We start from the raw sequence: 57,671 nt of genomic DNA on the forward strand, positions 1-57,671 counted from the left end.
TTGATTATGTCTTTTTAATCTTCTTTCAATATCAGCAGTTTGACCTACGTAATATTTTGAACGTTTCTCGCTATATAAAATATAAACGAACATATATACTATCTTTCTTCGGGTGGTCACGCCCAAAGCGTGACGACCTCCGCGTCCCAAACGCGGCGCGATAACAATGCCTTTGGCTTTGCAAGCCGGGCCAGACCTGCCACGCCATCAGCGTGGTACACCCCGAAATGGTCATCTCTACTCTTTTTGGGATGGTCACGCTCAAAATGTGGCGACCTCCGCGTCCCAAACACGGCGGGATAACAATGTCTTTGGCTTTGCAAGCCGGACTAGACCTGCCACGCCATCAGCGTGGTACCCACCGAGAATGGTTAAAACCATCTCAACAATACTACCTTAAAAAAAAGCGGAGAGACAGGGACTCGAACCCTGGCGACAGTTACCCGTCGACAGATTAGCAATCTGCTCCGTTACCACTCCGGCACCTCTCCAATAATTTTAAAGCTCGCGCATTAAAAATGCGGTTGCAAATGTACTTTTTCATTCATAAGAACGCAACAATTTTTCATTTTTTTTTTTACTTGTCATTACTATTTTACCATTTACCCAACTTATCTAATTAAGCCTCAAACATTTCCAAAAATCGACTACTCCGGGTATTCTACCCTTAAATGATAAATATTGACCAGTTTCTGTTTCAAAATTTTCTTTACGGCTTCAATTTCCTTAAAGGTAATATTGGCATTTAAAAACTGATCGGCCTTGATTTGGCCTTCAATAATCTTTTCCACAAATTCATCGATAATTAAAAAAGTTGGATTCTTTAAACTTTTGGAAGCAGCTTCCACAGAGTCTGCCATCATTAAAATGGCGGTTTCCTTAGAAAATGGAATCGGACCAGGATATCTAAAATCCTCTTCATTGACATCTCCTTCCAAAGCCTCCTGCTTTTTGTAAAAATAAAAAACCAAGGAGGTTCCATGATGGGTACGTATAAAATCTATTACACGATCCGGCACCTTATTCTTTCTTGCTATTTCTATACCCTCAATAACATGGTTAATAATGATAGCTGCGGCATCCCTAGGCTCAAGGTCATCATGAGGGTTTACATTGGTAATCTGGTTTTCGGTAAAATAGGTTGGGTTGTTCATTTTTCCTATGTCATGGTACAGTGCCCCTACCCTTACAAGCATGGCATTGGCTCCAATTTCATTCGCCGCTGCTTCGGCCAAATTGGCCACTTGAAGGGAATGATGAAAAGTTCCTGGCGCCTTATTGGATAACTCCTTTAATAATTTGGAGTTGGTATCGGACAATTCCAATAAAGATACATCGGACACCAAACCGAATATTTTCTCATGGATATAAATTAGTGGCTGAACAAACAGGGTAATCATTCCATTTAAGAAAAAATAGCCAAAAGCCAACCACTGTATATCTTCCAGGTTCCCCTCATGAATCATATGAAAAGCAAAATAACCGATAATATAAATCAGGGTTATTTGACCCACCGAGATAAATAAATTGGCCCTTTTATATAGTTCTGAAACAGACAAAATGGTAACAATACCCGCCAATGTTTGGAGAAATATATATTCGAAGCTGTTAGGTACCACAAAACCTAAAATCAAAACGGTAAGAACATGTACAAAAAGCCCCATTCTTGCGTCAAAAAAGGTCTTGAGTACCAAAGGCAGAATACATAAGGGAACCACAAAAACATACTCTACATCGTATTTCACCACCATGGTGGTCAAAAATACCATGATGAGAATATTCACAATAATAAAGGTCACTTTTGTATTGTCCCTATAGATTTCCGGGCGATATTTTTTAAGAAAAAGAAAAAACATCATTAAAACCATGGCTACCAATACGGTATAACCGAACAATATAAAATATTGATTATTCTCGCCCCATACTTCCGACTCATACTCCCTTTTCAGGGAATCCAGCACACTAACATCCTCCTGTTCCACCACTTCCCCCTTGGCAATTATAAGCTTGCCCTCATCCACATTCCCCAACGTATAGGAAATCTTTGAATATTCGGACTCAAGCTCCTTATTGGACAAATCTGCATCAAAACTAACATTGGGCTTTATAAAATTGAAGAACAACTCCTGAAAGGAGGACTCATAAGCCGTTAAATTGGTTTGGGCCAATTTTTTGCCAATAACCTCCTCTACCTCCGATAAGCTGTATACATCATCAAAATTTAACTTAGTGGCTTCATTGTTCTTTACAACGTAAAGACTATTCCTAGTACTCCTACGTTCAATTTTGGAAAGAATACCATTCGCATAAAGCTCCGTCAAAATGTCATTGGCAACCTCTTGAATCCTTTCCAGTTCATTCTGGCTAAAATTGGAGGAATTAAAAACCTTTCCCAGCTCCTTGCTTATTGTGCTATCTACTTCTGCTACTATTTTGGTGTCATAATAATAGTAGTCTATATGATTACTTTCTATTTTCTCCTTTTCCTTAGTAATTTCCTCCTCACCCTTATTGACAGAAAAATCAAAAGGAGCATAAAAATTGTCGTACTGCCAAGGCTTCCCCTTTTGGTATTCATACTTAAATTTTCCGCCACGTGGAAAAAAGAATACAATAAAGAAAACAGCCGAGAAATATAAAAAATACTTATAAACCAGTGATTGGTTTTTATAAAGGCTATCCAAAAAAGTGCGCATACGGAAAGTATATATATTCAAAAATAGAAAAATATAAACGTAAAATGATACTTTACCCAAATAACACTACTTTTGAAAGCCACTTAAAGAATATTCACTACCAGCGCAAGCTTTATTTGAACCGTTACCAACTACTAAAATGCCGATGTAGATTCACAATTAACTTGTAATAATCTCCCGCTGCGTATCCCATTGCACATTAATTTATTAAATTCGCAAATAATAAAAATGAACTTGATGAAAGATGTTGTGATCGTTTCCGCTGTTAGAACACCCATAGGGAGCTTTATGGGAGCATTGTCTACCATTACGGCACCTCAACTTGGCGCTATTGCCATTAAGGGTGCATTGAGCAAAATAGATTTAGACCCTTCCCAGGTGGAGGAAGTTCTAATGGGGAATGTTGTTCAAGCTGGAACCGGTCAGGCGCCAGCTAGACAGGCTGCCATTTTTGCCGGCATTCCCAATACAGTACCCTGTACTACCATCAACAAGGTCTGCGCCTCTGGAATGAAATCGGTGATGATGGCCGCACAGTCCATAGCGTTGGGAGACACCAATATAGTTGTTGCAGGGGGTATGGAAAACATGAGCCTGATACCTCATTACATTCATTTGAGGAGTGGCCAAAAATTTGGGCCTGCCACCCTAATCGATGGTATGCAGAAAGATGGACTTGTTGATGCTTATGACCAACAGGCCATGGGGACGTGTGCGGATGCCTGCGCTATTGAATTCGAATTTAGCAGGGAAGACCAAGATAATTTTGCAATTCAATCCTACAAGAGATCTGCGGATGCCTGGGCCAATGGAAAATTTGCCAATGAAGTAGTACCCGTGGAAGTTCCGCAAAGAAGGGGCGAACCTATTCTGGTAACAGAAGACGAAGAATTTAAAAATGTTAAACTGGATAAAATACCGGGCTTGCGACCTGCATTTTCCAAGGATGGTACAGTAACGGCAGCCAACGCATCAACTATCAATGATGGAGCTGCAGCTTTGGTATTAATGAGCGGTGAAAAAGCAAAAGAACTGGGACTGAAGCCTTTGGCAACTATAAAAAGCTATGCCGATGCGGCACAAGAGCCAAAGTGGTTTACAACCGCCCCGGCAAAAGCCCTTCCAAAAGCATTGACCAAAGCCGGTATCGGGATGGACGATGTTGATTATTTTGAATTTAACGAGGCCTTCTCCGTAGTTGGCCTGGCCAATATGAAGATACTTGGCCTTACAGACAAAAATGTAAATGTAAATGGGGGGGCGGTTTCCCTAGGTCATCCCTTGGGCTGCTCGGGAGCCAGGATCATTATTACATTACTCAACGTACTGGATCAAAACAATGCCAAAATAGGAGCAGCGGCCATTTGTAATGGCGGCGGAGGTGCCTCTGCAATAATTATAGAAAGAAATTAATAATTTCTTGTAAAGCAAGCCCATGCAATACGGTATTTGCCACCTTAGCATTGTCCCTATGCGTTCCGTTGCAGACGACACCAGCGAAATGGTTTCCCAACTTTTATACGGGGAACATTTTAAGGTATTGGACCAAAGAAAAAAATGGAGCAAGATCCGCAATGCTTTCGATAATTTTGAAGGTTGGATCAACAATCAGCAATTCACCCTTATTGACGAGGACCTTTACGAGGAAATGGAAAGTTTGGAATCTACAAGAGTTTCTTCCGAGCTTATTTCGGATCAGGAACAATTGTTGTGTTTATGAAAAAAGGGATTAATTTGATCAGTCGTGTTTTTTTGAGCAACAGTTTTAATTAATAGGAGCAATTTAGTAAAACCAATGATTAAATTATTCTTTCATTTTACTCAAGTGGTTTTTATAGTTTTTTAATGGTTTTCGTGAATCTTCGATTTCTTTGCTTGTCCAAAGAAAACGAAACAAAAGAAAAGACCCTTCTTCGCTAGGTGGTCCCTAAAATCTCTGGATTTTAAGGACCGATGCCATGGCCTAAATTATTTCCAAGGCTTCATTAATTCTTAACGGCCATGCCATCTCCACGACGGAAGAAGAACGACCAAACCATAGACCTTGAGGGCAATGCCATAGGTTTTTAATAACGGAAAATGACTTATCCCCACATGAAGGTTGACGCAACAAAAGGACTGGCCTATTTTCAATTTCGGATTAAATCAAGTGGTTTTCACATTGGAAGGTGGAAGGCGTCCATAGAGCATTTCACCCAAGTGAAAGCGGCCTGGACGCCGGGGCAGTGGAAAGTGCGTAGATTTAAAGAAATTTAAAATCAGCCTAGCGTTTTTTGGTTCGTTTTTTGGGCGATGCAAAAAATGAACAGGACACAAAAATGAGATAGTAGATTATTTCTTTTTCTAATTCACACACAACTTTTGGGATTGATCCCTTATTTCCTTTATTGAAACAGAACACCATATATTGCTCCCTATTGTCCTAGGATCTTGCATCCCAAAAAACTGCCCTTTAAACCACAAATTCGACGGCTCGTTCACCCTTGGCAAACAAGACAAGGACCAACTCCTAAACAAAGCCCTTCTTTATTTAAACGCTCCTTATCTTTGGGGCGGTAAAACCGCTTTTGGAATTGATGGTCCAGGATTTACCCAAATGGCCTATAAAACAAACGGCTATCGTTTGCTCAGGGGAGCCCAACAGCAATCTACCCAAGGGGAGGCCTTAAGTTTTATTGAGGAAAGCGAACCAGGGGATCTAGCCTTTTTCGATAATAATGAGGGTGTTATAGACCACGTTGGGATTATTATGGAGAACAATTATGTTATACATTCCTTTGGCAAGGTCCGAATTGACAGAATAGACCATACAGGGATTTTCAATAATGAAACCAACACCTATACCCATAAACTAAGGGTGATTAAAAAAATTATATAAAAAAAAGCCCATCGCTTTGCGATGGGCCTTTTGGTATATTTCTGAATGCTGTTATTACTCTCCGGTAAGCTTTTTAAGGCGCAAGAAGTTTTCATTATCCCCTAAGGCACCATAAATATTCTTCAACTGGGAAAGAATACTTTGATTGTCCGGATTCAATTTCAATGCGTCTTCCAAAATAATGGCACCATCTCGGAACAAACTGTCTTTTTGCTCTTTTAGTTCGTCATACCTAGCGATATCTTTTTTGGAATTTCCAAGTGAATTCATTTCATCTATTAAACCATTACCCTCATTAACATAAGTGGTTGAAAGGTTCAATTGGGCATTCACATACCCTGGATTAATTTCTATAGCCCTTCTATATGCCTTTCTGGCATCTTCAATATTACCTTGTTCCATATTGATTACACCTACATTGTAGAACAGATCGGGATTATCCGGGGCAACTTCCGAAGCCTCCGCCATTAAAGCCTTAAATTTCTCCTTATCGCCCATCTTGTAGTAAAGATTGGCTTCGTTCAAAATTAGGTTTACGTCATTTGGATCTTTTGCCCGGGCATCCTTATAGGCATCCAAGGCCTTGTCATCTTGCCCCAATTGTGTATAGATCAAGGCAATATTCTTAACAATTTCGGTAGTTTTAGAAGGAGTTTTCTCGTCTACCGGATCTTTATAAGCTCCAGATTTCACCATCAACTCTCTTTGTGTTTTCTCCATCTCCTCCACTTCGCCGGTGGACACGTTGGTTGCCTTATAGACCATTCCGCCTCCATCATAACCCAAATCCTTTAACTCATTGTAGTATTTGAGTGCCTTCTCATAATGACCTCCATTTACGGCACTACTGGCCGCATAATATAGATAGACGGTATCCTGAGGGCTCAATTGATAGCCCATATAGAGTTTCCCTGCCGCTTCTTCGTACTTTTTGTTATTGTTATCTTCCACAGCGGAATTGATCAGGTCGGCGGTCATACCGGAAAGTCTTTCCTTGGCATCCGATCCGTATTTGGCCTTACCGCTTTTCTTTTCTACTTCACTCACCTTTTTAAAAGAGGAAATAGCCTCATCAAAAGCCCCCGCGGTACCTTTTTTAGCCAGTTCGGCATAAGCGCTTCCCCTTAAAAAATAATATTGTGCCTGCATTTTTTCATCCGCACTGGCAATTAGCGAAGATGCACCGTCCAATGCTGTTTTTGCCGCCATGGCATCGCCCGATTTTAAAGCCTTATCAGCCTTTTTTATCTCATCCTTTTGAGCAATTCCGACTACCGAAAAAAGCATAGTCGAGAGTATTATAATATTTGTTTTCATTTCAAATTAAATTTACTTATTAGTGTTTACATGTTATTCTTTGGTTTCCGCACTATCATTATCAAGAGCCGTGCCATCTTCTTCGTTGGCATCAACATCCAATGTTTTAATATCATCCAATTCATCCTCATCCTTCATCACTTTAGCTACGGCGGCAATAGAGTCGTTGCCTTTAATATTTATGAGTCGAACTCCCTGTGTAGCCCTACCCATTACCCTTAAATCCTCAACACTCATTCTAATGGCAATGCCCGATTTATTGATAATCATTAAATCATCCGAGTCCGAAACATTTTTAATGGCCACCAAACCACCTGTTTTGTCGGTAATGGAAATGGTCTTCACGCCTTTACCTCCCCTATTGGTGATTCTATAGTCTTCAATACTGGAGCGTTTACCGTACCCATTCTCCGATACCACCAATATTTCTTCCTCAAAATTATGCACAGCCACCATGCCGATAACCTCATCCTTTTCATGTGCCAAAGTAATTCCGCGAACACCGGATGCATTCCTACCCATAGGTCTCGTCTTTACCTCCTCGAACCTAATGGCTTTTCCTGACTTAAGCCCAAGGAATATCTGACTAGATCCTGTAGTAAGTTTGGCTTCCAATAGCTCATCGTCCTCACGGATACTGATCGCATTAATACCATTCTGTCTTGGCCTTGAATATTGTTCCAAAGATGTTTTTTTAACGACACCCTTTTTAGTGGCCATAATAACATAATGACTATTTACATATTCCTCATCCTTTAGATCCTGGGTACAGATAAAGGCTTTCACCATATCATCGTTCTCTATATTGATCAAGTTTTGGATGGCACGCCCTTTGGAAGTTTTGGTTCCCTCTGGAATTTCATATACACGCATCCAGAAACATTTACCCTTTTGGGTAAAGAACAACATATATTGATGGTTGGTACCTACAAAAAGATGCTCCAAGAAATCTTCATTTCTGGTGGAAGATGCTTTTTGACCAACACCACCCCTGTTCTGTGTCTTGTATTCAGTAAGGGGAGTTCTTTTAATATAACCTGCATGTGAAATGGTAATCACCACTTGTTCATCCGGAATCATATCCTCCATACTAAGGTCGCCACCTGCAAAATTTATTTCCGAACGGCGGTTATCCCCATACTTGTCCTTAACTTCCAGCAGCTCATCCTTAATAATCTGCATCCTACGCTCTTTCTTGGCCAGGATATCCTTCAAATCCGCAATGGTCAAGATTATTTCTTCATATTCCGATCTTAATTTATCCTGCTCCAGTCCAGTCAATTGGCGTAAACGCATTTCAACAATGGCCTTAGCTTGAATTTCACTAAGCTTGAAGCGCTCCATAAGCTTTTCCCTTGCCTCATCGGCATTGGAGGAAGCTCTTATAATTGCAATAACCTCGTCTATATTATCCGAGGCAATTATAAGTCCTTCCAAGATATGGGCCCTGTCTTCGGCCTTCTTCAATTCAAACTCTGTACGCCTTACCACTACTTCATGACGGTGCTCCACAAAATAATGGATCATCTCCTTGACATTCAACAGTTGTGGCCTTCCGTTCACCAAGGCTATATTATTAACACTAAATGAAGACTGTAAGGAAGTATACTTATATAGGGTATTGAGAACGATATTTGGAATAGCATCCCGCTTTAGGATATATACGATACGCATACCGTTCCTATCCGATTCATCCCTAATAGTTGAAATACCGTCGATCTTTTTTTCATTGATCAAATCGGCAGTCTTCTTGATCATGTCCGCCTTGTTGATCTGATACGGAATTTCCGTCACCACTATACTCTCCCTACCCTGAACTTCCTCAAAACTGGCCTTCGCCCTCATAACTACACGACCGCGACCGGTATGGAACGCTTCCTTCACCCCGTCATAGCCATAAATTATACCTCCTGTTGGAAAATCTGGTGCCTTAATATGTGTGATCAGCTCATCGATCTCAATATCATTATTGTCAATATAAGCTACGGTACCGTCCACTACCTCGGAAAGGTTATGGGGCGGCATATTGGTAGCCATACCCACTGCAATACCGGAGGCGCCATTGATCAATAAATTAGGTATCCTTGTTGGAAGAACCGTAGGTTCCTGCAAGGAGTCATCAAAATTAAGCTGATGATCTACGGTATCCTTGTCTATATCGGCCAACATATCGTCCGCAATCTTCCGCATACGGGCTTCCGTATAACGCATTGCTGCTGGACTGTCACCATCAACGGAACCAAAGTTACCTTGGCCATCGACCAACATATACCTTAAACTCCATTCCTGGGCCATACGGACCATGGAATCATAAACAGAAGTATCTCCATGCGGATGATACTTACCTAATACTTCCCCGACAATACGCGCGGATTTCTTATGGGCACTATTAGATCTAACACCTAACTCATGCATACCGAACAAAACCCTTCTATGCACTGGCTTTAAACCATCCCTAACATCTGGCAGGGCACGTGACACAATGACCGACATTGAATAATCAATGTAGGCAGATTTCATTTCATCTTCAATGTTAATCGGAATTAATTTTTCTCCTTCTGCCATTTAAAATCTTCTATTTATTTTAGTTAAAAAAGCAGGACAATATACGTAAAATCGACACTATACAAGTACTTAGGACATACTTTTGTAAAGAATTTATTAACACCTACAATATGGGGTTCGGATAACGATTTGATTGTTAATTTTTTTCCAAAAAATGGCTTATTTCGGCAAATCCACTACGTTTAACGAATATTAGGTATAGTATTTGCCATAGATTGGTATAGATTTACTATTTTTAAAGTTGAAAGGATATTTTATGGACGACAATTTTTCCCCTAGAGTAAAAGATGTTATTGCTTACAGTAAGGAAGAGGCCCTCAGATTGGGCCACGACTTTATTGGAACCGAGCATTTAATGCTGGGATTACTGCGGGACGGTAATGGAAAAGCAATAAGCATTTTAGACGCATTGGACGTGGACTTGGATCACTTGAGAAGAAAAGTGGAGATATTAAGTCCCGCCAATCCAAATGCTGGTGCTGCACAAAAGGACAAAAAGAACCTGCACCTGACCAGACAGGCGGAACGTGCGCTGAAAACAACATTTCTCGAAGCTAAATTATTTCAAAGCTCCTCTATCAATACGGCCCATTTGTTACTGTGTATTTTACGTAATGAAAATGACCCAACCACTAAATTATTGCATAAATTAAAGGTGGATTATGATGGAGTAAAAGACCAGTTTAAATCAATGATAACAAGTGATGACGACTATATAGACTCACCTACTTCGGAATCCTTTCCCAGTGATTCCGATGAGCCCAATGAAGAAAAAGAAGGCACTTTTGGATCTTCTAGTACCGGGCAAAAAGGAAGTAAAAAATCGAAAACCCCGGTATTGGACAATTTTGGTCGCGACCTGACCAAAATGGCCGAGGAAAACAAATTGGACCCCGTTGTGGGACGTGAAAAAGAAATTGAAAGGGTTTCCCAAATTCTAAGCAGAAGAAAAAAGAACAATCCTCTGTTAATAGGAGAACCAGGTGTTGGTAAAAGTGCCATTGCCGAAGGACTTGCCCTTAGGATCATCAACAAAAAAGTTTCCAGAATCCTCTACAACAAAAGGGTGGTAACCTTGGATTTGGCTTCTTTGGTTGCCGGGACCAAATACCGCGGCCAATTTGAGGAGCGAATGAAGGCGGTTATGAACGAACTGGAAAAAAACGACGATGTTATCCTGTTCATCGATGAGATCCACACTATTGTCGGGGCCGGTGGTGCCACAGGCAGTTTGGATGCCTCCAATATGTTTAAGCCGGCTCTTGCCAGAGGTGAAATTCAATGTATTGGAGCCACTACTCTGGATGAGTATAGGCAATACATAGAAAAAGATGGTGCCCTGGAAAGAAGATTCCAGAAGGTTATCGTTGAGCCTACCACTGTTAATGAGACCATTGAGATCTTAAAAAACATCAAAGGCAAATACGAAGACCACCATAACGTAATTTACACCGATGAAGCCATTGTTGCCTGTGTAAACCTAACCAATAGGTATATGACGGACCGATATTTACCGGACAAGGCCATCGATGCCCTGGACGAAGCCGGTTCGCGGGTGCATATCGTAAATATGGATGTTCCCAAACAAATTTTGGAACTGGAGAAGCAATTGGAAGACGTTCGCGATCTTAAAAATACGGTCGTAAAAAAACAAAAATACGAGGAAGCCGCCAAGCTTAGGGACGATGAAAAACGAATAGAAAAAGATTTGGCCATTGCCCAAGAACGATGGGAGGAAGACAGCAAACTTCATAAGGAAACCGTTACAGAAGACAATGTTGCGGACGTAGTTTCCATGATGAGCGGTATACCGGTTAATAGGATTGCACAGACAGAAAGCAACAAATTGGCCGAACTGCCCAAACTTATCAAAAGCAATGTAATTGGTCAGGACGAAGCAGTTGCCAAAGTTGCCAAAGCAATTCAACGTAACAGAGCGGGTCTAAAAGATCCGAACAAACCTATTGGTTCCTTTATATTTTTAGGGCAGACCGGGGTTGGTAAAACACAACTTGCCAAAATATTGGCCAAGGAGCTGTTCGATTCCGAAGACGCCTTGATCCGAGTGGATATGAGCGAGTATATGGAGAAGTTCGCCATATCAAGACTTGTAGGTGCCCCTCCAGGATATGTTGGCTATGAAGAAGGTGGACAGTTGACAGAAAAAGTACGCCGTAAGCCCTATTCGGTAATTTTGTTGGATGAGATTGAAAAAGCACACCCCGATGTGTTCAATATGCTCCTACAAGTACTGGATGATGGTTATTTAACGGATAGCCTTGGAAGAAAGATCGATTTTAGAAATACGATCATTATAATGACCTCCAACATTGGCGCGAGACAACTTAAGGATTTTGGCCAAGGAGTTGGTTTTGGAACTTCGGCAAAAAAGGCCCAGGCAGACACCCATCAAAAAAGTGTTATCGAGAACGCCTTGAAGAAGGCCTTTGCTCCGGAATTCTTAAACAGAATAGATGACGTTGTTGTATTTAATTCTTTGGAACGCGAAGATATCCATAGGATCATCGATATTGAGCTGAACAAATTGTTCCTCAGGATCAAGGAAATTGGGTATGATTTACAGCTATCCGACAAAGCCAAGGATTATATTGCCGAAAAAGGCTTCGATAAACAATACGGAGCTAGGCCGCTTAAAAGAGCCATTCAAAAATATATTGAAGATGCTCTGGCCGAAGAAATCGTAAATTCCAAATTGGAGGAAGGCGATACTATTCACATGGAACTTGATGAAGCCAAGGAAGAACTCACCATTAAGATCAAAAAAGCAGAAAAGTCGTCCAAAACCTAACTTGGACATCACTAATAAACACCAAAAAAGGAGTAGCCAAATGCTACTCCTTTTTTTATTTATCCCTACGTATTTGTAAGAAATGAATCACAGTTAGCCCATTTCCATTCCACATAAACGATTAAAGTGTCTTTAATCTAATAATTTTTATAATAGTTATAGTTAATTCTACATTCGCTGCAGACACACTATATAAATTACGGAGAATGAAAGTCGGACGACCCAAGAAGACTATTATCGTACGAGAATATCAACTGGACATTGGAAAAGTACAGGTATTTGACGATTACATGGTTTCTATTTTTGACGAAGGAAGCACCATAACCAAAGAAAGAGTATTTCAAATAATTGGTATAATGGAAATACATTTCAGAAATAAAAACTTCGGTTACATAAGTTTAAGAAAGAATTCGTACGCCATTGATCCAATGGTATACAATCAAATTAGGGAAATAGAAAATATTAAGGCATTTGCAGTAGTCTCCATAAAGGAAATAGACATGCACAATTTTAATATCGAAAAACTATTTTACAAAAAACCTATGAAATTCTTCATTGATCAGGACAATGCCCTGATGTGGATCAAAAGGCGGGTAAGAACTTCCAATGCAGAGTAATGGCATGCCATTACTCTCTTTCTGCAGGGGGAGCATCGGGTTCGGCTACTTGAAAAAGGTCTAGATAGGCCTTGCCAATGTTATCTAGAATACCACTGGCGATCAAGGCTTGAAAACCACATTCCTCCACAGCAATGTCAGCAGCCCTCCCATGAATGTACACCCCAAAAATAGCCGCATTCATTGGGGAATAGCCCTGAGCCAGCAAGCCTGTGATCACCCCTGTTAACACATCCCCACTACCCCCAGTGGCCATGCCCGGATTTCCAGAGGTATTAACATAGCCCATATCCTTATAAATTGTAATGGTGTTTGCCCCTTTTATAACTAAAATGCAATCGTATTTTTCAGAGAACTGCTTTGCTTTTTTTAACTTATCAAAGTCATCGGTCCATTTACCTATAATGCGCTCCAACTCCTTGGGGTGTGGGGTCAAAACGGTCTGGGGAGGCATTTTTTTAAATAAGTCGCGATTTTTGGAAAGAATGTTCAATCCGTCGGCATCAATGACCAAAGGCAGTTTATTCCCCTTCATAAATTCTGAAAATGCCTTAACAGTAGCCACCGTTGTCCCCATTCCAACACCGATACCAACCGCACTAGGAGCCAAGCCGAAATCAATTTTGGAAATTTCCAGTTCTTCTTTATCGGTAATTACCATGGCTTCCGGCAGTGCCGTTTGCAAAGGCAAATACCCACACCGGGGAACATAGGTCGTAACCAATCCGCTCCCTGCCAACATACTTCCCTTGGCTGCCAATACAACGGCCCCTATCTTTCCGTAACTTCCTCCAATGACCAAGGAATGTCCATAGGTGCCTTTATGTGAAAACCTCTCTCTTGGAATGTATAAGGACAATACCTCGTTCTTGCCTATCAGCTCATATTGCGGTTTCAAACCGAACAAAAACTCCTGGTCCAAACCAATATCCAGAACCTCCCAATGATCTATATATTTTCCCGTTTCAGGAAGAAAAAAAACAAGTTTCGGTACTTGAAAAGTAAGCACATAATTCGCTTTTATAACACCTTCCGTATGGGTGAGACCCGCTTCCATGAAAAGTCCGGAAGGCATGTCTATGGCCAAAATAAAAGCATTTGAATTATTAAGGTGCTCCATTAAACCAATCACCCAGTCATCGGGCACCCTATTGAGTCCTATTCCAAAAATGGCATCCACAACTATATCCTCTTTGCCTATTGAGGGAAATTCAGATTGTTCACTTAGAAAGTCGGGCCAAACACCTTTCTCCTTTAATCGATCCAGATTAATTAAAAAATCCTTAGATCGGTGTTCGCTATAGTTAACAACAAAGACCTCTATATTATAACCGTGATCCTGCAAATGTCTGGCAAGAACAAGTCCATCCCCTCCATTATTGCCGATACCGCAAAACAAATGGATTTTTGTCTGGGCGCCCTGCATTCTGGAATGCATCCAATTAAAAACCTGGATTGCAGCCCGTTCCATAAGCTGCCCACTGGTAATTTGCTGCTTATTTATTGTGAATTTATCAGCTTCGTATATCTGTTTTGCATTAAAAATCTTCATTCAATAAGAATATTTAGTAAAAATTGTTGATTTAGTAAAAATCCGTCAAAACATTTGATTGGGCAATCAAAAATACTACATTTGGTTCTTTATTCTTGTGATGACATATAACAATACGGACAATAAACTACTTAATACACCATTTATAGATGGTTGCATTGCCATTACCGTTATCAGCACCACTACCCCTTTGGGGTAAGCTACTACATATACGTCTGTTAAACAATTTTATCAAAATTCAATTTTCCTTACTTAATACCTTTGAACCATGAAAGTTCTAAAATTCGGTGGCACTTCAGTGGCCAACGCCAATAATATAAGATTAGTAAAAAATATTATCGCCGATCTTGGGTCCAACAAAACCATCGTAGTAGTTTCAGCTCTTGGCGGAATAACAGATCTTCTTTTAAAGACAGCAGCCCTGGCCTCGGCACAGGAACAAGCCTATAAAACCATATTAAAGGAAATAGAGGACAGACACCTCCTGACCATTAAAGAGCTTATTCCCATTCATTCCCAAAGTAAAGTGCTTAGTAAAGTTAAGAGTGAGCTCAATACGCTGGAAACACTTTTGGAAGGAGCCTATTTAATAGGGGAGATTACACCTAAATTATCGGACAAAATCGTTAGCTACGGAGAGTTGCTGTCTTCCTATATAATAAACGAATATTTTATTGTTGAAGGTATAGATACCGTACATGCCGATAGCCGACAACTTATAAAAACAAATTCCAGTTTTGGGAAAGCGGCCGTTAACTTTGATCTGACGAACAAGAATATTATTGACTACTCCTCCCAATGCAATAATTCCATAATTATTATGGGAGGTTTTATTGCTTCGGCCGTAAATGGCGATTCCACCACCTTGGGGCGTGGAGGATCGGACTATACGGCTGCTATTGTTGCAAATGCCATAAATGCGGAAATTCTGGAAATATGGACGGACGTAAGCGGCATGTATACCGCCAACCCCAAAATAGTAAAACAGGCTATGGCCATTCCGCATATATCTTATGAAGAGGCCATGGAACTATCGCATTTTGGGGCGAAGGTTCTTTATCCGCCCACGATCCAACCGGTACTGACCAAAGGTATTTCCATAGTTATAAAAAACACCTTTGACCCAGAAGCCCCAGGTACTTTAATTACCAAGAACAAAAATGGACAAGGTAAAACTGTGCGGGGAATAAGCCATGTAGAAAATATTGCCCTTGTTTCCCTTGAAGGTCCAGGTATGGTGGGAATTACAGGTATATCAAAACGCTTTTTCGAAGTACTTTCAACTGCTGGTATCAGTGTTGTAATGATTACCCAAGCGTCTTCCGAACATTCCATCTGCATAGGAATAGACAATCAGGACGCTGACCATGCGGTTCAAGTTATCAATGATGCATTTGATATTGAAATCTCCCTTGGAAAAATAAAACCGGTGGCGGCAGAGAAAGATTTGGCCATCATTGCCCTGGTCGGCGACAACATGAAAAGCCACCAAGGTCTCAGCGGAAAAATGTTCAGTACCCTAGGTAAGAACAACGTTAATATCCGCGCCATAGCGCAAGGCGCTTCCGAAAGGAACATATCTGCCGTAATCCTTAAGGAGGATGTAAAAAAGGCACTCAATACTTTACACGAAGAATTTTTTGAAGAAAATGTAAAGCAGTTGAACCTCTTTGTTATGGGCGTTGGTAATGTGGGTGCAAAGTTCTTACACCAGATACAATCACAAAAGAAGTATTTGAAGGAAAAACTAAAACTGAACATCCGCGTTATCGGCATGTCCAATTCGAGGACTATGATTTTTGATGAAGATGGCATTGCCCTTAAAAACTGGGAAGAATTACTGGGCAAGGGAGAAAAGACCAATCTAGAGCTATTCTTCGAGAAGGTAAAAAAACTCAATTACAGAAATAGTATTTTTGTAGACAATACCGCCAGTCAGACAGTCTCGGAAACCTATAACTCATATTTACGGAATAGCATATCCGTTGTTACCTGTAATAAAATAGCCTGTTCATCCGCCTACGACAATTATCAGGAGTTAAAGGACCTGGCAAGACAGTACAATGCGCCTTTTCTTTTTGAAACAAATGTAGGTGCCGGACTGCCTATTATAGACACCTTAAAGCACCTAGTGGCCTCAGGTGACAAAGTGTTGAAAATTCAAGCGGTACTTTCTGGAAGTTTAAATTTTGTATTCAACAATTTTAACGATAACACTACCTTTCATGATATTGTGAAGCAAGCCCAAGTGGAAGGCTATACCGAGCCCGACCCCAAAATTGATCTAAGCGGGGTGGACGTTATGCGCAAAATATTGATCTTGGCAAGGGAAAGTGGTAATGTACTAAATATAGAGGATATCCAAAACAACCCTTTCTTGCCCAAAGAGAGCTTGGAAACAACCAACAATGAAGATTTCTTCAAGACCTTGACGAAGCATGAGGCATCATTTCAAGAAATGTACAAGAAGGCCATAGACGAAGATAGCAAATTGAAATATGTTGCACAGTTCGAAAACGGCAAAGCCAGTGTAGGCTTACAGCGCATCCCCAAGGGACATGATTTTTATAATTTGGAAGGGAGTGACAATATTGTATTGTTCTACACAGAGCGCTACCCAAACCAACCAATGATTATTAAAGGAGCCGGGGCCGGGGCAGATGTTACTGCCTCTGGAATTTTTGCAGATATTATACGTATCGGTAATTTTTAAAGAAACCTGGCACACGTGAAATTTATTTGATTAAAAATGAAAACTAACGAAATTAGAATTTTCTGTCCAGCTACCATCGCCAATATTTCTTGCGGCTTTGATGTTCTGGGACTTGCCCTCGATTCGGTAGGCGATGAGATGGTGGTAAGGAGAACCGATGAAAAAGGAATAAAGATCACCAAGCTCACAGGACAGGATCTACCAACCGAAACCCTACAAAATGTTGCTGGTGTTGCCGGTTTGGCCTTGCTGGCGGAAAGTGATCATGTTGGCGGATTTGAAATTGAGATTTACAAGAAAATAAAGGCCGGCAGCGGCATAGGAAGTAGTGCTGCCAGTTCCACAGGGGCAGTATGGGCCATGAACCAACTATTGGGCAGCCCCTTTAGCAATCTAGAGCTGGTGAAATTTGCCATGGAAGGAGAGCGATTGGCGAGCGGGGTCGCCCATGCGGACAATGTAGCCCCCGCCCTATTTGGTGGGTTCACCTTGGTGCGCAGTTACCAACCTTTGGATATCGTAAAGATACCGACTCCTCCAGAGCTATACGCAACGGTAATTCACCCACAAATAGAAGTAAGGACTTCAGACTCCAGAAGAATACTAAAAACATCCATTTCCCTAGAAGACGGAATTAAACAATGGGGAAATGTAGGCGGACTAATTGCCGGGCTATTTACCAATGACTACGACCTAATAGGTAGATCCTTGGTAGACCACATTATAGAGCCCATTAGATCCATTCTTATTCCCGGATTCGACAAAGTCAAGGAAGATGCCATGGCAGCAGGCGCCTTGGGCTGTGGAATTTCAGGTTCAGGACCTTCAATATTTGCATTGAGCAAGGGTAAGGAAAATGCTCTTGAAGTGGCCCAAGCCATGAAAAAGGTATACGAAAAAATAGGGGTGGATTATGACGTTCATGTTTCCAAAATAAATACGCAAGGGATTAAAATTCTAGAAGGTTAATACTATATGCCGTTAGCGGCATTTAAATTTGAACCCAAAAACTACAACTCATTCTAACATTAATAAAAATGAACTTTTATAGCCTAAACCAACAAGCTCCCAATGTATCCTTCAAAGATGCAGTTATAAAAGGAATTGCCCCTGATCGTGGGTTATATTTCCCTGAAATGATCGAAGCGCTTCCAAAGGATTTTTTTAACAATATAGAAGATTACACCAATCATGAAATTGCCTTCCTGGCCATACAACAATTTGTAGGCAAGGATATTCCAGAACCAGCGCTAAAAGAAATTCTTGCAGATGTTTTGGATTTTGATTTTCCCCTTGTGGAAATTGGGGACAAGGTGGCAGCATTGGAACTTTTTCATGGCCCAACACTGGCCTTTAAAGATGTGGGGGCGAGATTTATGGCGAGATGTCTTGGTTATTTTTCAACCGGGACCACCCAAGACGTAACAGTATTGGTGGCGACATCAGGAGATACCGGAGGTGCAGTGGCAAATGGATTTCTTGGTGTTGACGGGGTTAAGGTTGTTATTCTATATCCTAGTGGAAAGGTCAGCGATATTCAAGAAAAACAGCTGACCACCTTGGGCAAAAACATTACCGCCCTGGAAGTTGAAGGCACTTTTGACGTCTGCCAAAATATGGTAAAGACAGCTTTCCTGGACGAAGACTTGATCCAAAACAAGCAACTGACCTCGGCCAATAGTATCAATGTGGCCAGATGGCTCCCCCAGATGTTTTATTTCCTGTTCGCATACAAGGAGATGAAATCCAAGGGAAAGGATATTGTATTTTCCGTTCCTAGCGGAAATTTTGGAAACATTTGTGCCGGTATCATGGCACAAAAATTGGGAATGCCGTGCAAACATTTTATTGCTTCTACGAATGTAAACGACGTTGTACCAAGATACATGAAAACGGGCGCATATGACCCAAAAGCTTCCATTGCCACCATTTCCAATGCCATGGATGTAGGTGACCCCAGTAATTTTATCAGAATAAGACATTTGTACAAGGATAATTTTGAGGAGCTGTCCAAGAACCTTTCTTCCTATTCCTTTACGGATGACGAGACCAGGGAAGCCATGTTGGAATTATACAATGACTACACCTATGTTGCCGATCCACATGGGGCTGTTGGTTATTTAGGCCTAAAGAAATACCAACAAGCCCATCCGGACACCTATGGTATCTTTCTGGAAACCGCACACCCAGTGAAGTTTTTGGATGTTGTAGAGGATACTATCCGTGAAAATATCGATTTGCCGAAGAGCATCGTAAAAGTAATGGACAAAAAGAAAAAGTCGATTAAAATCTCCCAATACGACCAATTAAAAGCTTATCTATTGGGTAAATAAATCTATCTAGTTAAAGATTTTTTTGCATTTGGCCAATGCCGAAGCAATTACTTGATGCATATCATAGTATTTATACTCGGCCAGTCTTCCTCCAAAAATAATATCGTCCTTTTGGGACAGGGTTTTGTACTTGGAATAAATTTCATTGTTCCTTACATCATTGATAGGATAGTAAGGCTCTTTATTGCCCGACCATTCCGTTGGATATTCCTTGGTTATTACGGTCTTTTTTTGCGTTCCAAATTCAAAATGCTTATGTTCCAAAATACGTGTATATGGAATTTCTGAAGCTGTATAATTTACGACTGCATTGCCTTGGTAATTTTCAATATCCAAGGTTTCGTGCTTAAAATCCAAACTCCTGTATTCCAGTTTACCATAGCGGTAATCGTAAAATTCATCAATCTTACCGGTAAAAACCACTTGATCTGCCAATGACATTAGTTCCGTCTTATCCTTAAAAAAGTCTACTTCCAACCGTGTTTCAATTCCATCCAACAAGCCATTCACCAACTTGTTGTATCCGCCAATGGGGATACCTTGGTATTTATCATTGAAGTAATTATTATCGAAGGTAAATCGCAATGGCAACCTTTTAATAATAAATGCCGGCAACTCGGTCGCCTTTCTACCCCATTGCTTTTCCGTATATCCTTTAATCAACTTTTCGTATATATCCTTGCCCACCAATGTCAAGGCCTGCTCTTCCAAGTTTTTTGGACTGTCTACCCCTACTTCGCTAACCTGTTCTGCAATAACCAACTTGGCCTCCTCGGGCGTCTGTACCTTCCACAATTGATAAAAGGTGTTCATATTGAAGGGCAAATTAAAAAGTTCACCCTTGTAATTTGCTACGGGCGAATTGGTATACCTATTAAATTCTACAAATCCATTTACATAATCCCAAATTGCTTTGTCGTTGGTATGAAAAATATGGGCTCCGTACTTATGGACATTTATACCCTCCACTTCCTCACAATAAACATTGCCCCCCAAATGTGGGCGTTTATCAATTACCAAGCATTTTTTACCCTTCTTTTTGGCCTCATGGGCAAAAACAGCACCAAAAAGTCCAGCTCCCACAACTAGGTAATCGTATTTCATTTTAACGTAATTAGAGCGAATTGCATTTGTAAGGAAGTAAAACTAATGTATATTATCACGTTTTTGAATTGAAATCAAAAAAAAATTCCGCTTTACTATAACATGGTTATATTTGCATAGCTTATATAACCGACCTGTAATGACCAATTTGTATTATATCTCCCGAAATTACAAAGCTACCAATAGCGCGGCCTCCAAGCCAAAAACCGATTGTGAGCGGATCCTGGACACCATGGGCTTTAGGAATTTAGGTTTTAAACAGACCACTTATGCCAGTTCTGCCATAGGTGCGATAGTAAGTTTTTTTGGAATAACCAAAGGGCTAATCCGTTTGCCCAAAAATTCCACTTTGGCCATCCAATACCCGTTGAGCAAATATTTTAAATATATCACTACCATAGCCGGTATAAAAAAATGTAAAATCGTACTGATCATTCATGATGTTAAATACCTCATGGGAAAAAACAGGGACATTGCCCGGGAAATGAAAAAATTCTCCTGTGCCGATGTAATTATTGTTCATAACGACAACATGAAAAAATGGTTCGAACAACAAGGGGCCACTGCCAAATTGATACCCTTGTACATGTTCGATTATTTGGACGACAACAATAGCTATACTGCACCGGAACTTTCCAATAATGGCTTATTCGATGTGGTTTTCGCCGGTGGCTTGGGAATTGCAAAAAGTGCCTTTATTTATAAATTGGACGCCTTAAAAAACAATAGTTTCCATTTAAAATTATATGGTAGCGGTTTTATCAAAAACGATGTGGACCCAGCCAACACCATCATAAGTTTTGAGGGCATGTTTTCCCCGGATGACGTTGCCAAACACATAAGGGGTTCCTTCGGCTTGGTCTGGAACGGAAATTCCATAGACGAATGTGCAGGCCATTTTGGACAATACCTTTTATATAACAATCCCCACAAGACATCTCTATACTTGCTCTGTGGCCTTCCAATAATTATCTGGGATAAGGCGGCCATTGCCGCCGTCATAAAAGAACGCCAGTTGGGCATTTGCATTTCCTCCCTGGAGGAATTGGACGGAAAATTAAAAACCCTATCCAATGGGGACTACCAAAAAATGGTAAAAAATGTAGCCGAAGTTAGGGAACAGATTATTTCCGGTGGATTTTTAAAAGTGGCTATGGAGAAGGCACTCTTAGAACTTTCCTAGTTCCTGCCAGAAACACAACTAATCCAAGGCTGGTAATTTAAACTTCTCCAAAGGACTGGATTGTTTCATTACAGCCTCTATGGCTTCAGTAGTCCTGGGAGCCATTGCCGATAAATTAACAGGACCATTTTTGGTGATAAGTATATCATCTTCAATCCTTACCGCTATTCCCCACCATCTCTTATCACATTCGCTTCCCTCAGGTATATAAATACCGGGTTCCACTGTAATGACCGTATTTTCCTTAAAGGGTTGATAGGTACCTTTATCGTGCACATCAAGGCCCAAATAATGGGATGTGCCATGTGGAAAATATTTTCTGGCCTCTTCCGGGCTTCCAATAATTCCCAGTTGCATCAACCCTTTCGCAACAACTTCACTTGCAGCCTGTCCTGGAGCCTGAAAGGAAGCCCCGACCACACTGGCTTTTATTCCCGCCTCTTGGGCCTTATAAACAATATCGTAAATCTGCTTTTGATCCTTTGAAAATTTTCCATTCGCCGGAATGGTCCGGGTTACATCGGCGGTATAACCGTGATATTCGGCTCCCAAATCCATCAAGACCAAATCGTTCCCCACTTTAGGCTTATTATTCTCTATATAATGTAAAATACAACCATTATTCCCTCCACCCACTATGGATGGGTAGCCCTCATATTCGGCACCATACTTCTTATAAACAAACTCATGTACCCCTTGAATCTCCATTTCGGACATATTGGGGTGCATGGCCTTCATTACCTCTATTTGTCCCACGGCCGAAATCTCTACGGCCTTCTTTAGCAGTACCAATTCTTCCTTGGTCTTAATTTCCCTTAAGGTATTCATTATTTCTTCCAACATGGTGCTGTTAAGGTTGTTGGATTTCAATTGAAGGGCCACCTTCTCCTTAATTTCGATTCTAGATCTATCGTCTGTGGCCTCCACATAATCGACCAATAATTTATCCGATTTCAATTCCTGGTAATAATTTAAATACCTCCCCAGAGTCTGGGCCACATTGGCACTATTTTCGAGTTCCGTGGACCTGATCATACTATAAAGATGCTGTTTAGTGGCATCGTAATCTGACGGATAATTGGACTTTTCCTTAAACACCCTTATCAAATCAAATATATCAGCAGGATCATTGGTATCCCTAAAATCATTCTTAAAATCGAAAAATAGTACATTTTCAAACTTGGAAAAATTCATGTCCGCGTTTAAAAACTCCTCCGCATTAAAGACGCGGTCAAACCCCAATTTCTCTTTAACCCCTTCTACTCCCAACCGTTTCCCATTCCATTGTTCGGCCTTTACATCCCTTTTCTGGGCATAGAACACCTCATTATAACTACCCCCGTCCCTGTCTTTTTGCATTTCGGAAAATATGAGCATTAGGGCATTTGGCTCCTTGTACCCCGATAAATAATAAAAATCCGGATCCTGATGGTATATATAATCCACATCATTTGCCCTATTCCTAACGGCAGCAGCAAAAAAAACGGCCACACTATTCGGAGGCATGGCCTTGCGCACTGCCTGCCGCCTTTCCTTATGAAAATCCGCACTTAAAAAATCGTTGGAGACTTCCTGTGCCTGAACCAAAGGTGTTAAAAAAAGAAATAAAAAAATATGTATCAAATTTCTCATAGCCATCATTAAAATAAAGTTTAAAAATAATCAATTATAATACCACAGCCATTAATCATGGGCAGTAAAACCAGGGAAAATCAACCCGCAAATTCCCAAATGGACAAAAATATCCACCGCTCCATTTGCTCAGTGACCGTCACCCTCCCCTACCAATTAGCGAAGTACAAATCCAAATTAACATTAATTTGTGCAAAACAAAAAGTATATAGATTCTTCCTTCTATTAATTTTCAATATTTTTACGCCTCAATTTATTCAAATGAAAAACACAGCATTGACAAAAACCCATGAGGCATTGGGCGCCAAAATGGTACCATTTGCAGGATATAATATGCCTGTTTCCTATGAAGGAGTTAATATAGAGCACGAAACGGTCCGCAAAGGAGTGGGCGTCTTTGATGTTTCCCATATGGGTGAGTTCTTGGTAGGTGGGCCCAAGGCCTTGGACCTACTACAAAAAGTAACTTCCAATGATGTATCCAAATTAACCATAGGAAAGGCACAATACAGTTGTTTACCTAACGAAACCGGCGGTATTGTGGACGATCTCATAGTTTACAAAATCAAGGAAGAACAATATTTATTGGTTGTAAACGCATCAAATATCGATAAGGATTGGGAGCATATTAGCAAATACAATGAAAAATTCGGAGCGGATATGCGCAATATATCGGATGGATATTCCCTTCTTGCCATTCAAGGTCCCAAAGCTGTGGAAGCTATGCAATCCTTAACGTCCATAGATTTAAGTGCAATTAAATTCTACAGTTTTGAAGTGGCAGATTTTGCGGGTATTGAGCATGTAATTATATCCGCTACCGGTTATACGGGCTCAGGCGGTTTTGAAATTTATTGTAAGGATGAAGAAGTACAACAGATTTGGGACAAGGTTTTTGAAGCCGGTGCCGCCTACAACATAAAACCTATTGGACTTGCCGCCAGGGATACCTTGAGATTGGAAATGGGTTACTGTTTATACGGTAACGACATAAATGATACTACCTCACCTTTGGAAGCCGGTTTGGGGTGGATAACTAAATTTACCAAGGATTTTGTAAATAGCGAAGCCTTGGCAAAACAGAAGGAAGAAGGTGTTGCCAAAAAACTGGTTGCCTTTGAGCTGGATGAAAAAGGGATTCCTAGGCACGATTACGACATTGTTGATCCCTTGGGAAATAAAATAGGGGTCGTAACCTCGGGCACCATGTCGCCTTCCTTGGGGAAAGGCATAGGTTTGGGGTATGTACCTACAGCCCTATCGCAAATAGGTAATAAAATACATATTCAAATTAGGAAAAATACCATTCCTGCCACCATAATTAAACTTCCTTTTTACAAAGTTTAATAGATAAAGCAACTGAGTTTTGCAAAAGGAGGTGATAGAATGAACAAAATACTCATATTAGGAGCAAGTGGATTTATAGGAAATGCCATTTACAGGGAATTGAATTCCTATTTTGACACCTATGGTACTTATTACTCGTCCAGAAAGAGCTTTGGGAACAATCAACAATTCTTCCGGTATGACCTGGAAGAAGATGATGTTCATGATATTCTGAACAAAGTAAAACCCGACTTAATCATTTCTGCCCTAAGGGGAAATTTCCAAGCGCAGATAATGGCCCATCAACATATAGTAGAATACATACAAAACAAGGATTGCAAATTGTATTTTATTTCCTCTGCCAATGTTTTTGACGCTTATAGCAAATACCCTTCTTATGAGAACGATAAGACCTTGTCCGAAAGTGTCTATGGCCGCCTGAAAATTAAAATAGAAAATATGCTTCTGAGAATACCTGTTTCCAAAATGGCAATTCTTAGAGTGCCTATGGTTTTTGGTATAAATTCACCAAGAATTAGGGAAATTAAGAATGCCCTGACCAATAAGGAACCCATTGAAGTATTTCCCAATTTGATCATAAACGTCACCAACGATGATAAACTAACACAACAAATTCATTACCTAATAAATCACAATATGTCGGGGACTTTTCACCTAGGAAGTGTAGACCTCATACATCACGAAGATTTTATAAAGGAAATTGTAGACCGAATTGGCAACTATCAACCCATCTATAAGCATGTCTTTACCACCAATGAAGACCGCTATTTGGCGGTATTGCCAAAAACGAACCGACTTCCCAAGGATTTATTATTTAACTATCAGAATATAATAGACCATCATATCTTTAGTGAGTAAGCTGCTTGGAATTGTCCTGTTTTATTTAACTTTATTAAAAATACCGACATGAAAAAATTATCGGAATCAGAAATAGAAAGTCGATTGCATGAACTGGATGGTTGGGATTACGTGGACGGCGCCATTGAAACCTCCTTTGAATTTAAAAATTTTAAGGACGCTTTCTCGGTAATGACCAGAATTGCCTTTGAATGTGAAGCACAAAATCACCATCCGGATTGGGGCAACGTATACAATTCCCTTAATATAAGGCTTTCCACCCATGATGCGGAGGGAGTTACAGACAAAGATTTTAAGTTGGCCCACAGTATTGAGGAAATTATTGTTAGCAAGTAAGCCTAACTCTTGCGCCAGCAGTAAAAATTATTAAATTTGTTCCATATTACTCTAATAAAACTAAAAAATGGGAAGAGCTTTTGAGTTTAGAAAAGCACGTAAAATGAAAAGGTGGTCCGCAATGTCAAAAGCCTTTACCAGAATAGGCAAAGACATTGTAATGGCAGTAAAAGAGGGAGGGCCAGACCCGAGCTCCAATGCGCGATTAAGGGCCGTTATTCAAAATGCCAAGGCCGTAAACATGCCCAAGGACAATGTGGAAAGGGCCATTAAACGTGCTTCTGACAAAAGTTTGGGCGATTATAAGGAAGTACTTTTTGAAGGATATGCCCCTCATGGGATTGCCATTTTAGTAGAAACCGCTACAGACAATAATACGAGGACCGTAGCCAATGTTAGAAGCTACTTCAATAAATGCAACGGTAGCCTGGGAACCTCTGGTTCGGTTGAGTTCATGTTCGACCATACCTGTAATTTTAGGATTCCTGCCGAAGGAATAGACCCTGAGGAACTGGAATTGGAAATGATCGACTTTGGGGCCGAAGAAGTTTTTGCCGATGAGGATGGTATTTTGATCTATGCTCCCTTTGAAAGTTTCGGGGCCATTCAGAAAGAACTGGAAAACAGAGGGATTGAAATTCTATCTTCAGGTTTTGATCGTATTCCACAGGTCACCAAGGCCCTAAGCGAGGAAGAAGCGGCCGATGTTGAAAAACTCTTGGAGAAAATTGAAGAGGATGATGATGTGCAAAATGTGTACCACACCATGCAGGAATAATAATCACTTTTTTTACATACCAAAAGAGGCCCACATATGGGCCTCTTTTGGTTTTTTAATATTATGGGATCAGGTAAAAAATTCTGAATATTTTAATGCAGTTTATCCTCAGACTGGATGATAAGTGACTTGTTCAACGTTAGAACAACCGTCCCCTCATCGTCCGCCAGGGTAACCGAGGTAATAAAATTATTCTGCTGGTTTCCTGAAGTTTCTATTGGATTACCATACCAGTTATTGCCGTTGTTGACAAAAATGTTATTGGTAATGGTTGTTTTGGAATCATGTTTAAATCCTCCCCCTGTATTAATAATAGTTCCCGTATTCCCCTGAAACAGGTTCCCATCAAAAAGGGTATTATTGGTCCCTAGGGTATCTTCTCCCCAGGAAGGGGTATCGCCAATCTTACTTGAAAAAGTAAACAATAAACGACCTGTATTATTTACAAATTTGGAGTTCAATATTTGGTAGCGGTTTACCCCCTTAAAACTGGCTATTTGATCATAATTACCTCTAAAGGTGCAATTATCGATCTTCACATAATGCTCTGTTGAAAAGATCAATCCCCTATTGGAAATAAAGGAGGATCCGGTAATCGTAATTCTATTGGTATAGTCATTTTCATTGTCCGAAGTAAAACTTGGTGTTGACCCCCAATAACTTCGAAATAGGGTTGCTGAATTATTTTCAAAGATAGAATTGGAGATCGTAATGGAAGAATTATCTCCCTTGGACCAAAATGCAGTTTGGTTGCTAACTCCCGTAACCGTTATTTCAGAGGCATTTATTGCCGACCCAGAAACGGCAAAAATAGTTCCATCATTATAATTATCCGCAGAATCGGTTAAGGTAAATCCAGAAATATCCAAACTAAACCCTTTATTAACCACAAACATACGATAAGCCCCCTCCCCAGAAATGACCACATTCTTAGCCCCTGGCCCAATAATGGTCAGGTTATTGGTAATGTGGGGTAGGTCCGAAGCCAAACTAAGAGTCCCCTCCAATCCTTCCTTAAAGGTTATTTTATTGACCTCCATATCAGTATTGGCCGTATTTATGGCCCATCGTAGAGTGCCCGTGCCATTGTCATCGTCCAAGCTTGTAACCATAACTTCGGATTGCGCCATGGTCGAGGAATAACAGAAGACGGCGATTAAAAATACTATTATTCGATTACTTTTCATTCTCTATGGAATTTATACTATAAATGCTGTTTTAATCATCGTTATGCTATGTAATATAGAGGCTTGCACCTTGTCCCTTCATAACGTAACATGATCAAAATTAGTATTCCAGACCTAAAAATGGATTTATTATGGCACCAAAGATGTATAAATGCCCGAAATTGTTGTGTACAGCCCATTTAGAGCAGTTTTAATTTTATCGGGGGAATTAAATCCAAGGCGTCCAGCAGCATGACCTTCCAATTACATATAGCGCTTCCTCTTATTTGGACAGTCAAAATATCCACCACCAAAAATCCTTTATGGAAATATGTTTGAACTGGTAGAAATACGGCTTGGCCAGGAGATATTTATACGGTCTAGACGAGGTATCTTTAAAAATACTCAAAAGCTATTTTCCGGTACCTTGCCCACTACCCCTTTAAAAAATGCCTTGTAGGTTGCAAAATCCTCCCCTTTATTTTCCGTAGGATAATGTGGTTTGGAGATTTTGATCTGTTTTTTTCCAAAATCGAAGGCCACCATAACAATGGGAACCTTGGCCGTTTTGGCTATATAATAGAAACCGGTCCGCCATTTCGCAACCTTTTTTCTGGTTCCCTCGGGGGAAAGCGCCAATCTGAACTTTTTGTTTTGATCAAATATCTTGGCCGTAGCACTCACGGTATCCATATTTTTACTTCTATCAATGGGAGTTCCGCCCATCCAGCGAAAGTACCAGCCAAATGGAGGTTTAAACAGCGCCTTCTTTCCTATAAAATGAATATCCTCGTTCAATACCCGTCGAATTAGAAGTCCCAATAAAAAATCGACCCAACTGGTATGTGGCACCACAATAACAACACATTTGTCCAGCTGTGGAAAGGAACCAACCAATTTCCAGCCTAAAATTTTAAAATATATTAATTTGGCAAGGGTCTGCATAAACCAACAACTATTTAAAGCGTTCGAAGTCTTCTGTACTTATTACAGATATCCCCATTCAACGATACCTGCCCCATTTACATATACCACAAAGCACTGCCATGAAACTACAGCATCGTGATGGATATACTATATTTTTTGATAGATCGACTTTAATTTTTCAGGGGTTATAATAGTCCTCCATTCCTTTCCAAGGGCATTTTCCCATAGAGGCACAAGACCAAGCGCCACATTGATCATAATTTCAAAATCATCGTTCGTCAGTTCACTACAAATGCCTTTGGGCAGCTGAATATTATGCCTTTCCCTCATTTTATCAAATAATTCCACCCCTTCAGGATAAAACTCCTTTAAATGTTGGAACACCAAACAGTTCCCTATTCCATGTCTAACTCCCAATAAATAGGACAGGCCATAGCTCATGGCATGTGCAACCCCTACTTGTGAATAGGCAATGCTCATTCCCCCATGCCACGAAGCCATCATTAATTTATTTCTAGCATCATCCTCTTGCCTATCTTCCAAATAGACCTCTTTACATAGCTCCAATGCCTTCTCACCATAGCTCTGGCTAAATGCATTTAGAAAAGTACCACTTAGGGATTCTATACAATGAATAAAACAATCCATACCGGTAAAGAACCATTGTTCCTTGGACACCCCCTTTGTTAAATCGGGATCCATAAGCACTTGATCAAAAGTGGTATAGTCCGAGTTGATTCCCAGTTTTTTCTCCGGCCCCAATAGAACCGTTGTCCTGGATACTTCTGCTCCGGTACCGCTGATGGTAGGTATACCTACGTGATATACGGAAGGGTTTCTTACCAAATCCCAACCTTGGTATTGATGGGCATTGCCCTTATTGGTCAACATGATTGCCACGGCCTTTGCCAGATCAAGTAATGTTCCCCCACCAATACCTATAATTCCAGAAGGCAAATGGGCATAATCGTTTTTAATTTTCTGCACCAAGGCATCTACTTGGGCTGTTTTAGGTTCCTCATCCGCTGAAATGAATATTATTTGATCGTTAAAGACCAAGGGGATTCTAGAAATAATTCCCGTGCCTTCGAACACATCGTCTACCAAAAAAATAAATGGTGCCTCGGAGTTGATCCGTTTTGGCAGTAAAATTTCCCCAAGTTGCCCAAAAGATCCTGCACCAAATATAACGCGTGGTACCATAGGAAAATTCTTGTAATTTGTCTTCAATTCAGGGCTTATAATTGTGTTGATATTTTTACTCTTTATGTCCATAAACTTACTTAAGATACTCTAAGATATCGGAGATACCATTTAAGGTGAGATGATCGTTATTATGTTCCTCCATCTTCACTTCTTCATGTTGCCAAGTGGTATGAAAGGGGATATGTACAGCTTTTGCACCAATTTTCAGAATAGGCAATACGTCCGATTTTAAAGAATTTCCAATCATTAAAAACTCCTCCACAGGAATTTCCAAATGCTCCAGCAGATTCCTATAATTTTCCTCCTTTTTATCGCTCAGAACTTCTACATGGTGAAAATATTGGGATAAACCCGATTTTTCCAATTTCCGCTCTTGATCCAACAAATCCCCTTTGGTCAATACTATTAGCCGATATTTATCCTTTAATGCTTCCAATACCTGCTCCACCCCATCCAATAATTCCACTGGGTGCGTCAACATTTCCTTCCCTAGATTCAAAATTTCCGTAATCGTTGCCTGCGAAATCCTATTATTCGACAGATCCAGGGCAGATTCTATCATGGACAACATAAATCCCTTAATACCATAACCATATAGTTCTAGGTTCTTAATCTCCGTTTTAAAGAGTTCCTGATCTATTTGATTCTTGGTTTCATAGTTATCCAGAAGACTGGCAAATTTTTCTTCCGCATTCCTAAAATAGGTCTCATTTACCCATAGGGTATCATCGGCATCAAAACCAACTACCCTGATTTTTCCAAAATCTACCTCCATACCTTTTTGGCTTTTTCCAAATCTTCGGGAGTATCTATTTCTATACCGGTAACACTGGTTTCTACCATCTTAATTTTCTTTCCATACTCCAGGTAACGAATGGCTTCTATTTTTTCTGTCGCTTCCAATATAAGCATAGGCAGTCTCTGAAAATCCATCAGTGCACTTTTTCTAAAAGCATAGATTCCCTTATGTTTAAAATAAGGTATGTCCAACTCCCTTGACCTGGGATACGGAATTGGGGCCCTCGAAAAATATAGGGCAAAATGTTGGTTATCCACAATTACCTTAACCGTATTGGGATCATTGATCTCGACCCAATCAGTAATTCTGGTCATCAAGGAAGCTAAATCTATTTCCTTTTTTACGTCATCCTTAAAAACTTCAATTACACTTACCAAGCTTTCCCTATCCGTAAATGGCTCATCTCCCTGAACATTTACGATGATATCTACATCCATGGATTCCACTGCCTCTGCTATACGGTCACTTCCACACTCATGTTGCTTTATGCTCATTATGGCCTTACCGCCAATATTGGCAATGGTATCGTATATTGTAGTACTGTCCGTAACTACATACACTTCCTGAAACAGACCAGTATTCACTGCGGCTTCATAGGTCCTTTGGATAACCGGTTTCCCTTGAAGGTCCTGCATAAGCTTACCTGGAAACCTTGAGGCCGCATAACGAGCCGGTATCATTGCAATAATTTTCATAAGTAGCTATTTATCGATATTTGACGGTCATATGTAATACGCATATCTTGATTGATTTTGTGCCCAGTTTTGGGTCATGCCCATTTCACCCGTAAATTATTCAAATTTAATATGGATTATGTTCTTGGTCTAATTTTTCTATAAAGCCTATATACGACAATCCATATAATAAGGACCAAAAACGCTGCAAGAATCGGAGCAAAAATAGATGCGGTAGTTACTACGGCCGCAGTTCCCGTTTCCACCAAACCGATAACAGGGTTGGCCACTCCGCCAGTGGTGGCCGTTGAGGCCAATCTGCCGGTAGCCGAAGCTCCTTTAATTGCGGTGGCCGTTCCCCCACCAGCTATAATGGCCAAGGTCCAGGTAATTACAGGATCTAAATTGGCAGCGGTGGACACCATAACGGCGGTACCTGCCAAAGCGGCCATAGGCAGGGCGAAACTATCCAGCAAATTGTCCAACCAAGGAATAAAATATGCAAAAATTTCTACAATAGTAGCAACGCCAAAGGTTATTAAGGCAGCCATGCTTCCTACCCATTCCCAACTTTCATTTAATTGCCAAACATCAAAATAAGCGGCCAAACTCAAAGCAAACAAAGGCAAAAAAATCCTAAAGCCAACAGATGCCGCCAGCCCTATACCTAAAAATATGCTTAAAATGGTTTCAAAAGTCATATTCGAAAACTATAATGCGAAATTAGGCTATTCCTAATCAACAAAAAAATCGTCCTTAAAGCCTATGAGGTACAATTTGTGCTTGGCCCTGGTCACGGCAGTATACAACCAACGAAGATATTCCTTGTCTATTCCATTGGGCAAATAAGGTTGTTCCACGAAGACGGTATCCCATTGCCCACCTTGGGACTTATGACAGGTAATTGCGTAAGAGAATTTAACCTGAAGTGCATTAAAAAATTTATTGTTCTTTACAGCCAAAAACTTTTTGTATTTGGATTTCTCATCGGCATAATCCTTCATAACTTCCTGATAAAGGCGGTTGCCATCATCATAGGATAAAGATGGGGTCTCTGCCATAATAGTATCCAAAAGCAGGACTGTTTCGAACGGTTTTTGGTTGGGATAATCTACCATTTTCACTTTAACCTCTGCAAATTTAAAACCGTACAACTCCTTAATGGAAAAAATCTCCAACACTTCAATGATATCTCCGTTGGCAATAAAACCAGCCTCCGAGGTAGGCTTTAACCAAAAATAGTTGTTTTTGACTACCATCATATAATCCCCTGTGGCCAATTCGTTTTCCAGATATAGGATTCTATTCCTAATATTTCCATTGTATAGATTTGCCCTTTTATTGGAGCGTACTATAATGGCGGTTTCCTCTTTACCATTTTGAGAGTAGGAATCATCTATGGCCTCTTGGATATCATTGCCATCCACCAGGCGAACTATATCGGTATAATGGCTGACCGAAAACTTAAAGTCATCAAAGAACTCATTTTGCAGTTGTTCCCTTAAGTTGGTGGCGTTTACTAAAATTCCAGAATCTTCGGCTTGCCTCACTACCTCATCCAACTCCAATTTTATAACTTCCTTATTATAATTCAAGGATAACTGATCTTCATCAAGGGCCGGACTAATATTCAAATGTACGGGCGGAAGCTGTGCGGTATCGCCAATGAGGATTAGCTTACAATTATGTCCCGAATAAACATACATTAATAAATCGTCCAGGAGGGACCCATTCTCCATTAACTTGGAATCAGTACGCGTATCGGAAATCATGGAGGCCTCATCCACAATAAAAATAGTATTTCTATGCTTGTTGGGCGATAATACGAACTGTACCCCACCCCCACTCTGCTTTTTGGGAAAATAGATTTTTCTATGAATTGTAAAAGCCTGTGTTCCCGAGTAATTGGACATGACCTTGGCCGCCCTGCCTGTAGGAGCCATTAAAACAGCCTTCATCGTAGTCTTCCAAAGATTGGTCACAATAGTCCCCACAATGGTTGTTTTTCCAGTACCCGCAAACCCTTTTAACATAAAAACACTATCCTTTTCCTTGGACAAAACAAAACTTGCAAGTTTTTGCAAAGCCACTGACTGCTTGGCAGTTGGATCATGCGGAAATTTGTCTGTAAGTAGTTTAAAAAAAGTAGCGTCGGTTATAGAAGTCATAGGACATCAAAGATAATCAGTATTTTTAAGGTCAAATACTTTTACCATTAAAAAAAAATTGTAGATTTGTGACAACCACTAAATAAAATAACACTTACAAAATGAAGACCATTTTACAAATTTTCCTTTGGATAGTATCTATCGTGTTGGGTTATATGATATATAATTCTGTGAACGGCCCCATTGAATTTAAGAAAGTTAAGCAAGAACGTTTTGCCAAGGTAATCTCAAATTTGAAGGATATTAGAAATTCCCAAGAAGCGTACAAAACTGTAAATGGCAGATATGCAAAGGATTTTGAATCCTTAGTAAGTTTTGTGGACACCGGCAAATATACCATTACCCAACAGAGAGATTCCTCTTATTTGGAGTACGATAAGAATTTTGGTATCGACATGTTGAAAGAGGTTAAGATAATTGATACACTTGGTACTGTTTCAGTGAAGGATTCCTTGTTCAAGAAAGACGATCGTTTTAAGACAATGATGAACGTACCTTTTGCTCCCAATGGTGAGAAATTTGAAATGAAGTCGACCATCATCGAAAAAAGCGGATACAAAGCTCCCGTCTTCGAAGTAAAAGTTAGGAAGGATGTTGTTTTACATGACCAACCCAAATCTTTATTGGCAAGGGAAAACACCCAAATTAATGTAGATGAGGTAAATGGAAATGTAATTAAGGTTGGATCATTGACCGAGGTAAGTACTAGTGGAAATTGGCCCTCTATATATGACAAACGAAACGACCAATAGCGTTTTAGAAAATTCTAAATCGGAATATCATAAATTGTCCATTCAAGTTAGCTTGAATGGACTTTCTTTTTGTGTACTGGACACACTATCCAATACCATTCTTGCTTCGGAAAGACTAGTGTTTGAAAATGAACTTACCCCTTATGCCGTTCAAAAGGAGATCAAACAGCTCTTTGAAAAAAATAAGGTAAGCAACATAAAGTTTTCCGAAGTCGTCGTCATACATCGGAACAATCTTTTTAGCTTGGTCCCACAAGCACTTTTCAACAAAGATGAGTTGGCCAATTACCTAAAATTCAATGCCAAAATCCTAGCGAACGACCATCTGGAATACGATGAAATTAAAAGTCTGGACATGGTTAACGTTTATGTTCCCTTTATGAATATAAACAATTACATATACGACCTTTTCGGCGAATTTGAATTTATGCACCATGGAACGATCATGGTTCAGACCTTGACGACCCATCACGGCAATCAAAGCGACCCTATTTGTTATGTACATCTTATTGAGGGTCATATGGATATAGCCGTAATTTCCAACAAAAAGTTGATACTGTTCAACAACTTCAGCTTTTCCACCAAGGAAGATTTTATATACTATCTATTATTTACTTTGGAACAATTAAAATTGGATACGGACACCACCAAACTCAAACTTTTTGGATCTATTGAGGAAGGTGATGAATTATATAATATGTGCCATCAATACATAAGGGACATTTCCATTTTCATCCCCTCCAACACTTCATTTTATCATTTTGGGGGATCGGAAAAGGAGACCATAGATTTTACACTACTAAACACTCTTTAATGCGCATTATATCCGGTAAGAACAAAGGCCAAAGACTAACTGCCCCTAAAAAACTGCCTGTCCGACCCACAACCGATATGGCCAAGGAGGCCCTCTTCAACATACTCAATAACCAATACCACTTTAACGAGGTGAGCGTCTTGGATCTCTTTGCCGGAACAGGAAACATTAGTTATGAATTTGCCTCTAGAGGCTCCGAAAATATTACCGCCGTAGATGCGGACTTTGGATGTATCAAGTTTATTACCGCCACATCCTCAGAATTGGACTTTCCTATAACGACCATCAAAAAAGATGTATTTCAATATTTGCAGGCCAACCCAATAAAAGCACATATTATATTTGCCGATCCGCCCTACGATCTGTCCCCTGAAGAATTCGCCACCATTCCCAAATTGGTCTTTGAAAGGCAGCTGCTGCTAGAGAACGGTGTTTTGATCGTTGAGCATTCGAAACATTCCGATCTATCACATTTGGAGCACTTCACCCACCAAAGAAGATATGGCGGTAGTGTTTTTAGCTTTTTCGAATGGATGGAAGAATAATGAAAGTTTGGGCCGACCGAATTATAAGGAAAAGATGCTGCCTGCGGCGGCATTAATCAAAAAAAATCTTCCAATGGCCGCATTCATCAAGAAGATACCGCCCTGCGGCGGCATTAATCAAAAAATCTTCAATGGCCACATTCATCAGGAAGATACCGCCCTGCGGCGGCATTAATCAAAAAATCTTCAATGGCCACATTCATCAGGAAGATACCGCCCTGCGGCGGCATTAATTCGACTACGCATTTGCATAGCAAATGCTGTCTCATTAAAAAAAGCAGGTCATAAGCCGGATTCTGTTAGCCTTGAAATACTTCATGGCCTCCCTATCATTTATCTAGGCCCATGGTTGCCCAAAGGCTCTAACCGCCTACCCTTCAGCTTGGGCGTGCAGCCCTCAAACACTGATTTACATGACGTTGCACCGTATAGAGTTTACCTGGTTTCACTACAGCATAACCTGTACATACTTTCTGTTGCACTTGTCCTCATCTCTCAATGGACGGGCGTTACCCGCTATACTGCACTATGGTGTCCGGACTTTCCTCTCCCCACGGAACGCGGGGAGCGATAAGGCGACCTGCTGCTACAAAGGTAATTCAATTGTTGATAAATAAAATACTAAAGAAAGTTAAATAGGCCCTTTAATACAATGCTATTTTTATATTTGTACTTCACGCCTCAGGCGTTTTGTAAGTATATAAAATTTAAGTTAATAGCCTTGGAACCTTTTATAGTATCCGCCCGAAAATATAGACCCCAAACATTCAAGGATGTTGTTGGGCAACAGGCTATTACAAACACCTTGACCAACGCCATAGAAAACGATCACCTGGCTCAGGCATTATTGTTTACAGGTCCCAGAGGTGTAGGAAAAACTACCTGTGCCCGTATTCTAGCAAAAAAGATCAACCAGGATGGCAGAACGGACGAAGATGAGGACTATGCTTTCAACATCTTTGAACTGGATGCAGCATCCAATAATTCGGTAGATGACATAAGGGAGTTGACAAGTCAAGTGCGGATACCCCCTCAGGTTGGAAAATATAAGGTATATATTATTGATGAGGTGCACATGCTTTCCCAGGCTGCCTTTAATGCTTTCTTAAAGACACTTGAGGAACCTCCTGCCCATGCCATATTTATATTGGCCACGACTGAAAAGCATAAAATTATCCCTACCATTTTATCCCGATGCCAGATATTTGATTTTAAACGCATCACGGTAAAGGATGCTGCCGAATACCTTAAATATATTGCGGAGAACCAAGAGATAGAAGCTGAAGACGATGCACTTCATATCATAGCCCAAAAAGCGGACGGCGCTATGAGGGATGCCCTTTCCATCTTTGATAGGGTAGTGAGCTTCTCGGGTAAAAAATTAACCAGGAAGGCCGTAACCGAGAATTTAAACGTACTTGATTACGACACTTATTTTGCAGCTACGGATCTTATTTTAAAACATGATATTCCGGGCTTATTGATTCTTTTCAATGAAACCTTGGCCAGAGGTTTTGACGGACACCATTTTATAAGTGGTCTGGCCTCACATTTTAGGGATTTAATGGTATGCCAACATCAAAACACCATTGAGCTCTTAGAAGTTGGAGAGGAGGCAAAAAAACACTATAGCGAACAATCCAAGAATACGACCAGTGGTTTTTTATTGTCGGCGATCGATATGGCCAACGATTGCGACATAAAGTACAAGTCCAGTAAAAACCAGCGCCTTCTTGTTGAATTGACCTTAATGAAATTAGCCTCTATCGATTTTGATGGAGAAAAAAAAAAGTCTGAATCCTTAGGGAATGGTCGTAACAAACCAGATTTCATAATCCCGGCCTCCTTTTATAAGGTAAGTAGGCCCTCCCCTTTAGAGAAAGAAGTAAAATCCAACCCAACGGAGGTTAAAACCATCAAAACCGATGCACCCAATACTGAAAGGGCCATCGTAGAGGGTCAAATTACCCAAAATCCATCCGCTTCCCAAAATCCACTTAGGAATGATGGCAAAAGCAGCGCCAAAGTTGTACAGGAATCCCATCCTGTGCCCAGGACCAAAATAAACATAAAATCTACCGAAAGAAGGGTCTCCGGTCTATCACTATCCAGCTTAAAGGCCAAAAAAGAACATCAACTGAACAAAAAAGAGGATGTTATTGACGAGAGCAACCTTCCAAAAGCCAATTTTACGGAAGAGGAAATGCAAAAGCATTGGGCAGATTTCGTTGACATTTTGGATAATGATGGTCGGAAAATCTTGGCATCCAACCTACATTCCGATGTTCCCAAGCTCTCCGATAATTTCACCATTTGGATTGAGTTGCCAAATGGCACCATGAAAAAGGAAATTGAGCGGGAAAAGTACGATTTAATGGAGTATTTAAAGCTAAAACTCAATAACCACTTTATACAACTGCGAATAACTGTAAACGAGGCCACTGCCAAAAAATTTGCATTTACACCGGAAGAGAAGTACCAAAAATTAAGGGAAAAAAATCCGGCCATCGATCTTTTGCGAAAAGAGTTCGATTTAGATATTTAGCCCCTGACAACCTTTACCCTCCAAGCATAAAACAACATTACCAGGGCATTGATTATAAGTCCCAAGGACTCTCTGGCATGTTCTATATTATCTATATTGCCTCCGCCTATTGAAACTCCTTCAAACTGGTCCGGCCAAAAAATCCACGCCGCTATTAAGTAGGCAAACGACAACAACACCGGTATCAATAAATTAAGTTTTCCAAGGAAAAATAAAAAAGACGCCACGGCCGCAATACCGTAGATAAGGTACCACATAAGGGCATCCGGATCGTTGTATTGAACCAATGCAGCCCAAACAAACAATACTGTGAATACTGCCGAAAATATTTTGGAAAAAAGTCGCATACTAAGAATTTATAAGATGATTTTCAATAATACCGTATACTTCGGTGGCCAATAGACTATCTTTAAGGGGAGCATCACTTTTATTGGTAATCAATATTGGGTGATCCTTGGAATCCTCAGGTAATCTACCATGCGACCCTTTAACCAAAGTGGCATCGAGTGGAATAATATCCATTACCGTTCGGAAACCAAGCTTCTTTTTCAACAACTTCCAAATAACCTTGGGCATCAAAAATTTATCCTTGGGATCGGTTAACATCTCTACTGGATCATAACCGGGCTTTTTATGAATGTCCACCATTCTTGCATAATCAGGTGCCTTTTTATCATCCAACCAGAAATAATAGGTAAACCAAGAATCCTTATCGGCTATCACTACCAAGTCACCACAACGTTCATGATTCAATTGTAGATCTTTAATTTCGTCTCCGGAAAGCACTTGCCCCACCCCTTTTATGTTCTTCAATAAAGCCTTGATCTTATCCAAATCCCCTTTATCCTTTACATATACATGGGCCAATTGATGATCCGCTACCGCAAACGCCTTACTGGCACCCGCATCCAATAATTCCAGTCCCCTTTCCTCCCTAATAGCAAGGTAACCTTCTTGCCTGAGCTTTCTATTTAAATGGATGGGATTGTTCACATTGGTAATCCCATATTCGGAAAGTAAAATAATATGGGCCGATTTGGTTTCATAGTATTCCACCAATTGTTTAACTACATTATCTATCTCCCTTAAATCATTTGAAATTTTGGATAAATCCGTTCCATGGCGCTGCATATTGTAGTCCAAATGAGGCAAGTATACCAAAGTGAGGGTAGGATCGTGCAAAACGTCGGTTTTTATACTAGCGTCCGCAATCCATTTACTGGATTTTATAGATGTCTTTGGGCCCCAAAAATGGAAAAGCGGAAAAGTTCCCAATTCATTTTGCAAATAATCCCTTAGCTCCGCAGGATAGGAATACACATCCGGAATCTTTCTGCCATCGGCCAAATAATTTGGTCTAGGGGTAACACTGAAATCCGCATTGGAATACATATTGTACCACCAGAACATATTGGCGCAGCTAAAATTGCCATCCCGCATTTTTAATTTGTCCCATATTTTTTCGGATTGGATGAGACTATTGGATTGACGCCAAAACTTTACCTCATGTTCTTCCTTAAAATACCAACCATTACCAACTATTCCGTGCTCGGAAGGCGTTTTTCCCGTTAAATACGTGGCCTGCACAGTACAGGTTACCGCAGGCAATTGCGGTGTAATTGTCGCGGAAGAACCTCTCTCCAAAAAAGATTTAATAAAGGGGGTATGTTCCCCTATCAATCCTCGCGTTAATCCTACAACATTCAACACTACGGTTTTCTTCATGCCTTAAATTTTACTCTTTAACCATTCAATTTCGCGGACAATACAATTGGACAGTTCTGTTTTGAGACCTTTGGGCAAAACATCCCAAGTATAGGTCTCTATCTCCAATTGATCCGAAAATTGATCTTTTCTTAAATATTCCAACACCTTAAGAATTTGGTCCTGGGTAGAAAATAAATGATCGTACCTTTCCAAAAAAATAGGTACATGAAAATGGGATCTTAGCTCTTTGGCATGGGATCGCTGTTCCAAAACTTCAGGCAAATCCCTATAGGTCACCACCTTATTACCAATCTTTTCGGTTACCTGATGTAGATAGGTGGGCTCGTTAAACTGACTAAGTGAGTGCCATATAGCCTCATTATCACCCTCTTCAAAAAGGATTTTCAGCGCCGAGCTCACTTGTATTTTACCAACCTTTATCCCAGCACTCTTGAATTTTGCCAATGTATACTCCGGTTCCTCATAGGCTAGGGAAAAATGGCACACATCATAACAAACCGTTATATACCTTAGAATTAAATCCCTGGCCTTTTCCTTATTGCATCCCAAGACTGCGATCAATTTTTGGGTAGCTATGGGAATCAAATAGGTATCATAAAAATAAAGAACCTCATCGCTATTCTCTATCATACCATCTGGTTCCGGCTCAATATCCAAATGCAGATATTTACCAGTATTCCTTTCAATTTGCTCCAACTGCAAAACAATCTTCGCCATACTTTCGGCTCCAGTTGTAAAGGCCTTGTCCAATGCCTTATCAGAAGTATGCCAGTGCTTATAACTTACAGGAGAGGTAGAGATACCTCCTGAGATTCCGTCGGGAATCAAAAATGCCAATTGATCAAAAAGTCGCTCCGTATAATCCAATCTTTCCTGGGTGGTCCAATCCGGGGCATGTACCATATCTTTTACCCTTTCGTTATGAAAATTTCCATATGGGAATCCGTTCATGGTAAAGACATAGAATTGATTTTGGTCCAACCAATCCTTGAAATCCTTCAAATTACTACCTTCATCAAGCCCCAAACTTGCCTGGTTGGACAAACGCAGTCCAATACCAAAAGGGGATTCAGGGGCAACTTCCTTCTTTATTTTGGGAAGATATGTTTTTAGGCTATGGTAAGTCTGTTCCCAATCTTCCCCTGGATGAATGTTGCTACAATAGCTAAGATGATATTTATTTTGTATTAACATATGGTATTGGATACTTTAGGTTTATACATTTCGTTCAACCACACGATTGCTTTTTCCATGGTGGAAATATCAATTTCATGTACATCGTGTTTAGCTCCTATTTTTGATATCAAGGTAATAGTAAGTTCCCCGCCCAAATGCTCTCTAAATTCCTGAATACCGTTCAGCAAATCATCCAAATCACCATCCTTTTGAATAGGGATGTGTAAATTGAACCCTATTTGTTCCAGCACTGTCAAAATACGGTCCAGCGTCTCCTTACTTATCAACCCTATAAAGTGGGCATACACCAAATCCAAGGCCATACCAATGGCAACCGCCTCACCATGTCTTAGTTGATAATTGGTCATATATTCCAGTTTATGGGCTGCCCAGTGGCCAAAATCCAATGGTCTGGAAGAACCACTTTCAAAAGGATCTCCCCCTTGGGCTATATGTTCCATATGCATCTCCGCACAGCGATAAATCAGATATTCCATAGACTCCATATCACGTGCCCGGAGTAGGGCACTTTTGTCCTCAATAAAATCGAAGAATACCGCATCCTTTATCAAAGCCACTTTTACCGCCTCCGCTATGCCGGAAATCCAATCGCGTTGCTCTAAGGTGGTTAAAAAATCACTATCATTAATTATGGCATACGCTGGAGAAAAAGTTCCCAAAAAATTCTTTTTTCCCAAAATGTTAAAACTATTCTTCACTCCTACGGCCGAATCGTTCTGGGAAAGCACCGTGGTAGGAATTCTTATCAACTTCACCCCCCTATGGGCTATAGCGGCTGCATATCCCACCATATCTATAATAGCACCTCCGCCAATGGCCACAACAAAGGAGTGCCTACAGATTCGATTGTCATTTACGGCATTCAATATCCGCTCTACATTGCCGTAGTCGTTCTTACACTGTTCCCCACCAGTGATCACAATTTTTTCGGTTAAATGTAATACAGCACTATTTTGTGAACAATAGGAAGTAATTTCGTCACTTAAATTTGGGTGGCAGGCCAGAACACCACTGTCTATAACAAAAAGTACTTTTACATCCCCCTTCTTGTTATACCCTTTAATAATATCCTTGAACAAGGGGTTGTCCAAACTAAATATATTTTCCGTAAAATGTAACTTATACTCATAAGATACTTTAAAGGATTGCTCTATTGGCTTATAATGTGACATACTTAAAACGTTAGGTAACTGCGAACAGTTTTGATAAAAAAATAGATAGGGGCAATAGTAATAGTATAATCAGCCCGACCCACCAATGTGAAAATCCCACGGCCATGGTCGCGTCCAAAACAATGATCGATATTACCCCGGCCATGACCGCTTTTTTTATGTTCTTGGGTGAATTTTCGGCATATGCCCTGAACAAAGGCCTAAATATTAAAAAAGCGAACAACAATAAAAATGGAAGGGCCTCCAATAAATTTAGGCCGGAGATTGAAAAAAGAACAATAATCCCCACAATCACCAAGCTGTACAGCCCCCCTGCAAAAATTATATGGCTCTTATTGTGTCCATGCACTTCGCCCCTGCTAATAAGGGTTATGGCCGCTATGTACAATACAGGAAATATAAAATACACCCAGTGACTGAAATCTCCCAAAAAGGTAATCCCCAAAAGTAAGTTTAAACCTCTGCAAACTCCCATATTAAGAGGTCCAAAGAAGGAATGGTGTTTCCCCAGGCCATCATACAAAAGAATAAAGAGTCCTAATGCTACAGCTACCATACCACTTACAGAGCCTACCAAAAAAGAAAATAGAACTCCCAAATTCAGCAACACCCCACCAAAGATTGCGGCAGATTGAACCGAAATCAATCCGGATGGAATGGGTCTTTCCGGTCGTTCTGTTTTATCCAATTTATGATCAAAGACGTCATTGAGAACAACACCGGCAGCATATAGAAACACAGAGGATAATACCAACAATAGTATATCGCCCATACTGGAATTCCATTCCATATTGGAAAAAACTCCGGTAAATACACCCGAAATAGCCACACCTGCCAAAACATCGGCGGCGGCTGTAGGTAAATTTGCAGGTCTGGCGAGCCTTAAATATCCTTTCAATACAGGATTCATTATACTATTTTATCCGTATCCACCTTGGGCTCCTGCCCTCGCAAAACACTATTGTCGTTATATAATTTGGTTTGATTGATGCCTTGTGGGTTTAACCAATCGGATTCTTTCATTTTACCGTTTTTTCCAAAAATATCCAAGGCATTTTGGTAACAGGTTTTAACCACATCAGATTTAGCTATTCCCCTTTTCAACATGAGGGAAGCTGTTTTTGGCACCGCCAAGGGATCACTAACGCCCCAGTCCGCAGAACTATCCACAATAATACGATCGCTTCCAAAGTTTCTTACTACTTCCACCATTCTTTCATTTCCCATTTTGGTTTTTGGATAAATCGTAAAGGCCGCCCAAAAACCGCGATCCAATACATCCTTAACGGTTTCTTCGTTGTTGTGATCTATAACAACCATACCTGGATCCAGACCGTGTTCCAAACAAACTTCCATGCTTTTTAAGGTACCCGACTTTTTATCCCTATGCGGGGTATGTATCTGTACCGGAATATTCAACTCCTTGGCCAACTCCAACTGCATTCTAAAATATTTGTCTTCGGCAGGGGTCTGATCGTCATAACCAATTTCTCCAATGGCCACTACATTTTCCTTGTGCACATACAATGGCAATAATTCAACTACCTGTTCCGCCAGGGCTTCATTATTGGCTTCCTTGGAATTTAAACCTATTGTGCAATAATGATGTATTCCAAACTGACTGGCCCTAAAAGGCTCCCACCCCACAAGGCTGCTATAATAATCTTGAAAGGACCCTACCTGTGTACGTGGCTGACCCAACCAAAACGACGGCTCTATAATAGCCACTACCCCAGCAGCGGCCATTGCCTCATAATCATCGGTGGTCCTGGAGGTCATGTGTACATGCGGGTCTATAATCATCATTTTCTCTTCCATAATATTTCAATATTCTTTTATTGATAAACGCTTCTATTTTTCCATTGTGTTACTGGCCATTGGGAACAAGGTCCAAATATGGTAAAAATCCCCATATCGAAGGCAACTCCAACCGATAAAGTTAATTAATTAATGGGTTATAACGATTATAACACGTCCATTTTAAAAGTGTTTTAACAGTAAGGCGAACTGTTGACTTCTCCGTAGTCCGTAAAAATCCCATATACAACCTATCCAACAACCAGTCTAATACTTCAATATCATGGCGTTAAAATTGGCTATTATTTGCTCCTTGTCACCTGTACCTTTAAAAACAAGGCAGAGGGCATCAAAATCCTTGGTGGGCTTCACTGGAATAAGAAAGTTCTTCTTTGCCCCTTTCTCCTTGTTATAATACTTTAGGGAGCTTTCCCCAATTAATTTGCCGTCAGGGTTGTTTTCCCTAATCTCCACTTTGCCCTCGTAGGGGTAATCGGCCCCAAAATACATGTACAGCTCTATCTTTTTTAAACCCTCCAAGCCAATGTCATTGAATTTCAAATAGGAATTATTTTTAATGGACCCAACAACCCGGTCGCCTTCCACCTCCCAATTGCTCAATCCCCCGCTTTTTTCATCGGCATTGGCTCCTACATACTTTGGAAATTTAAAAACGATTTGATCTCTCACCGAAAGTGAAGATTCGGGCTGCTCTTTACTTCCCTTATCCGTATAGGAAGCCATTAACACATACTTTCCTTGGCTATTTTTGGCCTGATGCGAATTAAATTCAACTTCGCCCTGAATAGGCAATAGATCATCATCCTTGCCAATTTCCGAATTTAATGAAAGAATATAATCAACTATTTTATCTACTTCAGTAACCTTAAGCTGTGGGTGTGCGGACATCATACTTTCTCCCCATACCCCCGAGCCTCCTTTGATAATTTTATCTATCAGGTAATTTTTGTCTTTGGCAGTATAGCGCGCCGCTATTTCCTCGTACGAAGGCCCATTTACCTTTATATTAATGGCATGGCAGGCCTTACAGTCCGTATCGTCCATAATTAATTTACCTTCCGGTATGGTGTTCTGTTGATGTCCAATCGTGGCCTTGACCATATCCTCTCCTTCCGGAATATAATCAAAAGTGACCTTAATATCCTTAGGATCAATGGTACCGTCAAGGGTACTGCCATCCTGTTTATCGGTCACAACAACTTTGTAGGCTACTTTATGCCCGTCCCAATAAGTTCTGTTCTCCGTATCCAATTCAATTTTTAATTCGGGAATATCGTTGCCCACCAATATTTTGTGGGTGGATGTATCCGTGATTCCAGCTTCATCTGTCACCTTTAAACGAACCGTATAATTTCCGGGTTCATTAAAGGTAAAACTTGGCTCCATTGAGGTATCCTGAACCTCATCAGAATTAAAATACCACTCATACCGCAACCGGTCCCTATCAAAATCTTCGGAAGCACTCCCTGAAAAATTCACGGTTAAAGGTTGGGCACCAACCATTTTATCCGAGGTAATTCGGGAAACCGGCTTGCGATTTCCACTAACATAACTAATCCTGTTTAAGCGGGCATCCATGTTTTGTGAATTCCACTTTTGTCCATATTCCAGCACATAAAGGTTGCCATCCGAAGCAAAAAGCATATCCATTGGATGGGAAAACTCATCGCTGGGCATAAAAGGGTCTGCCTTAACATAGTTGTGATCTTCATCTAGGGTTACCACATAGATCCAGTCCCTCATCCATTCGTACAATAAAATCTTATCCTCAAAATATTCAGGAAATTTATTGGTAGCATTGGGATAGTTGGAAGCATGATAAATTGGGCCCGCCATAGGGTTTACCCCTCCAGAACCCAACCAAGGAAATTCTTCCGAAGCACTGTACGAAAACCATATCATTGATTCCTGTGCGGGCGGAAGCTCCATTAATCCTGTATTATTCGGGGAATCGTTTATTAGTTTGGAAGGATCAAATTTTTCACCGGGTGTTTCCGTGGTAAAATCATAATCATTGTATGCCTGATTATTGCCACGGGTATAGGGCCACCCCCAATTTCCAGCTCTTCTGGCCTGGTCAAATTCACCCATTCCATGTGGTCCCCGATTGGGATCGCCCTTACCGGCATCGGGTCCAATATCTCCCCAATAGAGATACCCAGTTTCACTATCTATTGAAAATCTAAAGGGGTTACGGCACCCCATTACATATATTTCCGGTCTTGTATTGGGGGTACCAACCGGGAACAAATTCCCGTCCGGTATGGAATAAGTTCCATCGTCCTCCGGCTTAATCCTCAATATCTTTCCCCTAAGGTCATTGGTATTGGCCGCCGATTTTTGAGCGTCCCATAAGGCTCTGCCCTCCCGTTCATCTATGGGTGCATAACCAGAGGATTCAAAGGGGTTGGTATTGTCTCCCAGACCAATGAACAAATTACCGTCCGGTCCAAATTCCAAAGCTCCGCCACTGTGGCAGCATTTGCGAAGAGTAGGTATGGTCAATAGATTTTTCTCTGAGGCCATATCCAAGGAATCCCCCGCCAAGGTAAATCTAGATATTCGTTGCTCCGATTTTTCACCAGGGGCGGAATAAAATAGATAGATCCAATTATTATTCTGATAATCGGGGTCCACAGCTATACCCAATAACCCATCTTCATTGCCATAAAAAAGGTCCAACTGGGCCAATTGCTTTGTTTTTTCCTCCTTAAAATCGTAAAGTTTCAAGGCACCCTGGCGCTCTATGAACAAAATCCCCCTACCCGGTAATTCTTCCAATTCCATTGGCTCGTTCAAGTTAAAATCGAGCACCTTGCGAACATATCTGTTTTCCTCAGGGATCCTTTCGGTCCTGGCCCTGTTGTAATCCAAGGCAGTATCCCCTATAGCATAATTAATACCACCCAATAGGTGATCTAAAAAAATAGGATTTTCAAAAGTGGCATCCGTATGTCCCATTTCAGTATAAAAAGACCTACCCCCATCATAGTCATGATACCACGAAATAGGATGGTGTTCCCCATTTTCCCCTCCCTCATAACTGGTCTCGTCAATTTCTACCAACACCTTAATTTCCGGATTGATATCCTTAAAATTATACCATTCATCCGTCTTCATCCAGGTATCGGACATAGATTGGGTAGCTGGGTGGTTCTTATCCACAATATTCAACCTTGCCTCTTGAATTCTAGGATGTCCCTTAAAATAGGCCCCCACCAATTTATTGTACCAAGGCCAGGCGTATTCAGTATCCGTCGCCGCATGGATTCCCAAAAATCCCCCACCAGCTTGAATATATCTCTCAAAATCTGCCTGTTGTACCTCATTCAATACATCACCAGTGGTATTTAAAAATACAACTGCGGAATATTGCTTTAATAATTCTTCGGTAAAATAGGTCGCATCTTCAGTTGCGTCTACCAAGAATCCATTTTCCGTACCCAATTTTTTCAATGCCTCCGCACCAGCCTCAATAGATCCATGCCTAAATCCTTCCGTTTTACTAAACACCAATATTCTGGTCTCTTTCGAAGTACATGAAGCCAGGGAACAAACTAGGATTAGTCCCATTGCCAACTTTAAAATATTACCCATTTTAATTAATTTATTCAGTATAACCTTTGTATTAAGGTATCGCAGGTAGACTTAACATCAATCTTAAAAACACCTTAGCTAAAAACAAATTATACTATTACAAATACTTTTTTTGCCTTAAATTCAATTTTACCCACAATAATGCAGCAATTTAAATCATTTGAAAAGATTTTTATACAAACCAGTGAAAAAATACGATTAAGGACCACCGGCATTTAATACCTAGGTTACGTTTATCCATAGGCAATTGGCACAGTGCGAAATCCACCAATAATTCTTTAGGTACCGGCTAAAAAAACACTCTTTTGAAAGCCCTACCTAGGCCATGTCCAAATGTTAAAAAATAATTTTAGTCCCTCTTTAAAATAATTTATGTGATACTTTTAAGGCCTATAAATTAGAAACCCAAAATAACCAAATGAAAATCAAATTATCAATACTCTTTTTATTTTCTGGTTTTATCCTTTTGGCACAGGAGCCATTATCCTTAGAAAATTTAAACGAGTTTAAAGACCCCTCCGAAAATTGGAAAATAGTAGGTGATGTCGTTGCAGACAGGAACATAACAGTCCACACCCATCAAGATCCAGCACCGGCTATTTTAACCAAGAAGGAAAAACGCAAACTAAAAAAGTCTAAAGAAACCTTACATCCTATCCATACAGAACCTGGAACAGGTGTTTTGTTCAACGATTACACCTTTACCCAAAAAGACCATCTTTTGTCGAAATGGGAACATGGTGATATAAAATTGGAAATGGAGATCTTAATTCCCAATGGATCAAATTCGGGTATTTACCTACAAGGCAGGTATGAACTTCAAATAAAGGATAGCTGGGGCGTTATGAATCCTACCTCCTATGATTTTGGAGGCATCCATCGGAACTGGGAAGAAGAACCTTCCAAGAAATTCTTAGGCATTACACCTTTGAGCAATCCTGCCAAAGCCCCTGGTTTATGGCAAAAGGTCAAAATTCATTTTGAAGCCCCTAAATTTGATGATGTCGGAAATAAAATTGCCAATGCAAAATTTGTTTCCGTATTCTTGAACGATGTCTTGATCCATAGCAATGTAGAGGTACCTTTACCTACTGGAGGTCCTATCTCCACGGAAGAAACCGCAATGGGCCCGTTAATGATCCAAGGAGATCATGGTCCTATGGCCTTTAGGAATATAAAGTATCAACTCTTGAAAGAGTCCGGGGTCACCATGACCAATTTAAGTTACGTTACCTATAAAGGCGATTTTAAAGGTCTGGAAGATTTGGAAGCTGCAGAGGCCTCCGAAAAGAAATCCGGAAAACTAATAGATGTCAATGTGGTAGAGGAGGAAGATCGTTATGGCCTTCACTATTCAGGAAGCATTAATGTTCCGGAAGCGGGCAATTATATCTTTACCATTGGATATACCGGAGGCATCTCCTTCTCCCTGGATGGTAAAACCATAGCCACAAATAATTCCACCGGCGCCCAGGAAGAATTGGAAAAAACTGTTTCTTTAACTGCGGGAGACCATGCATTTACTTTGATCAATATAAAAAATGCGGGCTGGAGGGCCCCGAGATTAGGCCTATCAATTTCAACGGAACAAACCAATCCAAAAACCTTCCACGTTTACGATTCCTACCCACCAAAAATAAATTCCGTTTCCCCTATTTTGGTCAATGCAGAGGCTACACCACGAATGCTAAGGGGTTTTGTAAGTTTTGGAGGTAACCAGGAGCGTCTTTCCCACACCATTGGTGTAGGGACTCCTAAAGGCTTAAATTTTGTATATGATATGGGGACGGAAAATCTCGTTGGTATGTGGCGTGGCAACTTTGTTGATGCCACCCCCATGTGGCATAGTAGAGGTGATGGCTCCTTTAGGCCAAATGGTGCGGTCCTATGGACTTTTTTAAACCAACCTTTATCCGCTCTAAGCGATTTACAAAGTCCGTTTCCAAGAAAGGGCAGCGCTCCCGAATTTAAATCCGGAGGATATAGCATGAACCCAGAAAATGGTCTTCCAATCTTTAAATACACCTATAAAGGTGTTGCTGTGGAGAACAGGGTTTACCCCAATGACAAAAACACCCATTTTATCAATGAGGTGCATTTTTCCAAAATAGGGGAACCCAATTGGTACTATAAGATTGCCTCCGGAAAGGCCAAAAAATTGGCCGACGGGTCTTTTGACATCAATGATCACCAATTCTACATAAACGTATTATCCGGTCAGGAACCTATTATTAGGGAGGTAAATAATGAGACGGAATTAATTATTCCTGTGGATGGAAGCACTATTAAATATGAAATAATTTGGTAAGAAATATGAGAACCATTACGAAAAATACAATTAGAGGAATAGGCATATTATGTTGTGCTACGCTATTTTTATCAGCCACAACCCTCTTGGCACAAAATGCACCAACCGAGGATGACTACTACAGGTTAATTACGGTACCAACGCCCGAGGGCATCCAGATGGAAGGAGGAGGGGTGTTGGCCCTTCCCAATGGAAAACTTGCTGTTTGCACCAGACGGGGAGATGTTTGGATTATTGAAAATCCATCCATGGCCAATGGAGTATCCCCAACTTTTAAAAAATTCGCCTCCGGATTGCACGAACCTTTAGGATTGGCCTATCATGACCAAGCCCTATATACTGCCCAAAGAGGAGAGTTGACCAAACTAATTGACACCAACGGTGATGACGTGGCAGATGAGTACAAGACCATATATGCTTGGCCTATTTCTACCCACTACCACGAGTATTCCTTTGGTCCGGTATTGGCTCCGGACAATACCTTTTTTGTAACGGCCAATGTGGCCTTCGGAAATGAAGAATGGTGGAGAGGGGAAAGCAGGGTACCCTGGAGGGCCTGGACCATGAAAATCACCGAAGATGGAAAAATGGAACCCTGGGCAACGGGTATGCGATCCCCAGCAGGTTATGGCCTGGTAGACGGGGAATTGTTTTACACGGACAATCAAGGAGACTGGGTAGGTTCAGGCGCTATTTGGCATCTTCCAAAAGGTGCCTTTGCCGGACATCCGGCCGGACTTAGATGGACCGGGCATGAGGATTCTCCAATTAAACTTACCGAGGACGAATTCTATAGCAAATTGGATAAAAGGCAGGTCAAGGTAAATGGGCGTTATGTGAAGCCTGAAAACATCATGGACGAAAAAAATCCAGCTTTTGCCTATGAAATAAAAAAATCCTTCCCCGAATTAAAATTACCTGCGGTCATATTGCCACATGGTATTTTGGGCATATCCAATTCCGAAATCAAGGTCGATGAAACCAAGGGTAAATTTGGTCCATTTGAAGGACAATTACTAGTGGGCGACATGGGGCAGAGTAAGATAATGAGGGTAGTCTTGGAAAAAGTGAAGGGAGAATACCAGGGTGTAGCCTTCGATTTCAGAGCAGGTTTTCAGTCAGGTGTGATGCGTATGGATTTTGATAATGATGGAAAGCTTTTCGTAGGGGAGACCAACAGAGGTTGGGGTTCTGCCGGCACCACCAATTCTGGTCTGGAATATTTAACCTGGACCGGACGTACCCCTTTTGAAATGAAAACTGTAAGCGCCACGCCCGATGGTTTTGAAATTGAATTTACTTTGCCCGTGGACAAAGCTTCGGCCGAGGATCTGGATTCCTATTTCGGAAAAAGTTACATTTATAAATATCATGCAGCCTACGGTAGTCCACAGACAAATATTGAGGAAATTAAGATTAAAGGGGTAAAAGTGAGTGATGATGGCATGAAGGTCCGCATAGTCATTGACAATATTAGGCAATACTATGTCCACGAAATTATGTTGCCCGGGGTAAAAGCCAAGGAATCCGGTCACACCATTTTACATCCTACCTTGTACTACACCCTAAATAATATACCTGAAGGAGCTTTAACTCCCGCATCCGAACTCTCCACCAAGCGAAGTAGTTTATTAAAAAAAGCTGTCAGCTTTAGGAAACCGGCTCCAAAAAAACCTTCAGTCAAGAACAAGGTATTGTCGGACACCGAAGTACAGCCACTTTTGATGTCCAACACTTGTGTTGCATGCCACCATAAGGAAAAGAGGGTCATTGGGCCTTCATTTACCGAGATATCAAAACGCAATTACAACAATGAAAAAATAGTGGAGTTAATATATAACCCACAGCCCAAAAATTGGCCTGAATACGCAACCCCCATGGCACCTATGCCCCATGTGCCCAAAGATGAAGCCCTTAAAATTGCCGGGTGGATCAATTCATTGAAGAAGTAATATTTTAAAAAAAATCAAAAAAAAGAGCGGCTCAATGGCAATATTGAGCCGCTCTTTTATTTTTAAAACACAGTCCTATTCCTTTATGTTGCCCCAGGTAATATTTCCACTTTCAATTCCCTTTACGAGCTCGGAATACCCCTCCAACATTGCCTTAGCCTCACTTGAATTGGAATGGTAACAACAAAGAGCGGCCGCTTTTCTTTCGGCCATATTTTCACTGGCAAATAACCGTTTCATATCCTTTAGGAGTTTGTCGTTCATAAAATTGCCCACAGGCCTCCAAAAGCAGGGATCTATCTCCCTTGATGCCGCCCAACGCTCGTGGGCGTAATCCGAAATAATTCTTGCAAGTTCCTTGTTCCCCCTTTTTTCCACCTGCACTATTTCATTTAGATTTTGCTGCATAAACGCTGCCTTAAGGTACATTTGGTTCCATTGCTGTTCATTAAAATAAAGCGCAGGATACGGGTTGTTTAACGCTATAGCATCAAAAACGGTAGAAATATTGGTCCTAAGTGCTTCCACTGCCTGTACTTTATAGTTTTCAGGATGGGGCAACAATACCAAAAATTTCAGGAAGGTTTCAAGTTCGCCCTTATCCGCCACCTCAATAATATTGGCCACCTTGGCCTTAAAAAATTCTTCCTTGGCCTCCAATACCTTATAAAGCAAATAAATTCTCCCTATCTGCTGAAGATTGGCATGTTGAACTTCTAGGTAATCCTTTAATTCCTTATCATCCAATAAAAGCGAAAGATCTTTTTCAGATTTAATTTTCGCGGGCACCAAGCTATAGGTCAGATACAAATCCTTTGTAGACTCTGATTCCACAATACCTTCAATTTTCGAAAACAGCCATTGTCTGTTTTCTTTGTCCACATTATCCTCTAAAATTTTCAGAAGCTGGGTACCGATATTTTTAAACAACATATTACAATATATTTATTCCGTGTTAAACTATAAATTTCAATATTACGTTTAGTAAGACCATGAGCAATTCATATGATTCCACCCTGTCTACAAAGAAGGTTTAAATATAAAACTATATCAGCATAAATTACCGCGGTTTATGGTATTCTTTCTATTTTTGAAATAGAAAATTGTGCTATGTTAGGTTTAAAATTACCCACAGACCCAAGATGGGTCAACATTGTTGAGAAAAATATCGATGAAATATTAACAGATCATGCCTATTGTGAGCAAAAGGCCGCAAGTACGGCTATTTCATTGATCGTTAGCTTTCCCGAATACACAGAACTTACCCAAGAAATGATAGCCTTGTCCAGGGAGGAAATGGGACATTTTAAAATGGTTCACGACCGAATATTGGATCGTGGAAAAACACTTGGAAGAGACAGAAAGGACGAATATGTTGTTGCCTTATTAAAATTTTTTCCCAAAGGTGGCAGCAGAACCACCCAATTGGTGCACCGTTTGTTATATGCCGCATTAATCGAAGCCCGAAGCTGTGAACGCTTTAGATTATTATCCGAGCAATTACAGGACAAGGAGCTTGCTGATTTTTACCACAAACTAATGATCAGTGAGGCAGGTCATTACACTATGTTCCTAAACTTCGCCCGCAAGTATGGGGATCGTAAGGAAGTGGACCAAAAATGGGATGCATTATTATCATATGAAGCATCTATCATGAAGGATCTAGGTACTTCTGAAACCGTACACGGTTAAATTGGCTTCCTGGAAATAAGGTCAATAAAAGGTATTGAACCTAGATCCCGCCGAAAAAGGCGGGATTAGTTCAACTTACAATTTTAAGTGCGTCTTACCGACTTCTCAAAATTGAGTTTCACTAATAAACCTATAAGTTGTTCTGGAAATCCTTACTCTTTGGCGTAGTACAGGGTTTTTATTATCCCGTCTGACAAGCCTATTTTAGGAACATGAATTTTTTTGGCTCCGACCCATTTGGCGGAGGAGACAAAAATTTGCGTTGCAGGAATAATTACATCCGCCCTATCAGGATTTAGTCCCAATTCCGAAATCCTTTCCTCAAATGTCAGGCTCGTCAGAAAATGATATTGCGCCCTTAACCAAATATAGGAAAGGGACTCCCCCTCCTTTCTACCAGACATTTTATGTAATTTATTAATATTTCCTCCAGAACCAATGATCGATAAATTGGGAAGTCCCTTCACGTGTTTCTTCAGCCAGTGTTCCAATTCATTCCACTTGGTATCATCTACCATATCATTTAGGAGCCGAACAGTTCCAATTTTAAAGGATTCCGAAATTTTTATCTTCCCTTCGGAAAAAACAGTGAACTCGGTACTCCCTCCTCCCACATCTATATAAAGATAAGTTTCATCTTTCCTAATCAGATTCTTAAGGTCTGTGGAAGCTATAATAGAAGCCTCCCTTTCCCCATCTATCAACTGAATCTGTACCCCTGTGGCCTCTAAGATATTGTCTATAACCAGCTGTCCATTATCCGCTTCCCTCATAGCCGAAGTTGCACAGGCCATATATTTTTCCACCCCATGTACTTCCATTAAGAGCTGAAATGCCTTCATAGCATTCAACAACCGCTCTTCATTACGTTTGGAAATAGTTCCATTCTTAAATACATCTTCCCCTAACCTAATTGGCAATCGGACCAAGGCACTTTTTCTAAAAAGGGTATCTTTCCCTTCTTCTTCAATTACGTTATGTGTAAGCAACCGTATGGCATTGGAGCCTATGTCTATGGCCGCATATTTCCGAACTTTCAAAGTAGCTGTTTTTTTTAGGAATTCAATTTATTAAGGTAGTAATCATAGGTGGCGAATTGTGAACGCACTTTGGGATTATTGTTCCTTCTATAGGCATTATCATGTTTTTCGGAAAACACCCTTGCCTTTACATTATCCCTCCAAGAAATATCAAAGGTATCCAAAAGCTCTTGTTTAACGTCCCCATCATAAATAGGTACTCCAACTTCTACACGATAGTCCAAATTTCTCGTCATCCAATCGGCCGAGGATATATATACTTTGGAATTACCATCATTTCCAAAAATGAAGATCCTAGGGTGCTCCAAAAATTTATCCACAATACTAACAGCCTCTATGTTTTCACTCATTCCCTTAACCCCTGGCACCAAACAGCAAATACCCCTGATAATAAGCTGAATTTTTACTCCTGCCCTACTGGCCTCATACAGTTTGTCCACCATTTTATAGGAGGTAAAACTGTTCATTTTTATCTTGATATAGGCCTCCTTGCCCGCCTTGGCATTTTGAATTTCCTTATCGATCAACTTCTTGAACACATTTTTGGTATAATGCGGAGAAACAATCAGATGTTTGTATTTATTGATCTTATAGGTAGTTTCAAAGAAATCAAAGACTTTGTTCAATTCCTTCAGTATCCCATCATGTGCCGTAAATAGGGTATAATCCGTATAGATACGGGCCGTTGATTCATTAAAGTTACCTGTACTAACAAATCCGTAGCGTTTAATTTGTGTCCCTTCTTCCCGCTCTACCAGACATATTTTGCTATGCACTTTTAAGCCACGCACACCAAAAATAAGTTTTACCCCCTCGGATTGTAACTGTTCCGCATATTCAATATTGGCCTGTTCGTCAAACCTGGCCTGTAACTCTATCTGTACCGTTACCTGTTTTCCATTTTTTACGGCATTTATCAAGGAGGCCGCCACCTGGGAGTTATCGGCCAATCTGTATACTGTAATCTTGATATTTCTCACCTTGGGATCCAGGGCCGCCTCCCTTAGAAACTTGATAATGTAGGAAAAGGTCTGATATGGGGTATACTGCAGGAAATCTTTTTCCGCTATCCGCTCAAAAAGGCTGCCCTCCAATGAAATTCCCTTTATGGGAAGTGGGGTAATCTTAGCGTACATGAGATCATTTCTGCCCAAGCTGGGAAAGCCCATATAATCCCGTCTATTGTGATATCTACCCCCTGGAATTACACTATCCGTGTCCTCTATATCCATTTTTTCCTTTAAGAAATCGAGCGTATCCTTACCTATGCTCTTATCGTACACAAAGCGCACTGGATCACTTATTTTTCGATGCTCAACACTGGACGATATTTTTTCAATAAAACTCTTGCTTAAGTCATTATCCATGTCCAACTCGGCATCACGGGTAATTTTTATCATATGCGCCGAGATGGATTCATAGTCGAACATATTAAAAATACTCCCCAGGCAATACCTGATAAGATCATCGAGAATGATGATATAATTTTTATCGCCCTCCTTCGGCAACACCACAAAACGATCTATACCCTTAGGTATTTCTATTAGTGCATATCGCTTTTCCTTGACATTGGATTTGCTGCCCGGCTCTTTCTTTAAAATCAGTTTTACCGCCAGATAGGCCGCTGTATCCTTTAGCATGGGGAAGCCGGCCAAATCGTTTAAAATAATGGTCATCAAAACTGGACTGACCTTTTCGATAAAATAATTCTTTATAAAGGAACATTGGGACTCCGTGATTTTTTTTTCATTGATCAAAAAAATATTCTGGGTTTCCAATTCCTTTTCAATATCGCTTAATATCTTTAAGCTTTTGGTTTGCTGTTTAATTACGATTTCGGTGATTTCCTCGAGAAGATCCTTTGCTGTTTCCCCGCCCAGAACACTTTTCCCGGATCTTCCAGCATCCACTATTCTTTTAACGGTGGCATACCTTACCTTAAAGAATTCGTCCAAGTTATTGGAAAATATCCCTAAAAACCGGAGTCGCTCAATTAAAGGAACATTCTTGTCTGCACTTTCCTGTAAAACCCTCTCATTAAAACTTAACCAACTTATTTCTCTATTTATATATTGATTTTTACTCTTGATCATTCTTATAATTGTTTTGGAAAAAGTGTCCGTACCGTAATACCTTTTGTTACGGTACCCCAATCGTTTGTGTCAAATTGTAATTGTACCAGCCCACTGGTAGGAACATTGTCAATATACATGTTTCCAAGGGAATTGGCAATATGTGTAAAGGCTTCGTTATGTCCAAATATAATAACAGTATCCTTGTCATTGTTCAGTCCTTTTATAAATCGACATACATCCTCACCCGAAAAATCATATAAGTCATTGGACAATTGAAATTTTGTGTATGAATAATTTATGGCTCTTAAAAAAATCATAGCGGTATGCAAGGCTCTATTGGCCGGACTGGAATAAGCTGCATCAATATGGTTTAAATTGGACGAAAATTCCTTGGCCACCTTATTCACATCCTTTATCCCCCTTTCCATTAGTGGTCTATCCCTATCCGAAACATTGTATTCCCAAGAAGATTTTCCGTGCCTTACCAATATTACCGTTTTCATACGTTTACATCCTTTAAATTTATTGAAAAAAAGAAAACTAAAAATTGAGAATGTGTGCCTCCCCGGCTCCACCGGTAATCACAGACTACACCCTAACATTAAATACTTAAAATATTGCCTTTTAGGAAAATTGTCAAATTTTGTATTCGTCCGTTTCCCTTATGTCCTTTAAATAAATTGCACATCCCCAGGACAATTCAAATCCAATGTATTGCTAAAAATCAAGGTGCCAACCTTTCCATTTTCCAATCCAAATTAGCCTGTAAACTATAGCG

Annotated in this window: 46 protein-coding genes, 1 tRNA gene, 1 other RNA gene and 1 pseudogene (1 of these 49 running past the window's edge); 21 read left to right on the forward strand and 28 right to left on the reverse strand. The window is 40.4% G+C overall.

Annotation, left to right across the window (positions count from 1 at the left end; all coding sequences use genetic code 11):
• The 3 genes from C7972_RS24470 to C7972_RS21700 all read right to left on the reverse strand — a co-directional run.
• The coding region (locus C7972_RS24470) for a GIY-YIG nuclease family protein (protein ID WP_181422963.1) at positions 1–93 on the reverse strand (93 nt) is incomplete at its 3' end.
• A gap of 314 nt (positions 94–407) precedes the next feature.
• A tRNA-Ser gene (locus C7972_RS21695) sits at positions 408–491 on the reverse strand.
• A 156-nt stretch (positions 492–647) separates the two neighbouring features.
• The gene (locus C7972_RS21700; RefSeq protein WP_110358268.1) at positions 648–2,696 is read right to left on the reverse strand and encodes an HD family phosphohydrolase; all 2,049 of its coding nucleotides are present in this window, start codon (positions 2,694–2,696) and stop codon (positions 648–650) included.
• 237 nt (positions 2,697–2,933) lie between these two features.
• Between C7972_RS21700 and C7972_RS21705 the strand changes: the two genes are divergently transcribed.
• The 3 genes and pseudogenes from C7972_RS21705 to C7972_RS21715 all read left to right on the forward strand — a co-directional run.
• Entirely contained in the window at positions 2,934–4,109 is a 1,176-nt protein-coding gene (locus C7972_RS21705; RefSeq protein ID WP_110358310.1) for an acetyl-CoA C-acyltransferase, read from the forward strand.
• A gap of 22 nt (positions 4,110–4,131) precedes the next feature.
• On the forward strand, positions 4,132–4,416 hold the full coding sequence (locus C7972_RS21710) for an SH3 domain-containing protein (protein WP_110358269.1): 285 nt from the start codon (positions 4,132–4,134) through the stop codon (positions 4,414–4,416).
• A 654-nt stretch (positions 4,417–5,070) separates the two neighbouring features.
• A pseudogene (locus C7972_RS21715) lies at positions 5,071–5,574 on the forward strand (C40 family peptidase); the annotation flags it as partial.
• A 54-nt stretch (positions 5,575–5,628) separates the two neighbouring features.
• Here C7972_RS21715 and C7972_RS21720 read toward each other — a convergent pair.
• Both C7972_RS21720 and gyrA read right to left on the reverse strand, forming a co-directional pair.
• The gene (locus tag C7972_RS21720; RefSeq protein WP_110358271.1) at positions 5,629–6,891 is read right to left on the reverse strand and encodes a tetratricopeptide repeat protein; all 1,263 of its coding nucleotides are present in this window, start codon (positions 6,889–6,891) and stop codon (positions 5,629–5,631) included.
• Between the two features lie 33 nt (positions 6,892–6,924).
• Complete coding sequence (gyrA, locus tag C7972_RS21725) at positions 6,925–9,456, reverse strand: DNA gyrase subunit A (protein ID WP_110358272.1); 2,532 nt, start codon at positions 9,454–9,456, stop codon at positions 6,925–6,927.
• A gap of 256 nt (positions 9,457–9,712) precedes the next feature.
• On the opposite strand from gyrA, the gene C7972_RS21730 reads away from it, so the two are divergent.
• Positions 9,713–12,265, forward strand: coding sequence for an ATP-dependent Clp protease ATP-binding subunit (locus C7972_RS21730; RefSeq protein ID WP_110358273.1), 2,553 nt, complete (start codon positions 9,713–9,715; stop codon positions 12,263–12,265).
• 206 nt (positions 12,266–12,471) lie between these two features.
• Complete coding sequence (locus C7972_RS21735; RefSeq protein WP_110358274.1) at positions 12,472–12,882, forward strand: STAS/SEC14 domain-containing protein; 411 nt, start codon at positions 12,472–12,474, stop codon at positions 12,880–12,882.
• Positions 12,883–12,892: 10 nt separating this feature from the next.
• On the opposite strand, the gene C7972_RS21740 is transcribed toward C7972_RS21735, so the two are convergent.
• The gene (locus tag C7972_RS21740; protein ID WP_110358275.1) at positions 12,893–14,434 is read right to left on the reverse strand and encodes an NAD(P)H-hydrate dehydratase; all 1,542 of its coding nucleotides are present in this window, start codon (positions 14,432–14,434) and stop codon (positions 12,893–12,895) included.
• A 58-nt stretch (positions 14,435–14,492) separates the two neighbouring features.
• On the opposite strand from C7972_RS21740, the gene C7972_RS23955 reads away from it, so the two are divergent.
• The 4 genes from C7972_RS23955 to thrC all read left to right on the forward strand — a co-directional run bounded on the left by C7972_RS23955 (position 14,493) and on the right by thrC (position 19,480).
• A complete protein-coding gene (locus C7972_RS23955) occupies positions 14,493–14,633 on the forward strand; it encodes a hypothetical protein (RefSeq protein WP_181422964.1) in 141 nt (46 codons plus the stop codon).
• A 69-nt stretch (positions 14,634–14,702) separates the two neighbouring features.
• The gene (thrA, locus tag C7972_RS21745; RefSeq protein WP_110358276.1) at positions 14,703–17,147 is read left to right on the forward strand and encodes a bifunctional aspartate kinase/homoserine dehydrogenase I; all 2,445 of its coding nucleotides are present in this window, start codon (positions 14,703–14,705) and stop codon (positions 17,145–17,147) included.
• 36 nt (positions 17,148–17,183) lie between these two features.
• Positions 17,184–18,116, forward strand: a complete 933-nt coding sequence (locus C7972_RS21750; protein WP_110358277.1) for a homoserine kinase — start codon at positions 17,184–17,186, stop codon at positions 18,114–18,116.
• A 68-nt stretch (positions 18,117–18,184) separates the two neighbouring features.
• On the forward strand, positions 18,185–19,480 hold the full coding sequence (gene thrC / locus C7972_RS21755) for a threonine synthase (RefSeq protein ID WP_110358278.1): 1,296 nt from the start codon (positions 18,185–18,187) through the stop codon (positions 19,478–19,480).
• Between the two features lie 6 nt (positions 19,481–19,486).
• Here the strand turns inward: thrC and glf are convergent, their stop codons facing one another.
• Entirely contained in the window at positions 19,487–20,584 is a 1,098-nt protein-coding gene (gene glf, locus C7972_RS21760) for a UDP-galactopyranose mutase (RefSeq protein WP_110358279.1), read from the reverse strand.
• 139 nt (positions 20,585–20,723) lie between these two features.
• Here glf and C7972_RS21765 point away from each other — a divergent pair, with 139 nt between their 5' ends.
• Positions 20,724–21,767 (forward strand): beta-1,6-galactofuranosyltransferase, encoded by a 1,044-nt coding sequence (locus C7972_RS21765; protein WP_110358280.1) that lies wholly within the window; start codon positions 20,724–20,726, stop codon positions 21,765–21,767.
• Positions 21,768–21,785: 18 nt separating this feature from the next.
• On the opposite strand, the gene C7972_RS21770 is transcribed toward C7972_RS21765, so the two are convergent.
• Positions 21,786–23,399, reverse strand: a complete 1,614-nt coding sequence (locus C7972_RS21770; RefSeq protein WP_110358311.1) for an aminopeptidase P family protein — start codon at positions 23,397–23,399, stop codon at positions 21,786–21,788.
• A gap of 261 nt (positions 23,400–23,660) precedes the next feature.
• Here C7972_RS21770 and gcvT point away from each other — a divergent pair, with 261 nt between their 5' ends.
• The 4 genes from gcvT to C7972_RS21790 all read left to right on the forward strand — a co-directional run bounded on the left by gcvT (position 23,661) and on the right by C7972_RS21790 (position 26,718).
• Positions 23,661–24,746, forward strand: coding sequence for a glycine cleavage system aminomethyltransferase GcvT (gcvT, locus tag C7972_RS21775; RefSeq protein WP_110358312.1), 1,086 nt, complete (start codon positions 23,661–23,663; stop codon positions 24,744–24,746).
• 39 nt (positions 24,747–24,785) lie between these two features.
• Complete coding sequence (locus tag C7972_RS21780; RefSeq protein WP_110358281.1) at positions 24,786–25,604, forward strand: sugar nucleotide-binding protein; 819 nt, start codon at positions 24,786–24,788, stop codon at positions 25,602–25,604.
• Between the two features lie 48 nt (positions 25,605–25,652).
• On the forward strand, positions 25,653–25,940 hold the full coding sequence (locus tag C7972_RS21785; protein ID WP_110358282.1) for a 4a-hydroxytetrahydrobiopterin dehydratase: 288 nt from the start codon (positions 25,653–25,655) through the stop codon (positions 25,938–25,940).
• A 67-nt stretch (positions 25,941–26,007) separates the two neighbouring features.
• The gene (locus tag C7972_RS21790; protein WP_110358283.1) at positions 26,008–26,718 is read left to right on the forward strand and encodes a YebC/PmpR family DNA-binding transcriptional regulator; all 711 of its coding nucleotides are present in this window, start codon (positions 26,008–26,010) and stop codon (positions 26,716–26,718) included.
• Positions 26,719–26,810: 92 nt separating this feature from the next.
• Here the strand turns inward: C7972_RS21790 and C7972_RS21795 are convergent, their stop codons facing one another.
• From C7972_RS21795 to C7972_RS21825, 7 genes are all read right to left on the reverse strand, one after another.
• Positions 26,811–27,905: a hypothetical protein gene (locus C7972_RS21795; protein ID WP_146216368.1), complete on the reverse strand. Its 1,095-nt coding sequence runs from the start codon at positions 27,903–27,905 to the stop codon at positions 26,811–26,813.
• A 384-nt stretch (positions 27,906–28,289) separates the two neighbouring features.
• The gene (locus tag C7972_RS21800; protein ID WP_110358285.1) at positions 28,290–28,829 is read right to left on the reverse strand and encodes a 1-acyl-sn-glycerol-3-phosphate acyltransferase; all 540 of its coding nucleotides are present in this window, start codon (positions 28,827–28,829) and stop codon (positions 28,290–28,292) included.
• Positions 28,830–28,958: 129 nt separating this feature from the next.
• Complete coding sequence (locus C7972_RS21805) at positions 28,959–30,086, reverse strand: iron-containing alcohol dehydrogenase family protein (RefSeq protein WP_258364923.1); 1,128 nt, start codon at positions 30,084–30,086, stop codon at positions 28,959–28,961.
• Positions 30,087–30,090: 4 nt separating this feature from the next.
• Positions 30,091–30,792 (reverse strand): HAD family hydrolase, encoded by a 702-nt coding sequence (locus C7972_RS21810; RefSeq protein WP_110358286.1) that lies wholly within the window; start codon positions 30,790–30,792, stop codon positions 30,091–30,093.
• Positions 30,783–31,511, reverse strand: a complete 729-nt coding sequence (kdsB, locus tag C7972_RS21815; protein ID WP_110358287.1) for a 3-deoxy-manno-octulosonate cytidylyltransferase — start codon at positions 31,509–31,511, stop codon at positions 30,783–30,785. The genes C7972_RS21810 and kdsB overlap by 10 nt, the downstream gene beginning before the upstream one ends.
• A gap of 116 nt (positions 31,512–31,627) precedes the next feature.
• Entirely contained in the window at positions 31,628–32,191 is a 564-nt protein-coding gene (locus tag C7972_RS21820) for a DUF4126 domain-containing protein (protein WP_110358288.1), read from the reverse strand.
• Between the two features lie 33 nt (positions 32,192–32,224).
• Positions 32,225–33,658 carry an ATP-dependent RecD-like DNA helicase gene (locus C7972_RS21825; RefSeq protein WP_110358289.1) on the reverse strand — a complete coding sequence of 478 codons (1,434 nt, stop codon included), beginning with the start codon at positions 33,656–33,658 and terminating at the stop codon, positions 32,225–32,227.
• Positions 33,659–33,759: 101 nt separating this feature from the next.
• Between C7972_RS21825 and C7972_RS21830 the strand changes: the two genes are divergently transcribed.
• The 3 genes from C7972_RS21830 to C7972_RS21840 are packed head-to-tail and all read left to right on the forward strand — an operon-like array spanning position 33,760 to position 35,769.
• A complete protein-coding gene (locus C7972_RS21830) occupies positions 33,760–34,410 on the forward strand; it encodes a hypothetical protein (RefSeq protein WP_110358290.1) in 651 nt (216 codons plus the stop codon).
• Positions 34,388–35,224: a DUF3822 family protein gene (locus C7972_RS21835; RefSeq protein ID WP_110358291.1), complete on the forward strand. Its 837-nt coding sequence runs from the start codon at positions 34,388–34,390 to the stop codon at positions 35,222–35,224. Before C7972_RS21830 ends, C7972_RS21835 begins: the two co-directional genes overlap by 23 nt.
• Positions 35,224–35,769, forward strand: coding sequence for an RsmD family RNA methyltransferase (locus C7972_RS21840; RefSeq protein ID WP_110358292.1), 546 nt, complete (start codon positions 35,224–35,226; stop codon positions 35,767–35,769). Before C7972_RS21835 ends, C7972_RS21840 begins: the two co-directional genes overlap by 1 nt.
• A gap of 270 nt (positions 35,770–36,039) precedes the next feature.
• Here C7972_RS21840 and rnpB read toward each other — a convergent pair.
• An RNA gene (gene rnpB / locus C7972_RS21845) (RNase P RNA component class A) lies at positions 36,040–36,356 on the reverse strand.
• Between the two features lie 134 nt (positions 36,357–36,490).
• On the opposite strand from rnpB, the gene C7972_RS21850 reads away from it, so the two are divergent.
• Positions 36,491–38,314: a DNA polymerase III subunit gamma/tau gene (locus tag C7972_RS21850; RefSeq protein WP_110358314.1), complete on the forward strand. Its 1,824-nt coding sequence runs from the start codon at positions 36,491–36,493 to the stop codon at positions 38,312–38,314.
• Here the strand turns inward: C7972_RS21850 and C7972_RS21855 are convergent.
• The 7 genes from C7972_RS21855 to C7972_RS21885 form a co-directional block, all read right to left on the reverse strand.
• A complete protein-coding gene (locus tag C7972_RS21855; protein WP_110358293.1) occupies positions 38,311–38,661 on the reverse strand; it encodes a transmembrane 220 family protein in 351 nt (116 codons plus the stop codon). The genes C7972_RS21850 and C7972_RS21855 overlap by 4 nt on opposite strands.
• Before the next feature lies 1 nt (position 38,662).
• On the reverse strand, positions 38,663–40,039 hold the full coding sequence (locus C7972_RS21860; protein ID WP_110358294.1) for an alkaline phosphatase family protein: 1,377 nt from the start codon (positions 40,037–40,039) through the stop codon (positions 38,663–38,665).
• Positions 40,040–40,042: 3 nt separating this feature from the next.
• A complete protein-coding gene (gene eboE, locus C7972_RS21865) occupies positions 40,043–41,236 on the reverse strand; it encodes a metabolite traffic protein EboE (RefSeq protein WP_110358295.1) in 1,194 nt (397 codons plus the stop codon).
• Positions 41,230–42,411, reverse strand: coding sequence for a 3-dehydroquinate synthase (locus C7972_RS21870; RefSeq protein ID WP_110358296.1), 1,182 nt, complete (start codon positions 42,409–42,411; stop codon positions 41,230–41,232). Before C7972_RS21870 ends, eboE begins: the two co-directional genes overlap by 7 nt.
• A 10-nt stretch (positions 42,412–42,421) precedes the next feature.
• Entirely contained in the window at positions 42,422–43,321 is a 900-nt protein-coding gene (gene eboC / locus C7972_RS21875) for a UbiA-like protein EboC (RefSeq protein WP_110358297.1), read from the reverse strand.
• Positions 43,321–44,229, reverse strand: a complete 909-nt coding sequence (locus C7972_RS21880) for a TatD family hydrolase (protein WP_110358298.1) — start codon at positions 44,227–44,229, stop codon at positions 43,321–43,323. Before C7972_RS21880 ends, eboC begins: the two co-directional genes overlap by 1 nt.
• 246 nt (positions 44,230–44,475) lie before the next feature.
• Positions 44,476–47,826 carry a ThuA domain-containing protein gene (locus tag C7972_RS21885; protein WP_110358299.1) on the reverse strand — a complete coding sequence of 1,117 codons (3,351 nt, stop codon included), beginning with the start codon at positions 47,824–47,826 and terminating at the stop codon, positions 44,476–44,478.
• A 418-nt stretch (positions 47,827–48,244) separates the two neighbouring features.
• On the opposite strand from C7972_RS21885, the gene C7972_RS21890 reads away from it, so the two are divergent.
• Positions 48,245–50,134, forward strand: coding sequence for a family 16 glycoside hydrolase (locus C7972_RS21890; RefSeq protein WP_110358300.1), 1,890 nt, complete (start codon positions 48,245–48,247; stop codon positions 50,132–50,134).
• A gap of 5 nt (positions 50,135–50,139) precedes the next feature.
• Entirely contained in the window at positions 50,140–52,086 is a 1,947-nt protein-coding gene (locus C7972_RS21895) for an auracyanin family protein (protein ID WP_220020937.1), read from the forward strand.
• A 75-nt stretch (positions 52,087–52,161) separates the two neighbouring features.
• On the opposite strand, the gene C7972_RS21900 is transcribed toward C7972_RS21895, so the two are convergent.
• Complete coding sequence (locus C7972_RS21900; RefSeq protein WP_110358301.1) at positions 52,162–53,019, reverse strand: EboA domain-containing protein; 858 nt, start codon at positions 53,017–53,019, stop codon at positions 52,162–52,164.
• Positions 53,020–53,196: 177 nt separating this feature from the next.
• Here C7972_RS21900 and C7972_RS21905 point away from each other — a divergent pair, with 177 nt between their 5' ends.
• On the forward strand, positions 53,197–53,778 hold the full coding sequence (locus tag C7972_RS21905; protein WP_110358302.1) for a tRNA-(ms[2]io[6]A)-hydroxylase: 582 nt from the start codon (positions 53,197–53,199) through the stop codon (positions 53,776–53,778).
• Between the two features lie 152 nt (positions 53,779–53,930).
• On the opposite strand, the gene C7972_RS21910 is transcribed toward C7972_RS21905, so the two are convergent.
• The 4 genes from C7972_RS21910 to pdxH all read right to left on the reverse strand — a co-directional run.
• Positions 53,931–54,818: a Ppx/GppA phosphatase family protein gene (locus C7972_RS21910; RefSeq protein ID WP_110358303.1), complete on the reverse strand. Its 888-nt coding sequence runs from the start codon at positions 54,816–54,818 to the stop codon at positions 53,931–53,933.
• Positions 54,819–54,832: 14 nt separating this feature from the next.
• Complete coding sequence (gene ppk1, locus C7972_RS21915) at positions 54,833–56,911, reverse strand: polyphosphate kinase 1 (RefSeq protein ID WP_110358304.1); 2,079 nt, start codon at positions 56,909–56,911, stop codon at positions 54,833–54,835.
• Positions 56,912–56,913: 2 nt separating this feature from the next.
• The gene (locus C7972_RS21920) at positions 56,914–57,396 is read right to left on the reverse strand and encodes a histidine phosphatase family protein (RefSeq protein WP_110358305.1); all 483 of its coding nucleotides are present in this window, start codon (positions 57,394–57,396) and stop codon (positions 56,914–56,916) included.
• A gap of 221 nt (positions 57,397–57,617) precedes the next feature.
• Positions 57,618–57,671, reverse strand: the 3' portion of a protein-coding gene (gene pdxH, locus C7972_RS21925; RefSeq protein WP_110358306.1) for a pyridoxamine 5'-phosphate oxidase. 594 nt of this gene lie beyond the right edge of the window; 54 of the gene's 648 nt are visible here — the last part of the coding sequence; its start codon lies beyond the right edge, outside the window; its stop codon occupies positions 57,618–57,620.

The organism is Arenibacter sp. ARW7G5Y1, from assembly GCF_003201775.1.
GTDB lineage: Bacteria > Bacteroidota > Bacteroidia > Flavobacteriales > Flavobacteriaceae > Arenibacter.

Excerpts from the sequence above, each read along its gene's own strand:
- C7972_RS21700 (WP_110358268.1), bottom strand. The coding sequence starts at position 2,696 with ATGCGCACTTTTTTGGATAGCCTTTATAAAAACCAATCACTGGTTTAT.
- C7972_RS21705 (WP_110358310.1), top strand. The coding sequence starts at position 2,934 with ATGAAAGATGTTGTGATCGTTTCCGCTGTTAGAACACCCATAGGGAGC.
- C7972_RS21710 (WP_110358269.1), top strand. The coding sequence starts at position 4,132 with ATGCAATACGGTATTTGCCACCTTAGCATTGTCCCTATGCGTTCCGTT.
- C7972_RS21720 (WP_110358271.1), bottom strand. The coding sequence starts at position 6,891 with ATGAAAACAAATATTATAATACTCTCGACTATGCTTTTTTCGGTAGTC.
- gyrA (WP_110358272.1), bottom strand. The coding sequence starts at position 9,456 with ATGGCAGAAGGAGAAAAATTAATTCCGATTAACATTGAAGATGAAATG.
- C7972_RS21730 (WP_110358273.1), top strand. The coding sequence starts at position 9,713 with ATGGACGACAATTTTTCCCCTAGAGTAAAAGATGTTATTGCTTACAGT.
- C7972_RS21735 (WP_110358274.1), top strand. The coding sequence starts at position 12,472 with ATGAAAGTCGGACGACCCAAGAAGACTATTATCGTACGAGAATATCAA.
- C7972_RS21740 (WP_110358275.1), bottom strand. The coding sequence starts at position 14,434 with ATGAAGATTTTTAATGCAAAACAGATATACGAAGCTGATAAATTCACA.
- thrA (WP_110358276.1), top strand. The coding sequence starts at position 14,703 with ATGAAAGTTCTAAAATTCGGTGGCACTTCAGTGGCCAACGCCAATAAT.
- C7972_RS21750 (WP_110358277.1), top strand. The coding sequence starts at position 17,184 with ATGAAAACTAACGAAATTAGAATTTTCTGTCCAGCTACCATCGCCAAT.
- thrC (WP_110358278.1), top strand. The coding sequence starts at position 18,185 with ATGAACTTTTATAGCCTAAACCAACAAGCTCCCAATGTATCCTTCAAA.
- glf (WP_110358279.1), bottom strand. The coding sequence starts at position 20,584 with ATGAAATACGATTACCTAGTTGTGGGAGCTGGACTTTTTGGTGCTGTT.
- C7972_RS21765 (WP_110358280.1), top strand. The coding sequence starts at position 20,724 with ATGACCAATTTGTATTATATCTCCCGAAATTACAAAGCTACCAATAGC.
- C7972_RS21770 (WP_110358311.1), bottom strand. The coding sequence starts at position 23,399 with ATGAGAAATTTGATACATATTTTTTTATTTCTTTTTTTAACACCTTTG.
- gcvT (WP_110358312.1), top strand. The coding sequence starts at position 23,661 with ATGAAAAACACAGCATTGACAAAAACCCATGAGGCATTGGGCGCCAAA.
- C7972_RS21780 (WP_110358281.1), top strand. The coding sequence starts at position 24,786 with ATGAACAAAATACTCATATTAGGAGCAAGTGGATTTATAGGAAATGCC.
- C7972_RS21785 (WP_110358282.1), top strand. The coding sequence starts at position 25,653 with ATGAAAAAATTATCGGAATCAGAAATAGAAAGTCGATTGCATGAACTG.
- C7972_RS21790 (WP_110358283.1), top strand. The coding sequence starts at position 26,008 with ATGGGAAGAGCTTTTGAGTTTAGAAAAGCACGTAAAATGAAAAGGTGG.
- C7972_RS21795 (WP_146216368.1), bottom strand. The coding sequence starts at position 27,905 with ATGAAAAGTAATCGAATAATAGTATTTTTAATCGCCGTCTTCTGTTAT.
- C7972_RS21800 (WP_110358285.1), bottom strand. The coding sequence starts at position 28,829 with ATGCAGACCCTTGCCAAATTAATATATTTTAAAATTTTAGGCTGGAAA.
- C7972_RS21805 (WP_258364923.1), bottom strand. The coding sequence starts at position 30,086 with ATGGACATAAAGAGTAAAAATATCAACACAATTATAAGCCCTGAATTG.
- C7972_RS21810 (WP_110358286.1), bottom strand. The coding sequence starts at position 30,792 with ATGGAGGTAGATTTTGGAAAAATCAGGGTAGTTGGTTTTGATGCCGAT.
- kdsB (WP_110358287.1), bottom strand. The coding sequence starts at position 31,511 with ATGAAAATTATTGCAATGATACCGGCTCGTTATGCGGCCTCAAGGTTT.
- C7972_RS21820 (WP_110358288.1), bottom strand. The coding sequence starts at position 32,191 with ATGACTTTTGAAACCATTTTAAGCATATTTTTAGGTATAGGGCTGGCG.
- C7972_RS21825 (WP_110358289.1), bottom strand. The coding sequence starts at position 33,658 with ATGACTTCTATAACCGACGCTACTTTTTTTAAACTACTTACAGACAAA.
- C7972_RS21830 (WP_110358290.1), top strand. The coding sequence starts at position 33,760 with ATGAAGACCATTTTACAAATTTTCCTTTGGATAGTATCTATCGTGTTG.
- C7972_RS21835 (WP_110358291.1), top strand. The coding sequence starts at position 34,388 with ATGACAAACGAAACGACCAATAGCGTTTTAGAAAATTCTAAATCGGAA.
- C7972_RS21840 (WP_110358292.1), top strand. The coding sequence starts at position 35,224 with ATGCGCATTATATCCGGTAAGAACAAAGGCCAAAGACTAACTGCCCCT.
- C7972_RS21855 (WP_110358293.1), bottom strand. The coding sequence starts at position 38,661 with ATGCGACTTTTTTCCAAAATATTTTCGGCAGTATTCACAGTATTGTTT.
- C7972_RS21860 (WP_110358294.1), bottom strand. The coding sequence starts at position 40,039 with ATGAAGAAAACCGTAGTGTTGAATGTTGTAGGATTAACGCGAGGATTG.
- eboE (WP_110358295.1), bottom strand. The coding sequence starts at position 41,236 with ATGTTAATACAAAATAAATATCATCTTAGCTATTGTAGCAACATTCAT.
- C7972_RS21870 (WP_110358296.1), bottom strand. The coding sequence starts at position 42,411 with ATGTCACATTATAAGCCAATAGAGCAATCCTTTAAAGTATCTTATGAG.
- eboC (WP_110358297.1), bottom strand. The coding sequence starts at position 43,321 with ATGAATCCTGTATTGAAAGGATATTTAAGGCTCGCCAGACCTGCAAAT.
- C7972_RS21880 (WP_110358298.1), bottom strand. The coding sequence starts at position 44,229 with ATGGAAGAGAAAATGATGATTATAGACCCGCATGTACACATGACCTCC.
- C7972_RS21885 (WP_110358299.1), bottom strand. The coding sequence starts at position 47,826 with ATGGGTAATATTTTAAAGTTGGCAATGGGACTAATCCTAGTTTGTTCC.
- C7972_RS21890 (WP_110358300.1), top strand. The coding sequence starts at position 48,245 with ATGAAAATCAAATTATCAATACTCTTTTTATTTTCTGGTTTTATCCTT.
- C7972_RS21895 (WP_220020937.1), top strand. The coding sequence starts at position 50,140 with ATGAGAACCATTACGAAAAATACAATTAGAGGAATAGGCATATTATGT.
- C7972_RS21900 (WP_110358301.1), bottom strand. The coding sequence starts at position 53,019 with ATGTTGTTTAAAAATATCGGTACCCAGCTTCTGAAAATTTTAGAGGAT.
- C7972_RS21905 (WP_110358302.1), top strand. The coding sequence starts at position 53,197 with ATGTTAGGTTTAAAATTACCCACAGACCCAAGATGGGTCAACATTGTT.
- ppk1 (WP_110358304.1), bottom strand. The coding sequence starts at position 56,911 with ATGATCAAGAGTAAAAATCAATATATAAATAGAGAAATAAGTTGGTTA.
- C7972_RS21920 (WP_110358305.1), bottom strand. The coding sequence starts at position 57,396 with ATGAAAACGGTAATATTGGTAAGGCACGGAAAATCTTCTTGGGAATAC.